Source organism: Xanthomonas sp. F1, from assembly GCF_014199855.1.
Genome location: NZ_JACHOK010000002.1, coordinates 676810 through 734047, shown reverse-complemented (window position 1 = coordinate 734047; position 57238 = coordinate 676810). Strand labels below are relative to the sequence as shown.

Below are 57238 nucleotides of genomic sequence, written 5' to 3'. Positions count from 1 at the left end.
CCGGTCAAGGCCCCGGCCGCCGGCGTGATCACCTTCGCCGCCCCCGATCTGTACCTGACCGGTGGCACCGTGCTGCTGGATCACGGCTATGGTGTCAGTTCCAACTTCCTGCACCTGTCGCGGATCGACGTGAAGGTCGGCGACCGCATCGCCCAGGGCCAGGTGATCGGTGCAGTGGGTGCCACGGGTCGTGCGACCGGGCCGCATCTGCATTGGGGGATGAATTGGTTCGACGTGCGCATCGATCCGTTGTTGGTGCTGGAGCGCACGAAGCAGCCTTGAAGCGCTGGTGCGTCAGGTGGGCTGGCGCGCGGCGGCGTTCCTCGATACGGGTGTCGGGCAGCGGCTGGGGCGGCGGAGCATCAGCGCGTCAGCGCTCGCGCGAATGGCCGTGAGCGGCACGGGCGGCCTAGCGCGAGGCCGTACCCTCACCCCAACCCCTCTCCCGATGGGAGAGGGGCTTGCTGCCGTTCCTTCTCCCGTTGGGACCACGGCCCTCTTTCTCCCGTCCGGACCACGGCCTCACTTTGTGGGGAAAGCGCACCGCAGGGGCGGATGAGGGGTCGGGCGCAGCCTCGTGCAATACCGCTGGCGCCAGCCTTTTCGCTATGCAGGCGTGGCCGCCGGCAGCAGGCGCCCCAGCACCACATGCGATGGGCTGTTGGCCAGGTCCAGCGGCATCACCAGCTTGGGATTGGGATGCGGCAACGGCGTCCCCGGGGCCTCTTCGCCGGCTTCCCGCAGCAGACTGCCGTTGTCTTCCACCTGGTCGGTGACCGGCGGCAGCGGCGGCAGGCCCAGCCCGGCGCGGACCGCATTGGCGCCGTTCAGCAGGTCCTCGTCCGTGACCGTGGTCAGCGCCGAGGCGGCCAGGCTGGCCGGTGCGCCCTCCACCGCCGCCAGGCGCTGCGCCACGTCGCCCAGGACCTGCTGCCGGTGCGGATGCAGCAGTTGCCACACTTCTTCCCATAGCGCCTTCCAGTCCAGGTCCGGGAACGGCATGTGGGTCGGTCCGCTGAGCACGATCTGCGGTGCCAGCCGGCCCGGCGGTATCGCGTCGCATTCGGCCAGCGCGCGGTACACCACTTCGCTGCACACCATGTGCGAGGGGTTGTCGCGGACCAGGTGGTCCAGCGCCTCGCGCACCACGATCCGCGCCAGCCAGTGCTGCGGCCACTTGCCGCGGATGGCGACCAGCAGGCCCAGCGTGGCCAAGCTGTCCAGCGGATACGGAACGCCCAGCAGCGATTGCGCCTTGGCCAGCACGCTGGCGCGGTCGGCGTCGTCCAGCGCCACGCCGGCGTAGCTGAGCGGCCGGTAGGCGTCGATGACGAGGTAATCGGTGGTGTCGGTCAGCCGCTGCGATAGCGGATAGCGGCGCACGCCGCTGGCCGCCGCCTCGATCAGATCGCCCTGGTCGGCGACGATGGCGGCATGGCTGTAGATGCTGTCGCCGCACCAGGCGATCAGTTCGGACACCGGGCCGCAGCCCAGTTGCAACAGGATGTCGCCGACCTGCAACTGATCGGGAGCGAACGCGGGCAAAGCGGGTTGTGCAGTCATGGCTGAGGCTCCTGGTGGGTGGCGCGGGTGATGGTGGAAACGCTGACCCGGTTGCGGCCGGCGGCCTTGCTGGCGTAGAGCGCGGCATCGGCGCGCTGCAGCAGCGCCGCGACGCTCTCGCCGCGCTGCCATTGCGCCACGCCGACGCTCAGCGTGCATGACAGCGCTTGGCCTTCGCGCGGCAACGACTGCGCGGCGACGTGCTGGCGGATGTCCTCGGCCACGCGCCGCGCGGCCTCCAGCGTGGCGCCGGGCATCAGCAGCAGCATCTCGTCGCCGCCCTGGCGGCCGAGCGTGTCGGTGCTGCGCAGGCGCGCCCGCGCGCAGGCGGCGACCCAGCGCAGGCAGGCGTCACCGCCGGCGTGGCCGTGGATGTCGTTGATGCGCTTGAAGTGGTCGATGTCGATGTAGGCCAGCGCCAACGGCTGCGCGCTGCGCGCGGCATCCTGCAGCGCCTCGGCCAGGCGCTGCTGCAGCGCGGCGCGGGTGAGCATGCCGGTGAGTTCGTCCACCGTCGCCATGCGGCTGACGCGGTCGCGATCGCGACGCAGCTCCAGCATCTGCTCGGCCAGGCCGAAGGTGACCAGCAGGCAGGAGATCGCCAGCGCCAGGCTGATGCCATGCGCCAGCACTGGCGCGGCCAGGTCCAGGTGCAGCCACCCGGTCAGTTCCAGGCAACGCAGCACGCACAGCATCCACAGCGGCGTCCACGAGGCCAGCAGTGGCCAGGCGTAGCGCTGCCCGCGCAAGGCCAGCAGCAGGCAGCACGGCAACAGCAGCGCCGCGCCGACGATCAGCCCGAGATTGCCGAGCAGGCTCAGCACCACCGAATCCGACAACAGACAGGCCACGGCGATGCCGAGCAGGAACAGCGCGCACAGCCGCAGCACCCGGTCCAGCCGCGGCAGTTGCCGGTGCATCTCCAGTTGCCGGCGCTGGAAGGTGATGATGAAGAAGCCGCCGAGCGCGGCAACGATGCGCATCGGCGTCGGCGATGACGCGAACACACTGGCCAGTCCGGGCACCGCGCGTGCCTCGCCACCGAGACCGAGCAGGTACAGCAGCACGCACATCACGTTGGCGGTGAAATAGCCGTAGATCGGCTCGCGCAAACGCGCCCACAACGCGATCGCCAGGATCGCCAGCACCGCGGTCGAGCCGAGGATGAAGGCGCGCCAGCCGACGTAGTGCAGATCCTCGCGCTGCACCTGCGCCAGCGGCACGATGCCCACCGGCATCGGCATCGCCGCTGGCGCGTGCACCCGCAGCCAGATCGAGGCGCCGCGCGGCAGCCCCTGCGGCAAGGCGATCACCAGGGCGCGGGTCGAGTAGCGCAGGTCGGCGTCGGCCCCGTAGATCGCATGCCGGGTCGGCGCGGCGCGCCCCGGCACCCAGGCCTCGACCCGGGTCAGGTAGGGCGACTGCAGTACCAGTTGCGGCTGGCCCTCGCTGCCGATCGCGCGGTCGGCGCGGATGCGCCACCAGGTGGGCTGCTTGCTGCGCTCGTACAGGGTCGCGCCATGGCCGGCATCGGCGAACGCGGCATCGTGGCGCCCCGCCACCACCTCCGGCGCCGGAGGGTCGGCTGCGAGCCGTTGCAACAACAGTTCCTGCCCCAGCGCCGACCCGACCATTCCCAGGCACAGCAACAGGCAGCACCAACGGCACAGGCGCTTCAATCGACGGGTTCCAAATGGGATCGGCGTCGAGGGTAGCGCAAGCCGCGACGGGACTCGTATCCAAATTCACGGCCCCATCACGCCGCGGCGCCCAGCGGAGCGCGCGCGCAGATCCATGCCGCAGTGCCGCGACGCTTTGCCGGCCCGCGGCCTGGAACGTCGGTCGCCGGCGCTTTTTTTTTTGGCCCAGGAAGGGCCCGTCCGTCCCCGCCCGGCTGGCGTTCCGTTCGTGCGGTGAATCCGCGATCGTGATGGAGACGACACAATGGATCTCTGGCTGCGACATCGGCCGGCACCCACGCGCAAACGTCCCTACCATCCCCGCTCCGCTGACGACGCCGGACTGCATCATCGAATGACACCGGTATCATGCACCTGTCGCCGCGGCACCTTATCCTTGAGCGGAGGCTTTCCATGACCGTATCGCGCTGGTTGCTGCTTTCCTCCACCCTCGCCCTGGCGGGCGGGGTCGTCGCCGATGCCCCGGCCCTGACCGGGACCGCGTCGCGCCCGCAACTGACCAGCAGCGAGGCGGCCAACCAGACCGTCGCCCGCCACCTGGCCCAGGCCGGTCCGATCGGCGCGCTGGTCACCGACAACTGGGATCCGAGCGCCGGGGTCGCGCTGCTGCAGGCCGACTACGCAGTGGCGGCCGACGGCAGCACCCGCTACCGCACCGTGCAGGGCGCGGTGGACGCCGCGGTCGCTGCCGGCGGCAGCATGCGCCGCTACATCAGCGTGGCACCGGGCACCTACACCGAAGTGGTCTGCGTCCCCGCCGCGGCACCGCCGCTCACCCTGTTCGGCCTGGGCGGCAGCCCGGCCAGCACCACGATCCGTTTCGGCAACGCCAACCCCACGCCCAAGCCCACCGGCAGCGCCACCCACCCCTGCGCCAGCAACGCCGCCAGCAGCACCGTCGGCACCTCCGACAGCGGCACCGTCACCGTACGCGCGGCACAGTTTCAGGCGCGCAACCTGGCGATCGTCAACAGCTACGTCGAGGGCACCTACAGCGGCAGCAACCAGTCGGCGGTGGCGCTGGCGCTGCGCGGCGACAAGGCAGTGCTGGAGAACGTGGTGCTGACCGGCAACCAGGACACCCTGCTGGTCAGCGCCGGCAGCGCCAATACGGTGATCCGCGCGTACTTCAAGGGCGGCACTATCGAGGGCGATACCGACTTCATCTTCGGCTCGGGCGTGGCGGTGTTCGCCGGCAGCACCATCCGCTACACCGCGGCCCGCCGCGGCGCCAACGACGGCGGGGTGATCTTCGCGCCCAGCACCCGCCCCGGCAGCAGCTACGGCTTCCTGGCCGTCGGCAGCACCTTCGATGCGGTCGGCAATCCCGGCAGCGGCACGGTGTGGCTGGGCCGGGCCTGGGACGAGAGCGTGGGCAGCCTGTCCAACTACGTCAACGGCACCTCGCCCAACGGCAAGGTGGTGATCCGCGACTCGACGCTGGACGGGCACATCCGCAAGAGCGCGCCGTGGAACGCCTCGACCGTCGGCCGGCCGTACTGCAGCAGCAACTGCAGCACCTCGGCCAACCGCTTCTACGAATACGCCAACAGCGGCGCCGGCAGCGCCCCCTGAGGCAAGGCGGACATGGTGCGGCCGGGGCTCAGCCCAGCCCGGCCCACCAGGCGCGCCACAGCGTCGCCATCGACCCGGGCGGCTTGGGCGTGGCGGCCGCCTGCTGCGCCGTCCGCGCACGTGCCAGCGCCGACAGGATGCGCCGCGGACGCGGCCCGCGCGCACGGCGCGGCCACGGTTTCAGCAGCGCCTGCGCCCAGCGCTGGCGCTGCTGCGCCTCATCGCCGCCGCGCAGCGCCAGCGGCGCAGTGGCCGCGCCGGCCTCGGCCAGGCGCTGCGCCAGCACCTGCAGCGCGACCGGCATCGCGGCGCCCTCGGCCGGGGCTTCGAACAGCGCGCGCTCGACCGCGACCACCGCCTGCGTGAACGGCTCCAGCCGCTCCAGCGCATGCGCCGTGTCGGCCGCGGCCGCGCGCGACTGCGGCAGGCCCGGCAAGGCCTCGGCCAGTTGTGTCCATGGCGCGGCCACCGGCTCCAGCACCCGCCCCAGCGGATGCCGCGAGCGCTGCCCAGCCCAACTGCGCAGTTCCTCGCCCCACCACGCCAGCTTGGCGTCGGCCGGCAGCGGATCGCCGGCGATGTTGAGGATGTCGTCGAACTCCTGCAGCAGGGCGAACCAGGCCACGGTGCGGGCGCGCTGCGGCGCCGGCACGAAGGCCTCGGCCACGGCCCATTCCGGCCAGCGGCGGCGCCATTTGTCGAGGAAGGCATCCAGGGCGGACGAACTGCTCATGCGATCGGTGGATCCGGATTCAGGCGCGCGCGTCGAAGACGTCGCGCAACGGAGAGTGAGTGAGCGCGGTGGCCGCGCAGAACGCGCAGTTTACGTGCGCGGCAGGTGGATGCCGAGCGGGGTCGGCATGCAGGCGACGAAACGGCGTTCTCTGCGCGGCGGCGTCGCCGACGCGGCGACGGCCACGACGTCAGGCGGCCGCGGCGACCGGCCAGGCCGCGGCCGCATACAGCTCGGCCGGCGCGGCGACCATCGCGTCGGCGCGCCAGGCCAGCGGATCGTCCTCGTCCAGCCGATAGCCCCACAGCACCGCGACCGAGGCCATGCCGGCGGCGCGTGCGGCAAGGATGTCGCGTTCGTCGTCGCCGACGTAGGCCACCTCGTGCGGCGCCACGCCCAGGCGCTGCGCGGCGACCTGCAGCGGCAACGGATGCGGCTTGCGCTCGGGCAGCGTGTCGCCGCCGATCAGCACCGCGCAGCGCTGCTCCCACTGCAGTTGCGGCAGGATCAACCGCGCCAGCGCCTCGGGCTTGTTGGTGACGATGCCCCACACGCTGCCTGCAGCCTCCAGCCGCTGCAGCAACTCGGCGATGCCGTCGAACGGCTGCGAATGGCGGCCGATCAGCGCCTCGTAATGGCGCAGGAACGCCGGGATCAGCGCATCGCGCTGCGCGGCGGGCAGGTCCGGGAAGGCCACGCCAAGCATCGCCCGCGAGCCCTTGGACACCACCGGCCGCAACTGCGCCAAGGTCAGCGCCGCGCGGCCGTGCTCGGCCAGCACCGCATTGGCCGCGGCCAGCAGATCCGGCGCACTGTCCAGCAGCGTGCCATCCAGATCGAACAGCACCACCCGCGGAAAGCGCGCTTGGGTATCGTCCGCGGCTTGCGTCACAGGCGCACGCACCCGCCGTTGCCAATCCCCAATCCCCACTCCCGAATCACGGCTTCCCCGCACACGCCAGGTAATTGACTTCGGTGCGCGAGGACAACCGCGCGCGGTTGCGCCACGGCTCGTAGGCCAGGCCGCTGACGTCGCGCAACTGCAGCTCGGCCTGGCGCAACCACGCGGCCAGTTCCGCCGGCTTGATGAAATCCTGGTAGCGGTGGGTGCCGGTGGGCAGCAGCCGCGCCACGTATTCGGCGCCGACGATGGCCAGGGCGAACGCGGCCGGGGTGCGGTTGAGGGTGGACAGGAACAGCTGTCCGCCCGGCTTGAGCAGGGTCGCGCAGGCGCGCACGATCGCCGCCGGATCGGGCACGTGCTCGAGCATCTCCATGCAGGTGATGGCGTCGAAGCTGCCCGGCTGCGCCGCCGCCAGGTCCTCGACCGACTGCACGCGGTAGTCGACCTCCACCCCGGATTCGAACTGGTGCAGCCGCGCGACCTTGATCAGTTCCGGCGCCAGGTCGATCGCGGTGACCTGCGCGCCCTCCTTGGCCAGCGCCTCGCTGAGCAGGCCACCGCCGCAGCCCACGTCCAGCACCGCCGCGCCGCGCAGCGGCAGGCGCTCGGCGACGTAGCGCAGGCGCACCGGGTTGAGCGCATGCAGCGGCTTCTGCGGACCGTCGGCATCCCACCAGCGGGTGGCCAGGGCGCCGAACTTGTCCAGTTCGGCCTGATCGAAATTGGCGGAGGCGTTGGCGGCGGAAGCGGTCATGACGGTATCTCGTTGGGGCCGCGCTCGGGGTGCGGCACGGCGAACATAGCGGATCAGGCGTGGACGCTGCGGATACGCTCGCGCCACTGCCGCGCGTTGGCGACCAGCGCGTCGACGTCCATGTCCACCAGCACGCGCTGGCTCAGCTTGGGCTGGCCGGCGATCCACACGTCGCTGACCTGCTGCCGGCCGGTGGCGTACACCAGTTGCGACAGCACGTTGTGCAGCGGCTGGGTCTCCAGCGCCGACAGGTCCACGCAGATCAGGTCGGCCTGCTTGCCCGGCTCGATCGAACCGATGGTCTCGCCGAAGCCCAGCGCGCGCGCGCCGCCCAGGGTGGCCGCGCGCAGCGTGCTGGCCGCGTCCAGCGCGGTGGCGTCGTTGGCCACGGCCTTGGCCAGGATCGCCGCGGTGCGGTTCTCGCTGAACATGTCCAGGTCGTTGTTGCTGGCGCAGCCGTCGGTGCCGATCGCCAGGTTCACGCCCGCACGTTGCAGCGCGCAGGCCGGGCAGAAGCCGGAAGCGAGCTTGAGGTTGGATTCGGGGCAATGCACCACGCTGACCCCACGCTCGGCGCACAGGTGGATCTCCGCGTCGGTGAGCTGGGTCATGTGCACCGCGATCAGGCGGTCGTTGACCAGGCCCAGCCGGTCCAGCCGCGCCAGCGGGCGCTGCCCGTACTGCTTGAGCGAATCGGCGATCTCCTGCGCGGTCTCGTGGGTATGCAGGTGCACCGGCACCTCGAGCTGGTCGGACAGCATCCGCACCCGCTCGAAGTTGGCGTCGTTGACCGTGTACGGCGCATGCGGGGCGAAGGCGATGCCGACCAGCGGATCGTCGCGCCACTGGTCGTGCACCTCGCAGGCGCGGGCGAAGTACTCGTCGGAGGTCTTGGCCCAGGCGGTCGGGAAATCGATGATCACCGTGCCGACCCGCGCGCGGAAGCCGTGCTGCTTGTACACCGCGGCCTGCACGTCGGCGAAGAAGTAGTTCTCGTTGGCGCAGGTGGTGCCGCCGCGCAACATCTCGGCGATGGCCAGCGCGGTGCCGTCGGCGACGAACTCCGGGCCGATCACCGCGGTCTCCACCGGCCAGATGTGCTGCTGCAGCCACACCATCAGCGGCAGGTCGTCGGCGATGCCGCGCAGCAGCGTCATCGGATTGTGGGTGTGCGCGTTGACCAGGCCCGGCAGCAGGGCCGCGTCGGGGCGCGAGACGGTGCGCGCGGCGGCGAAGCGCGTACGCGCCTCGGTCGTCGGCAGCACCGCCACGATCTCGCTGCCGCGCACCGCCACCGCGTGGTCTTCCAGCACCACCGCATGCGGCTCGATCGGGACCACGTAGCCAGCTTCGATCAGCAGGTCGCAGGATTCGGGTATGGAGGTCATCGCAGAGGCTCTGAAAAAGGAAGGATCACGGTGCCGGTGCCGCCTGCGCCCGGAGGATGCGCCGCTGGTACACGCGCATCACCCCCCACTGCAGCAGGAAGACCGCCAGGAAGCCGAAACGGCCCAGCCAGGGCGCCACCATGCCCACGGGGATGCACAACGCGAACACCACCGGCGAGACCGCCGCGCGCAGCTTCATCGCCTGCGCCTGCAGCGGACCCAGCCGCTGCGCCAGGCCTTCCTTGCGCACCGCATAGGCATGCAGCCAGTAACCGGCCAGGCCGATCGCGGCCAGGTGCGCGCAGTACACCGCGAACGCCTCGTGGCTGCCGAAATAGTCCGAATACAGCGCGGTGGAGAACGGCAGCAGGCCGATCAGCAGCAGCTGCAGCACATTGAGCCAGATCAGCCGGTCGTCGAACTGGCGGATGTGCCGGCACAGCTGCAGGTGCGACTTCCAGAACAGGGCGGTGACCAGGAAGCTGACCGCGAAGCCGATGAACAGCGGCAGCATCCGGTGCAACGCAGCGAGGATGCCACCGGCCGCCGCGACCTCGGCGTGCCCCGGCACCTTGATTTCCACCGCCAGCAAGGTGATGGCGATGGCGAACACCGCATCGCTGAAGAACACGACGCGGTCGTGCGGGTACTTGCTGTCGGCGCTGTCGGCGTGGCTGGTCGTCACGGGTTGTCCTGGGAGCGAGGTGGTCCATCACCGCCGCGCGGCGATCCGGCGCAGGGCGCTGCCTGGCCGCCGCACGCCAGCGCGTGCGCATGCCCGCGGCCGATTGCGGCCGCGGGCATGCCGACTTACTTGACGCGCGAGACGTATTCGCCCGAACGCGTATCGACGCGGATCACTTCTTCCTGGCCGACGAACAGCGGCACGCGCACCACCGCGCCGGTCTCCAGGGTCGCCGGCTTGCCGCCGCCGCCGGAGGTATCGCCGCGCACGCCCGGGTCGGTCTCGACGATCTTCAGTTCGACGAAGTTCGGCGGGGTGACCTGGATCGGCGTGCCGTTCCACAGCGTCACCACGCAGGCCTCTTCGCCCTTGATCCACTTGGCGGCATCACCGACGCCGGCCTTGTCGGCCTGCACCTGCTCGAAGGTTTCCTGCTGCATGAAGTGCCAGTACTCGCCATCGCTGTACAGGTACTGCATGTCGGTGTCGACCACGTCGGCCGCTTCCACGCTGTCGGTCGCCTTCATGGTCATTTCGACCACGCGCCCGGACTTGATGAAGCGGTACTTGACGCGGGTGAACGCCTGGCCTTTGCCGGGCTTGACGTACTCGGTATCGGTGATGATCGCAGGCTCGCTGTTGACCAGGATCTTCATCCCGTTCTTGACGTCGTTCATGCCGTAGCTGGCCATCTGAAACTCCTCGGGTAAGGCAAACCCGCCGCGTTCGGCGGCCGGCCGGATAGAATGGAAGCTCCGCCGCAACGGCGGGCGCTCGTGTGATGACCGCCTATGATAACCGCAGCCCCCCGCCCGATGCAGCCGTCCCCGCCCCTGCCCGCCGCCGCGCCGCCGCGCTGGCAGCAGGCCTGGCGCGACGCCGTGCGCGATCCGCGCGAGCTGCTGGCACTGCTGGGCCTGGATCCGCAGGCGCTGGGCGTCTCCGAACAGGCTGCGACGCAGTTCGCGCTGCGCGTGCCGCGCAGCTTCGTCGCGCGCATGCGCCCGGGCGATCCGCACGACCCGCTGCTGCGCCAGGTGTTGCCGATCGACGACGAGCAGCGCGTGGTCGCCGGGTTCGCCCTGGATGCGGTCGGCGACGCCGCGGCCAAGAAGGCCGACGGCGTGATCCACAAATACCGCGGCCGCGCCCTGCTGGTGGCCACCGGCAGTTGCGCGGTGCACTGCCGCTACTGCTTCCGCCGGCATTTCCCATACGCCGACGAGACCGCCGCCCGCGATGGCTGGCGCACGGCGGTGGCGGCGATCGCCGCCGATCCCAGCATCGAGGAAGTGATCCTGTCCGGCGGCGATCCGCTGTCGCTGGCCACGCCGAAACTGGTCGAACTCACCGAGGCCCTGGCGACGCTGCCGCAGCTCAAACGCCTGCGCATCCACAGCCGCCTGCCGGTGGTGCTGCCCGAGCGTGTCGATGCGCCGCTGCTGGCCTGGCTGCGCGCGCTGCCGTGGCCGCTGGCGTTCGTGCTCCACGCCAACCACGCCAACGAATTCGATGCCGGCGTCGATGCCGCGCTGGCGCGCCTGCGCGAGGCCGGCGCGCACCTGCTCAACCAGGCGGTGCTGCTGCGCGGGGTCAACGACAGCGTCGAGGCGCTGGCCGCGCTGAGCGAGCGCAGCTTCGCCGCCGGCGTACTGCCCTACTACCTGCATCAGCTGGACCGGGTACAGGGCGTGGCTCATTTCGAAGTGGACGATGCCCGCGCCCTGGCCCTGCACCAGGCGCTGGCCGCACGCCTGTCCGGCTATCTGGTGCCCAAGCTGGTGCGCGAAATCCAAGGCGACAGCGGCAAACGCGCGCTGACGCCCTGACCTATCTGGCGAGCGCCGCAGGCGCGGCGCCGACCGGCCACGGTGCCGCGCCCGCGCTCAGGCGCCGGCGGGCGGCGCGTCCTCGTTGGCCAGCAACTGGCGGAACTCTTCCGCGCTGAGCGGGCGGCTGAGCCAGAAGCCCTGCCCGAGTTCGCAGCCACGCTCGCGCAGCAGTTCGAACTGGGTCTCCTGCTCGATGCCTTCGGCGACCACGGTGATGTCCAGCGAATGCGCCATGGCGATGATCGCGGTGGTCAGCGCCAGATCGTCCGGGTCGCGCTGCAGGTCGGCGACGAAACTCTTGTCGATCTTGACCCCGTCCACCGGCACCTGGCGCAGGTGGCTCAGGCCGGAGAAGCCGGTGCCGAAGTCGTCCAGCCAGACCTTGACCCCGGTGCGGTGCAGCCGCGCCAGCATGCTCGCCGCCTGCAGTTCGTCGCCGATCACCGCGGTCTCGGTCAGCTCCAGGTGCAGTTGCGCCGCCGGCAGCCCGGACTCGCGCAGGCACTCGGCCACCACTTCCGGCAGATCGCCGCTGCGCAACTGCCGCGGCGAGACATTGACCGAGACGAACAGGTCGCGGCTGCCGTCGGCGCGCCGCCACTGGGTGGCCTCGCTGCAGGCCGCGCGCAGCACCTTGGGGCCGATGCTCTCGATCAACCCGCTCTGCTCGGCCACGTCGATGAACACCGTCGGCGAGATCGTGCCCATCGCCGGATGCTGCCAGCGCAGCAGCACTTCCACGCCGACCATGCGCCGGTCCTGGGTGCGGAAGATCGGCTGGTAGGCCAGCTTCAGTTCGTCGCGCTCCCAGGCGCCACGCAGTTCGTGCTCCATGTGCACGCGCCGCTCCACCGCATAGTCCATCGCGCGGCTGTAGAAACGGTGGCAGTTCTTGCCGGCCAGCTTGGCCTGGTACATGGCGATGTCGCCGTTCTTCAGCAGCGCCGAGGCATCCTCGGCATCGCCCGGGTAGACGGTGATGCCGATCGAGGTGCCCATGAACACCTCGCGCCCCTGGATCCGCAGCGGCTCGCGCAACTCCTGCACCAGCCGCTGCGCCAGCGCGGTGGCGACCTTGGCCGCCTGCGCATCCTCGACCAGGATCACGAACTCGTCGCCGCCGAAGCGTGCCAGCAGCGCGTCGTCGCCGCCCAGCTGCTGCACCGCCAGCTGGATGCGCCGCGCGAACTGCAGCAGGGCTTCGTCGCCGGCCTCGTGGCCCAGGGTGTCGTTGATCCGCTTGAAGTCGTCGATGTCGGCGAACAGCAGCGCCAGCCGGCGCTGCGAGGCGCGCGCCGACAGCATGCGATGGTCCAGCGCCTCGCGGAACGCGAGCCGGTTGGTCAACCCGGTCAACGCATCGGTGTAGGCCATGTGGCGCACGTCGCGGTCGTGCCGGGCGATCGCCTCGCTCATGCGCCCGAACGCGCGCAGCAATTCGCTGACCTCGTCGTGGCGGCCGCTGTCGCGACGCTCCACCGCATAGTTGCCGGCCTCGATCTGGCGTGCGGTGGCGGCCATCCAGCGCAAGGGCGCCACCAGCGTGCGCTGCACGTAGACCGTCACCATCGCCGCGGTCAGGCCGAGGGCGGCCAGCAACAGCAGCAGCCAGCCGAGATGGCGCTTGCCCAGTGCGCCCAGACGCTGGTCGAGGTTCTGCCCGGCCTTGCGCTCGTACTCCTGCGCCCGCGTCCAGGACATGCCCACGCGTACCCCGCCCACGCGCTGGTCGCCGATCATGATCGGCATCGACACGTCGAGGAACTCCGGCGACTCCTGCGCCAGCAGGCCGCGGGCGCGGATCGCGGCATCGGCCATCGGCCCGCGCATGCGCTGGCCGTAGCCGAGCAGGTCCTCGCTGCCGTCGTGGATCAGCCGCCCGTCGGCGTCGTAGACCAGCACGTAGGCCACCGCGACATAGCCCAGCGCCCCGCGCACCTGCGTGCCGATCGCATCCAGGTCGGAGTAGTACACCGGGTTGGCCAGCGAATCGGCCAGCTGCCGTGCCAGCGATTCGCCACGGGTGCGCATGCTGCTGTCGAACAGGCTGTGGATGGCATTGCCGCTGAGCGTGCGCACCTCGCGCTGCATCGCTGCCTGGCGTTCCAGCAGCAGGGCCAGGATCGCCATCACCAGCAGCGCAGCCACGCCCATGGCCAGCAGGAACCTGGCCTGCAACCCGAAACGCATGGTCTTCATTCCACTTCCAGCCTCACCCGCGCCACGCCGGCGCGCAGGGTGTCCAGGCGCTTCTGCGACGCCGGATCGATCGGGTAGAACCCGGAGGTCCCGAAGAACTGGCGCAGCGCCGCGCGTCCCTGCGGGTCGTCGGCGGCGTGCAGCAGGACCTCGCGCAAGCGCGTCTCCACCTCGGTCGGCAGGTCGCTGCGGACCATCTCGATCGCACGCGGATACGGCTCGCTGCGGTAGATCACCCGGAAATCGCGGCGGAACGCCGCCGGAATGCGTCGTTCGTCGTCCCAATCGAGATTGCTGAACGCCCCGGCATCCACCAGGTGCTTGTGCACGAAGGCGGCGATGTTGAGTTCCGAGCGCGCGAACACGTAGCCAACCGTTTCCGCCGAGGGCTGGTCCTTGCTCGAGAGCAGGATCTCCGGGTGCAGGCCGTGCTCGAACAGCGTCATCATCGGCACCATGTAGGCGCTGGTGGACAGCGTGCTCTGCAGGGCCAGGGTACGCCCCTGCAGATCCGCCAGGTCGTGCACGGGCCCGTCGCGGCGCACGAAGAACACGGTGTGGTACTCGCGCACGCCGTTGCGCTCGGTCAGCAGCAGCGGCTTGGCGCCGCCGCGCTGCTCCAGCGCCATCGCGGTGGCGGCGGTCTCGGTGACCCAGTCGATCCGGCCACGGCGCAGATAACTGCTCATCTGCTGGCTGTCGCGCGCCATCAGGATCTGCCCGGACGTGATGCCGACCTCGCGCATGCGCGGCACCACGTAGTCCAGCAGTGGCTTGAGTTGCTCGTAATGGGCCTTGGGATTGTCGCTGATGCGCCCCAGCACCAGGACCGAGGGCCGCGCGTGCACGGACGCGGGCCAGCAGATCGCCAGCGCCAGCCACACCACGACCACCCGCCAACGCGAACTGGACAAACCACGATCCCCAAGTAGACCTTGCAAAGCCTAGCCGAAAGCGCATGCCGGTGACAGCGTCACAGAATGACGCCTGCCGCGCGCGCGCTCCGCCCTCGGCGCGCGCCTCCGCGCGCGTGCCGCGATGGACGCCTCCGCGCCTTGTCCGGCTTTAGTTTCCGGCCTGTCCGGCGAGCCGCGCCATGCGCTGCGCATCGGACAGCACGCCGCGCAACAGGCGCACTTCCTGCTCGGTCAGCTCTGTGCGCAGGAACAGCCGGCGCAGCTTGCGCATCGCCGAATCGGGCGCACGCCCCTTGTGGAAGTCGATCTCGTCCAGGGTCTCGGCCAACTGCCCGAACAGCCCTTCCACCTGCGCGTGGCTGGCCGGGGCCTCGCGGAAGCCCGCTGCCGGCGCGGGCGCAGGGGCGGCACCGCGCAACTGCGCCAGGCGCAGTTCGTAGGCCAGCACCTGCACCGCCGCGGCCAGATTGAGCGAGCTGAACGCCGGATCGGAGGGAATGTGCACGGCCGCGTGGCACAGCTGCAGCTCCTCGTTGGTCAGGCCGGTGCGCTCGCGGCCGAACACCAGCGCCACCTCCGCCGGTTCGGCGCTCACGGCGGTCAGGCGCTGCGCGGCATCGGCCGGCAGCAGTTCTTCCAGCGACACGCGGCGGCTGCGCGCGGTGCAGCCCAGCACCAGCCGGCAATCGGCCACCGCGTCGGCCAGCGCCGGCAGCACCGGCGCCTGCTGCAGCAGGTCCTCGGCCCCGGCCGAACGCCGGTAGGCCTCGGTCTCCAGTTCGCATTCCGGCGCCACCAGCACCAGCCGCGACAGCCCCATGGTCTTCATCGCGCGCGCCGCCGCGCCGATGTTGCCGGGATGCTGGGTCCCGACCAGGACGAAGCGGATACGGAGGGAATCGGTCATGGCGGCACGGCAGGCGAAGCGAACGGGGGCGTAGATGGTAAACTGTGCGGCCGGCCTTGGCGCCGGACTGCTCTTTTCCTCCTCCAGACCCACCTCCGCCTTCTCGGGAGCGCTTGCCATGCAAAAACCCGCCGTCACCGTCATGGTCAAGGCCGCCCGCCTCGCCGGCAACGTGCTGTTGCGCCACATCAACCGTCTCGAGGCACTGAACGTGGTGCAGAAGGACCGCATGGACTACGCCAGCGAAGTCGATGCCGATGCGGAGAAGGTGATCGTCAAGGAGTTGCGCCGCGCCTACCCCGATTACGGCGTGATGGGCGAGGAAAGCGGCGTGCAGGGCGGCGGCCGCTACATGTGGGTGATCGACCCGCTCGACGGCACCAGCAACTACCTGCGCGGCTTCCCGCACTACTGCGTGTCGATCGCCCTGGTCGAGAACGGCGAGCCGGTCGACGCGGTGATCTTCGATCCGCTCCGCAACGAGCTGTTCACCGCCAGCCGCGGCAATGGCGCCGTGCTCAACGACCGCCGCATCCGCGTCAGCGAGCGCAAGGAACTCAATGGCGCCATGGTCCACACCGGCTTCGCGCCACGCGAGCGCAAGCGCGCCAGCCCCCAGCTCAAGTGCGTGGACGCGCTGCTGGTGCAGGCTGAGGACATCCGCCGTACCGGCTCGGCGGCGCTGGACCTGGCCTATGTCGCCTGCGGCCGCAGCGACGCCTACTTCGAGGCCGGGGTGAAGGCCTGGGACATCGCCGCCGGCGTGCTGCTGGTGCGCGAGGCCGGCGGCCGCGTCACCGACTTCAAGGGCGGCACCCTGGGCCGCATCGACGACCGCGGCCCGCAGCAGTTCCAGGTGGTCGCCGGCAACCTCAAGGTCGGCGATGCGCTGCAGAAGCTGATCGTCAACACCGGCTTCGCCGGGGAGTTCGACGCGAAGTTCTGAGCGGCCGCGCCGGGCAACTGGCCGGCGCCGACACTTCAGCACAAAAAAAGCCGCGCACTTGCGCGGCTTTTTTGTGCCCGGCATTCGCGCACCGCGCGATCAGGCCTTTCAGCGAAGGTCTTGCACGCATCGCTTTCGCATCGCGAGAGGACATGGGCTTCCAGGATTTCCGCTTGCGCTCGTTGAGCGACACAGCGTCTGCGCCTCACGCCACGCTCACGCATTGCACGCCGCGCGCTTCACCTGTACTTGATCGCGGCTTGCGTAGAAAACGGCGACACGAGGCGCTTCGTGCACGCGCCATGGCTTGTGCGATGCGCCAGATGCGACCGGAGAACACAGCCCTAAAGATCCACCGAACGCGGCCGATACAGATGCGGGTTTTTGCCCGAACTTCCCCCGCTGATCCGCGCCTGCGTTGCCGCCCCTGCGGCAATGGAGCCGGTGGCGCCCGCTCTCTCGCATCTTTCGGAGATCTCGCGTGTCCTTCCATCATCTCACCGTCACCAAACGCCTGGCAATCGGCTTCTGCGGCGTGATCGCCATGTTATTGCTGGTCGGCATCACCAGCCTGATCGGCTTCCGCAAGTTCACCAGCGCCGCGGCGCTGGATGCCCATACCTACAAGGTCATCACCCTCGGCGACCGCATGCTGGTGAGCCTGCTCAACATCGAGAGCGGCGCGCGCGGCTTCGCCCTGACCCGCGACAAGTCCTATCTGGAGCCGTTCGACCTCGGCGAGCGCGAGTTCCGCGCGCAGTGGCAGGAATCCAAGCAGCTGACCGCCGACAATCCGGCGCAGCAGGCGCGCCTGCAAACCCTGATGCAGGACTACGCGCAGTTCATGGCGACCAAGCGCAAGGCGGTCGAGCACATGCGCGCCACCGCCGCCGACAGCGACGACGCCCAATTGGACGCATTCCGAACCGTCGGCAAGCAGCAGATGGACGGATTGCGCGACACGATCGGCCAGTACGAGGACGCCGAACGCGCCCTGCTGCAGGTGCGCAAGGCCGAGAGCAAGGCGCGCGCGCAGTCGGGCGAATGGACCAGCCTCGGCGGCATGCTGATCGGCATCGTCGCCGCGATCCTGCTCGGCCTGCTGGTCCGCAACAGCCTGATGCGCCAGCTCGGTGGCGAACCGGCCTACGCGGCCGACGTGGTGCGCCGCATCGCCAGCGGCGACCTGTCGCAGGACGTGCGCCTGCGCACGCAGGCGCCGTCGCTGCTCAACGACATGCGGCAGATGCAGGAGGAGCTGCGCACGGTGATCCAGGCGCAGACCGAGATGGCCCGGCAGCATGCCGCCGGCCAGATCAGCTTCCGCATGGACGAAGCGCGCTTCCCGGGCGACTACGGGCGCATGGTGCGCGATACCAATGCGCTGGTGCACAGCCATATTTCGGTCAAGCGGCGGCTGATCACGCTGATGGGCGAGTACGCCGAAGGCGACCTGAGCCGCGACCTGGAACAGTTCCCGGGCGAGATGGCGATCCTGACCGAGACCATGGCCAAGGTGAAACGCAATCTCGGCGCGATCAACCACGAGATCGACCTGCTGGTGCGCGCCGCTGCGCAGGGCGACTTCTCCCGTCGCGGCGAGGAGCAGCGCTTCCACCACGCCTTCCGCGGCATGGTCGCCAATCTCAACACGATGATGACCGGCACCGAGACCAATCTGGCGGCACTGTCGCAGCTGCTGCGGGCAATCGCCGCCGGCGACCTGACCCAGACCATGCAGGGCGACTTCCACGGCGTGTTCGCGCGGATGCGCGACGACGCCAATGCCACTGTCGCGCAGCTGACCGACATGGTCGGCCGCATCCAGCAGGCTGCGGCGAGCATCGACACCGCTGCGGGCGAGATCGCCAGCGGCAACGACGACCTGTCGCGCCGCACCGAGCAGCAGGCCGCCAGCCTAGAAGAGACCGCCGCATCGATGGAGGAGCTGACCGCTACGGTGAAGCAGAACGCCGAACATGCGCGCCAGGCCAACCAGCTCGCCGCCGGTGCCGCCTCGGTGGCCTCGCAGGGCGGCACGGTGGTCGGCCAGGTGGTCACCACCATGGACGGCATCGAAGCGGCGTCCAAGAAGATCGCCGACATCATCGGCGTCATCGACGGCATCGCCTTCCAGACCAACATCCTGGCCTTGAACGCCGCAGTCGAAGCCGCGCGCGCCGGCGAACAGGGCCGAGGCTTCGCGGTGGTCGCCAGCGAGGTGCGCACCCTCGCCCAGCGCTCGGCCAGCGCGGCCAAGGAAATCAAGGCGCTGATCGACGACTCGGTCGAGCGCGTGAGCGCGGGGTCGGCGCTGGTCGCCCAGGCCGGCACCACGATGCAGGACATCGTGGCCTCGGTGCAGCGCGTGACCGACATCATGGGCGAGATCGCTGCGGCCTCGCAGGAGCAGTCGGCCGGCATCGAACAGGTCAACCACACCGTCACCCAGATGGACGAGACCACCCAGCAGAACGCGGCCCTGGTCGAGGAAGCCACCGCCGCGGCACGCTCGATGGAACAGCAGGCCGGCGACCTGGTGGAGATCGTCGGCCAGTTCCAGGTGCGCAGCGAGACCTACCCGACGGTGGCGCACCTGGTCGCCCGCGCCACCGCCAACGCGGCGTAGCGCGGACGCGCCGCGCGGCACGCACGCCACGAAGGGATGGGCCGTCATTGCCGGCCCCGTCCCATCATGCGGGCACGCACGGCAACCCGGCCGACGTTGCCGCAGGAGCGGCTTCAGCCTCGACGCGTTACCGGTAAGGCGTCGCGGCTGAAGCCGCTCCTACAGCAGAGCAGATCGCCCTGCCCGCCCGAAGCCTGCCCTTCATCCGCACAAAGAAAAAGCCGCGCATCCGCGCGGCTTTTTCGTTCGCAGGAGGAGTGTTTCAGGACCAGGACATCACGCTTCTACGATTCCCCACTCCCGAATTCCCACTCCCGGCCCCACTCAGGGCCGACGCGCCAGCGCCTCCACATCCTTGGCCTTCGGCAGCAGGTCCTGCTTGGTGACCTGGAACGGCCCGATCGACAGCAGCGGCACCGCCACGATCACCGAGGAGACCACCACGATCACCGCACCGATCATGTGGGTCAGCGCCAGGCCTTCCATCGACTCGCCGCCGTACAGGTACAGCGCCAGCGCCGACAGGAAGAACATCACCGCGGTGATCACCGTACGCGACAGGGTCTGGTTGATCGAGCGGTTCAGCACCTCGATCGGTTCCACGCGCAGGCTGCGGAAGTTCTCGCGCACGCGGTCGAACACCACGATGATGTCGTTGATCGCAAAGCCCATCACCGACAGCAGGCCGGCCAGCACGGTCAGGTCGAACTCGCGGCCGGTCACCGACACGTAGGCCACCGTCACCAGCAGGTCGAACAGCGCGGTCAGGCTGGCCACCACCGCGAACTTCCACTCGAAGCGGAAGGCGATGTAGATCAGGAAGCCGACCAGCATGAACACCGTGGCGTAGACGCCGTTCAGCGCCAAGTCCTTGCCGACCTGCGGGCCGACGAACTCGCCCGGCTTGACCGTGGCCGGGTTCTGCGGCGTGCTCACCGCCTTGCGCACCTGCTCGGCGAGGTTCTTGGTGATGTCCTCGTTGTTGTGCTCGCCCTGCGGCTGCAGGCGGATCACCACCTCGTTGCCGCTGCCGACGTTCTGGACCTGCGCGTTCTCGAAGCCGGCCTTGGCCAGTTGCTCGCGCACCTGGTCCACGTCGACCGGCTTCTGGAAGCTGGTCTGCACCAGCGCGCCGCCGGTGAACTCCAGCGCGTAGTTGAAGCCCTTGGCGAAGATCACCGCGAACGAGGCCAGCGCCAGCACCAGCATCAGCACCAGGGTCGGGTGCCGCCAGCGCATGAAGTCGATCTTGGTGTCGTTGGGGATCAGGTGAAGCGGGAAGATTTTCATGGAGACACGCTCTTCAATTTTTTGGACCCCGCACATGGATGTGCGGGCTCTTGCGAGGGACTCGCATCAAATCGCCACGGACTTGATCTTCTTGCGACGGCCGTAGATCAGCACCGCCAGCGCGCGCGACACGGTGATCGCGGTGAACATCGAGGCGAAGATGCCGATGATCATGGTCAGCGCGAAGCCCTTCAGCGGGCCGGTACCGAACGCATACAGCGCCACGCCGACGATCAGGCCGGTGAGGTTGGCGTCGAGGATGGTGCCGCCGGCCTTCTCGTAGCCGGCGGCGATCGCCGACTTGGGCGGCACGCCCAGGCGCAACTCTTCGCGGATACGCTCGTTGATCAGCACGTTGGCGTCCACCGACAGACCCACCGACAGCGCCAGGCCGGCGAAGCCGGGCAAGGTCATGGTCGCGCCGAACAGCGACATCACCGAGACCACGATCAGCAGGTTCATCAGCAGCGCGACCGAGGTGATCAGGCCGAACATGCGGTAGTACACGCTGAAGAACACCAGGGTGAACAGGAAGGCGTAGACCACGGCGGTGACGCCACGCTCCACGTTTTCCGCGCCCAGGCTCGGGCCGATCACGTATTCCTCGACGAAGTCCATCGGCGCGGCCAGCGAACCGGCACGCAGCAGCTTGGCCAGGTTCTCGGCCTCGGTCTTCTCCAGACCGGTGGTCTGGAAATTCTTGCCGAACACGCCAGCGATCCGGGTCGGCGCCAGCGCCTCCTCGTTGACGCGCACGCTGCGCACTTCCTTGCCGTCGACCATGGTCACGGTGGGGATGCGCTCGATGTAGACCACCGACATCAGCTTGCCGGTGTTGGCGCTGGTGTAGTCGAACATGCGCTGGCCGGCGGCGTTGTTGAGCGTCACCGCCACGGCCGGCATGCCGTTCTGGTCGGTGCTGACGGTGGCGTTGACCATCTGGTCGCCGGACACCAGCACGCGCTTGCTCAGCAGCACCGGGGCGCCGCTGTCGCGCAGGCGGTAGACCTTGGCGTCGGGCGGGATGTTGCCGCTGCGCACCGCATCCTCGGCATTGCCGTCGACCACGCCGCGGAACTCCAGCGTGGCGGTGGCGCCGATCATGCGCTTGGCTTCGGCGGTGTCCTGCACGCCCGGCAACTCGACCACGATGCGGTCGTCGCCCTGGCGCTGGATGATGGGTTCGGCCACGCCCAACTGGTTGACGCGGTTGCGCAGCGTGGTCAGGTTCTGCTCGATGGCGCCGGCGGCGATCTGCTTGAGCTCCGCCTCCGGCACGGTGACCGTGATGGTCTGTCCGGACACCGCGTAGCTCAGGGTCGGCTGCGCCTTGGCGATGGCGGCGCGCGCGGCGGCGGCGTCGACGCCCTCGCCCAGGCTGACCTGGATGCTGTTGTCCGGACGGCGATCGACCGAGCGGTAGGCCAGGCGGGCGTCACGCAAGGTGGTGCGGATGTCCTCGGCGAAGGCGTCCAGGCGCTTTTCCAGCGCCGCCTTCTGGTCCACCTGCAGGGCGAAGTGCACGCCGCCGACCAGGTCAAGACCCAGCACCATCGGCTTGCCGCCCAGCCGCGACAGCCAGTCCGGCACCGTCGAGGCCAGGTTCAGCGCCACCGTGTAGTTCTCGCCCACCTGCTGGCGCAGCACGTCGTTGGCACGGGTCTGCGCCTGCAGGTTCGGCAGGCGCACCATCAGGCTGTCGCCTTCCTTGTCGACCCGCTTCGGGGTGATCCCGGCAGTCTTCAGGTCGGCGAGGACCCGCTCGCGCAGGACGTCGTCGATCTTGCCGCCGCGGCTGGCGGTGATCTGGACCGACGGATCCTTCTGGTACACGTTGGGCAGCGCGTACAACGCGCTCAACGCCAGCACGATCAGGATGAGGACATACTTCCAGCGCGGAAACTCGAGCATTGCGGGACCCCGCACGACGCCACGCCGGCGTCGCGCCTAGCAGTAGGAGAAATGGATCAGGCGGACTTCAGCGTGCCCTTCGGCAGGACATTGCCGACGGCGCCCTTCTGCACGCGGATGCGCACGTTGTCGGCCACTTCGATGGTGATGAAGTTGTCGCCGATGTCGGTGACCACGCCGGCCACGCCGCCGGAGGTGATGACCTCGTCGCCACGGCCGAGCTTGTCCAGCATCGACTTGTGTTCCTTCTGGCGCTTCATCTGCGGCCGGATCATCACGAAATACATCACTGCGATCAGGATGATGGGCAGCAGGAACATCTGCAGGCCGCCACCGGCCGGGGCGGTGCCGCCGGCGGTCTGTGCCTGGGCGACGGGAATCAGGAAATCGAGCGGATTCATCGGGTACGTCCTATGGTTTGGGCAGCCCGACGCCCTGGGGCACGGACCGCTGGTTTGCCTTGCGGCAGCAAGCAGCCGCCGATTATGCCACGATCTTCCCCTGGCCCCCGGAACGGCCGCACCGCCCTTTTCCTTCTCCCTTCGGGACCATGGCCCCTTTCTCGGGGGAAGGTGCCGCGCAGCGGCGGATGAGGGTACGGCGAAGCCTCGCGCAGTCGAAATGCCACGAGGCTTCGCCCGGACCTCACCCCAACCCCTCTCCCGGGGGAGAGGGGCTTATCCCTGCTCCGTTGGGAGTGGGGTGGCTTCCACCCCGCGCGCCGCATAGAAGGACCGCCGGAACTGGGCAAAGGTTCCCGCCGCGATCGCCGCGCGCATGTCGGCCATCAGCTTCTGGTAGTACCAGAGGTTGTGCAGGGTGCCCAGCATCGGCGCCAGCATCTCGTTGCAGCGGTCCAGGTGGCGCAGGTAGGCGCGGGTGTAGCCGCTGCTGCAGGCATGGCAGCCGCAGCCCGGCTCGATCGGGTCCAGATCGCGCTCGTAGCGGGCGTTGCGGATGCGCACCGTGCCGAAGGAGGTGAAATAGTGGCCGTTGCGCGCGTTGCGGGTCGGCATCACGCAGTCGAACATGTCCACGCCGCGGGCCACGCCTTCGACCAGGTCCTCCGGGCGGCCCACGCCCATCAGGTAGCGCGGGCGGTCGCCCGGCAGGCGCGGATGCAGGTGCTCGAGCATGGCGTTGCGCTCGTGCTCCGGCTCGCCCACCGCCAGGCCGCCGATCGCATAGCCGTCGAAACCGATCGCCTGCAGGCCCTCGATCGAGCGGGTGCGCAGGTCCGCATGCACGCCGCCCTGGACGATGCCGAACAGCGCCGCGTCGTTGCCCAGCACATCGTGCGCGTCCCGCGAGCGCTGCGCCCAGCGCAGGCTCAGTTCCATCGAGCGCCGCGCCACGTCCTCGGTGGCCGGGTATGGGGTGCACTCGTCGAAGATCATCACGATGTCCGAATCGAGCACCCGCTGGATCTTCATGCTCTCCTCCGGCCCCAGGAACACCTTGGCGCCGTCGGTCGGCGAGGCGAAGGTGACGCCCTGCTCGCTGATCTTGCGCCGGTGCGCCAGCGAGAACACCTGGAAGCCGCCGGAATCGGTGAGGATCGGCCCATCCCAGCGGGCGAAGCCGTGCAGGCCGCCGTGATCGCCGATCACGTCCAGGCCCGGGCGCAGGTACAGGTGGAAGGTGTTGCCGAGGATGATCTGCGCGCCCAGCGCCTTGATCTGCTCGGGCAGCACGCCCTTGACCGAACCGTAGGTGCCCACCGGCATGAACGCGGGAGTCTCGACCGTTCCGCGCGGGAAGGCAAGGCGGCCGCGGCGCGCGGCGCCGTCGGTGGTGTGGAGCTCGAACTGCAATCGGGACATGGTCTGGCGCATCTCGGTAAGCCGCGCATTGTCGCATTGCCGGGCCGCCGGCGCCGAACCGCCTGGCGGTGCGCCGCCCAGCGGAAGCACCACGGCCGGCTGGTGCCATGCGCGTCGGACACGCACAGCGCATGACCCGCCAGGATCATGCCATGGCGCGTAGCCGGCGCCTCCCTGCCCTGACGGCGCGACACGGATGTCGCGCCGTCGCCAGCCATCCTGGATGGCGAGCCGCTTCAGTCCGCCGCGACGAAGCCGCCGGTCTGGCGCGCCCACAGCCGCGCATACAGGCCGCCGCGGGCCACAAGTTCGGCGTGGGTGCCGGTCTCGACGATGGCGCCGCGGTCCATCACCACCAGCCGGTCCATCCGCGCGATGGTGGAGAGCCGGTGGGCGATCGCGATCACCGTCTTGCCGGCCATCAGCTCGTCCAGGCTGTCCTGGATCGCCGCTTCCACTTCCGAATCCAGCGCCGAGGTGGCCTCGTCCAGGATCAGGATCGGCGCGTCCTTGAGCAGCACGCGGGCGATGGCGATGCGCTGGCGCTGGCCGCCGGACAGCTTGACCCCGCGCTCGCCGACCTGCGCGTCGTAGCCGCGCTGGCCCTCGCCGTCCAGCAGTTGCTCGATGAACTCGTCGGCGCGCGCCTTGGCCACCGCCGCACGCAGCTGCGCCTCGCTGGCGTCGGGGCGGCCGTACAGCAGGTTGTCGCGGATCGAGCGATGCAGCAGCGAGGTGTCCTGGGTGACCAGGCCGATCTGCTGGCGCAGGCTCTCCTGGGTGACGCCAGCGATATCCTGCCCGTCGATCAGGATGCGGCCCTGCTCCAGGTCGTACAGCCGCAGCAGCACGTTGACCAGGGTCGACTTGCCGGCGCCGGACGGCCCGACCAGGCCGATCTTCTCGCCCGCACGCACCTGCAGGTCGAGCCCGGCGATGACCCCACCGCGCTTGCCGTAGTGGAAATGGATGTGCTCGAAGCGCACCTCGCCGCGCTGCACCTGTAGCGGTACCGCATCGGCGCGATCCTGCACCTGCGCCGGCTGCGCGATGGTCTCCATGCCGTCCTGCACCGCACCGATGTCCTCAAACAGGCCGTTGACCGTCCACATGATCCAGCCGGACATGTTGTGGATGCGGATCACCAGGCCGGTGGCCACGGTGATCGCGCCCACGCTGATCTGGCCGCGGTTCCACAGCCACAGCGCCAGGCCGCAGGTCCCGACGATCAGGAAGCCGTTGGCGATGGCGATGGCGGTATCCATCGCCGTGGTCATGCGGGTCTGCCGGCGATGCTTGACCGCCAGTTCGTCGATCGCCTCGCGCACGTAGCCCTGCTCACGACCGGCGTGCGAGAACAGCTTGAGCGTGGCAATGTTGGTGTAGCCGTCGACGATGCGACCCATCGCCTTGGAGCGCGCGTCCGAGGCGATCCAGGCGCGCTGCTTCATCCGCGGCACGAAGTAGACCATCAACCCCACGTAGACCAGCAGCCACGCGATCAGCGGCACCATCAGCCACGGGTCGGCCTGGGCGAACAGCCACAGCGCACTGGTCGTGTAGACCAGGATGTACCACAGCGCATCGACCATCTGCACCGCCGACTCGCGCAGCGAGGTGCCGGTCTGCATCACCCGGTTGGCGATGCGCCCGGCGAAGTCGTTCTGGAAGAAGCCCAGGCTCTGCCGCACCACGTAGTTGTGCATCAGCCAGCGCGCGCGGTTGCTCAGGCCGGGCACGATCGCCTGGTTCACCAGCAGGTTGTGCAGGCCGACGAAGAACGGCCGTGCCACCAGCACGATCAGCGCCATCCACAGCAGTTCGCCGGCGTGGCGCTGGAAGAAGTCCGGCCCCGGCTGCTCGGCGACCATGTCGACGATGCGCCCGAGGAAATCGAACATCGCCACTTCCACCAGCGCCAGCAGCAACCCCGCCACCACCGTGGCCAGCAGCAGCGGCCACAACGGGCGCAGGTAGTGCAGATAGAAGCGCACCACCCCGCGCGGCGGCATCTGCGTCTCGATCTTCGGGAAGACCTCGATCAGGGACTCGAACCAGCGGAACATCGCCACGCCATGCTGAAAAAGGGGCGTCAGGGTAGCGTATCGGGCGTCACGTTCTGTGACGCTGGGAATGGGGATTCGAGATGAAGCGGGAATTAGGGATTGGAGATTAGGGATTCGCAAAAGCGGCGCCACCCGCTGACGCCCAACGTGTAGAAGCGGCTTCAGCCGCGACCAGGCGTTACCGATAACGTCTGGTCGCGGCTGAAGCCGCTCCTACGAATCCCGAATCCCCACTCCCCAATCCCGGCCTCACTCCGGCGTCAGCACCAGGTCCTGGAAATCGAAGCTGAAATCGGTCAGCGGCGAGATCGCCTGCATGCGCGCCTCGCGCACCTTGCCGTCGGGCGTCAGCGCGAAATTGACGAAGGCGTCGGCGTTGAGCGAGCGGTCGCGCCAGCGCACGATGAAGGTGTCGTGCTGCCAGTGCTCCAGGGTGCCGACCAGTTGCGCGGTCTTGCTGAACTGCAGTTCCAGGCGCTTGCCCTGCTGGCGCACCACCACGTCGCCGTACCACGGGTCGCGGTAGGTGCCGGCGTAGCCGGACAGCGGCAGCGACGGCGTCGACTTGGCGTCGCGCGCGGCCACGTGCTTAGCCCAGTCCTCGTCGGCGTTGGCGTCGGCCTTGGCCACGGCCTTGGCGTAGGCACCGGTCCAGTCGGTCGCAGGCGCGCCCAGGTAGGCGTCCAGCACGCGCAGGGTGATCGCGTTGAAGGCGGCGCCCACCTCCTGGTTGGTCAGCACGATCACGCCCAGCTTGCGCTCCGGCACCAGGGTCAGCCGCGAGACCATGCCCGGCCAGCCGCCGGTGTGCCAGACCAGCTTGGCGCCACGGTAGTCGCTCAGGCTCCAGCCCTCGCCGTAGCCGGCGAAGTTCGGCTTGGCCGGCAGCAGTTCCGGCACGCTCGGCTCGGACACCGCGATCGGCGTGATCATCTGCCACATCTCCTGCTGGCGCTGGGCGCTGAACAGCTGACGCGCCTGGCCGTCGGCGGACGGCAGGCGCCCGCCGTCGAGCTGTACCTGCATCCACTTGGCCATGTCGTGCACGTTGGCGTAGATGCCGCCAGCACCGGAATTGTTGGACCAGGTCAGCGGCGCCACCGTGCGCAGCTCGCGGAAATCGAACTTGGCGTGGCCGACCGCGGCCTCGTCGCCCGGCTGCAGGTGGTCGCTGTTGATGCGCGCGCCGGTCATGCCCACCGGCACGAAGATGCGCTGGCGCACGAACTCGGCGTAGCTCTGCCCGGACACCTGCTCGATCAGCTTCTGCGCCACCGCGTACAGGATGTTGTCGTAGGCGTAGCGGTCGCGAAAACCGCCCTTCAGCGGCACATGCGCCAGGCGCCGCACCACTTCTTCGTTGCTGTAACTGGTGGCCGGCCAGAACAGCAGATCGCCCGCTCCCAAGCTCAGGCCGCTGCGATGGCTGAGCAGATCGCGCACGCGCATCTCGCGGGTGACGTAGGCGTCGGACATCTGGAACCACGGCAGGTGGTCCACCACCCGGTCCTCGAGCTTGAGCTTGCCTTCGTCTGCCAGGATCGACAGTGCCGCGGAGGTGAAGGCCTTGGTATTGGAGGCGATGGCGAACAGGGTCTGCGCATCCACCGGTTCCGGCTTGCCGAGTTCGCGCACGCCGTAGCCGCGCTCCAGCACCACCTTCCCGTCCTTGACGATGGCGATGGCGATGCCCGGCACGTCGAACTGCTTGCGCACGCGCTCCACCTGCGCATCGAGGTCCTGCAAGGCCGGCGGCAACGCGGCCGGGGCCGGTGCGGGGGCCACGTCGGGGGCCGGCGCCTGCGCCTGCACAGTGGCGCTCACCGCCAGCAACAGGCCGCAGCCCATCGAGATGCTCTTCAACTGCGTCGCTCCTGAAGAAGGGAAACCAAGGCCGCACGCAGCCGCGCGCGTCGAGGGCGAGTGTAGAGCCTGCCGGGCCGTTTGCGGCGGAGCCACGCTGCGCTGCGTCCACGCCGCGCAGTTCCGGGTGCCATCCAGCCGGGCGCCGCCACCTGACGCCGACGTCCATCCCGCACGCAGCGGCCAGCGGAGCCTGGCGGCCATTCCCGCTTCCACGCTTGCATGCCGCACGCCGCATGCCATCGCGCGGGCGACGAACACGCTGCACAGGCGCGCGCCGCGCACCGCCTGGCGACGCCACGAGGCCATTGGCGCCCGCGACGACACCTCGCAACGCCGCGCTGCGGCACAATCGCCCCCCCGCCTGCCGCCGGACACGCCCGCATGAACGACCTCTTCGACTCCGCCCCGGCCGTGCCGGAGGGCATCCGCGTCGGCATCGGCGGCTGGACCTACGCGCCGTGGCGCGGCGGCATGTTCTATCCGCAGGGGCTGGTGCAGCGCCGCGAGCTGGAATACGCCAGCCGCAACGTCACCAGTATCGAGATCAACGGCACCTACTACGGCGCGCAGAAGCCGGAGACCTATGTGCGCTGGCGCGACGAAACGCCGCCGGGCTTCCTGTTCTCGGCCAAGGCGCCCAAGCGCATCACCGCATTGAGGCGGCTCGCCGGCGCCAGTACGCAGATCGAGGATTTCGTCGGCGGCATCGCCAGCCTTGGCGACCGCCTCGGTCCGCTGCTGTGGCAGTTCGAGCACGGCCATCGCCTCGACCTGGACGACCTGGCCGCATTCTTGGACCTGCTGCCGCGCAAGGCCGACGGACGCCGGCTGCGCCACGTGCTGGAAGTGCGCGATCCGACCTGCGTCGGCCCGGAACTGCTGCACCTGACCCGCCGGCACGGCGTGGCCACGGTGTTCACCGACTCCCCCGAGTTCCCCTCCTTCGCCGACCTGGGCGCCGACTTCGTCTATGCGCGGCTGATGCGCAGCCGCGCCGATCTCGCCCATGGCTACCTGCCGAAGGAACTGCAGGCCTGGGCCGCGCACGCGCAGGCCTGGCGCCGCGGCGAGGATCCGCAGGCGCTGCCGCACGCCGACACGAGCGTGGCCAAGACCACGCCGCGCGAGGTCTTCGTCTACTTCATCAGCGCCGCCAAGGAACGCAATCCCGCAGCGGCGATGGCCCTGCTGAAGATCCTCGGGTCCGCCGCACAGGCGTGACGCGCTGTGCCGCACGCACGCGACGTGCGGCACAGCGCAAGCGCGACCGTCGACGCCACGGGCGCAAGACGGCTGAACCGGGCCTCGACCGCACGCACCCGGCGACACCTGGCGGTCGCCGCGCTGCGGTACAACAGCGCCCGTCCGGCGCCGGTGCCGGGCCGCGGCAACGCGCCGTGCCTCCACCCGCGGAGTCCATCGATGCGGATCAAGCGCACGCTCGAACGTCTTCCCGGCGGCATGATGCTGGCGCCGCTGCTGCTCGGCGCGCTCTGCCACACCCTGTGGCCGCAGGCCGGCGCCTGGTTCGGCTCGTTTACCCAGGGCCTGATCGGCGGGCTGGTGCCGATCCTGGCGGTGTGGTGCTTCTGCCTGGGCGCCTCGATCCGGCTGCGCAGCGGCGGTCGCGTGCTGCGTGCCTCCGGCGTGCTGGTGCTGACCAAGATCGCGGTGGCATGGCTGACCGCGGTGATCGCCGCGCGGCTGTTGCCGCCCGGTGGCATCGTCGCCGGCATCTGGAGCGGCATGTCGGTGTTGGCGCTGGTCGCGGCGATGGACATGACCAACGCCGGTCTGTTCGCCGCGCTCATGCAGCAGTACGGCCGCCACGGCGAAGCCGGGGCGATGGCGCTGATGTCGCTGGAATCCGGACCGCTGGTGACCATGCTGATCCTGGGCAGCGCCGGCGTCGCCAGCTTCGAACCGCGACTGCTGCTTGGCGCGGTGTTGCCGCTGCTGGCGGGTTTTGCGCTCGGCAACCTGGACCCGGCGCTGCGCGCCCTGTTCGCGCGGGCGGCGCCGGCGCTGATCCCGTTCTTCGCCTTCGCCCTGGGCAACACCCTGGACCTGCGCATGGTCGCCCACGCCGGCGTGGCCGGAGTCGCGCTGGGCCTGCTGGTGATCGTGGCGACCGGGATCCCGCTGTTGCTGGCCGACCGCTGGCTGGCCGGCGGCAACGGCAGCGCCGGCCTCGCCGCCTCCAGCACCGCGGGCGCGGCGGTGGCCACGCCGGCACTGGTGGCGGCGGTGGCGCCGCAGTTCCAGGCTACCGCGCCGGCCGCGACCGCGCTGGTGGCGACCTCGGTGGTGGTGACGGCACTGCTGGTGCCACCGCTCACCGCCGCCTATGCGCGCAAGATGGCGCGGACCGCGTCGCCGTCCGCAGCGGACGGCTGATCCGTAACCCGATCCGCGACCGTCGCGGCGCGCTTTGCGCGACAATACGCGGATGCCGATGCACCCCACCACCAAAGCCCAGCTGCAAATCCATTTCTGCGTCCTGCTGTGGGGAATCACCGCGATTCTCGGCAAGCTGATCACCCTGCCCGCGCTGCCGCTGGTGTGGTGGCGCATGCTGATGGTGGTGGCCGCGCTGGCCCTGCTGCCGCGGGTGTGGCGCGGACTGGCCGCACTGACGCCGAAACTGGCGCTGGGCTACGCCGTGGTCGGCGCCCTGGTCGGCCTGCACTGGCTGACCTTCTACGGTGCGATCAAGCTGGCCAACGCCTCGGTCGCAGCGACCTGCATCGCGCTGGCGCCGGTGTTCACCGCGGTGATCGAACCGTGGGTGGCGAAGCGGCCGTTCCGCCCCAGCGAACTGGCCTTCGGCCTGGCGGTGCTGCCGGGTGTGGCCCTGGTGGTCGGCGGGGTGCCGCACGGGATGCGCGCCGGCGTGGCGATCGGTGCGGTGTCGGCGCTGCTGGTGGCGGCCTTCGGCTCGCTCAACAAGCGCCTGGTCGACCATGCCGATCCGCTGACCGTGACCGCGCTGGAACTGGGCGCCGGCACCCTGACCCTGACCGCACTGGCGCCGTTGCTGCCCTTCGTGTTGCCAGCGCTGAGCGGGCCCTTGCTGGTGCTGCCCAGCCTGCACGACACCGCGCTACTGCTGGCCCTGGCGCTGCTGTGCACGCTGCTGCCGTTCGCCCTGGCCCTGGTCGCGCTGCGCCGGCTCAGCGCCTACGCGGTGCAACTGGTCACCAACCTGGAACCGGTCTACGCGATCGTGTTCGCGATCGTGCTGCTGGACGAGCAGCGCCAGCTCACCGGGCTGTTCTACCTCGGCGTGGCGGTGATCCTGGGCGCGGTGTTCCTGCATCCGCTGCTGACCCGCACCCGCACGGTGCAGCACCCGGAGCTGCTGGCCACGTGCGAGGCGAAGAACGTGGTGGAGTGAGCGCTGGGGCGTTCACTCCGGGATTGGAGATTGGGGAGTCGAGATTGGCCCGGTCCTGCGCATGTGCGGCATGGCCGCAGGCCCAATGCGATGGGCGGCCTGCTCGGCACTCCTAGCCCCCCTCCCCTCGGGAGAGGGGTTGGGGTGAGGGTAAGGCGCGAAAGGGTCTCTGGCGGAATGTGAGTACGCGGGGCTGCGCGCCCACGCTCGTCCGGCCTGCGGGGCACCTCCCCCGAAAAAGGGGCCGCGGTCCCGTCGAGAGAAGGAAGAACTCAGGTGTCGCTCCGGGATGAGCTGACGCGCCTACGCCGCCAGCGACACGCAATCGCGGCCGGCGCGCTTGGCCTCGTACAGGGCCTGGTCGGCACGCTTGAGCAGGTCCTCGGCGCTCTCGCGGCCCTGCAGCGCGGCCACGCCGATGCTGGCGGTGAGCGGCACGCCGAGCTGCAGCAGGCTGGTGTCCTGACGCAAGCGTTCGCAGGCGTGCACCGCCCGCGCCGCATCCAGGCCCGGCAGCAGCAGCGCGAACTCCTCGCCGCCGTAGCGCGCCACCACGCTGTCCGGCGGCATCCGCGTGCGCAGCATCTCGGCCAGCGCCAACAACACCTCGTCGCCCTTGTCGTGGCCGTGCAGGTCGTTGACGCTCTTGAAATAATCCAGGTCCAGGATCGCCACACTGAGCGGCGCGGCGCTCAGTTGCGCCGCCTCGGCATGGATCATCAGCGACGTGGCGAAGGCACGGCGATTGAGCAAGCCGGTCAGCGGATCGGTGCGCGCCTGCTCCAGCAGTTCGGCGTTGAGCGATTCCAACGCGTCCTGGTACTGCAGCAACTGCTGCTCGTACCACGCGCGTTCGCGCAGTTGCAGCGCCAGCGCGTGACTGCTGCGGCGCAGCTCGATCAACTGCATTACCTGCCGCGACAGCGCCTGCAACGCTTCCAACTGCGCCGGCTCCAGGGTGCGCGGACGGTTGTCGAGCACGCAGACCGTGCCGACCGCCAGCCCGTCGCGGGTCAGCAACGGCGCGCCGGCGTAGAACCGCACTCCACCCTCGGTGACCAGCGGATTCTGCTGGAAGCGCGCATCGGCAGTGGCATCGGCGACCACCATGACCTGCTCCGGGGTCAGGATGGTGTGGCCGCAGAACGACTCGTCGCGCGCGTCGCTCAACAGGCACACGTTGCGCTGCGCCTTCAGCCATTGGCGCTCGTCGTCCACCAGCGAGATCAGCGCCGAGGGCGCGTCGCACAGCTTGGCGGCGATGTCGACCAGATCGTCGTAGGACGTTTCCGGTTCGGTATCGAGGATCTGCAATGCGTGCAGCGCCTGCAGGCGCGCGGCTTCGTTGTCGGGCTTGCGGGGCTTGATCACGGGATACCCGGCGGCGGCGATGGTTCGCGTTGCGCAGTATGGCCAAATCCGCGGCGGACGCCAGTCCTGGCGGACGCGCCGCCGGTGCAGGCTGGCCGCGTGGCGGCGGCCATCCATCGACACTGCGACGTGGTTACCATTCCTGGCGCTGCGGCAGCAGGCCGCGCAGTTCCTGCTCGGTGAGATTGCGCCACTGGCCCGGCTTCAGCGCGCCGAGCTTGATGTTGTCGATGCGCACCCGGCGCAACTGGGTGACGCGGTAGTCGAACGCGGCCGCCATCAACCGGATCTGCCGGTTGAGCCCCTGCTCCAGCACGATGCGGAAGCCAAACTTGGCGATCCGCGCGGTGCGACACGGCAGCGTCATCTGGTCGTGCACGCGCACGCCACGCGCCATGCCGCGCAGGAATTCGTCGGTGACCGGCTTGTTCACCGCCACCAGGTATTCCTTCTGATGGCGGTTCTCGGCACGCAGGATTTCGTTGACGATGTCGCCGTTGCTGGTCATCAGGATCAGCCCCTCGGACTCCTTGTCCAGGCGCCCGATCGGGAAGATGCGCTGCTCGTGGCCGACGAAGTCGACGATGTTGCCCTTGACCGCGCTCTCGGTGGTGCAGGTCACCCCGACCGGCTTGTTCAGCGCGATGTAGACGTGGCGGCGCCCGCTCTTGGCTTTGGCGCGCGCGCGCAACGGCTGCCCGTCGACCTTGACCTCGTCGCCCTCGCCCACCACCGACCCGACCCCGCCCGGCATGCCGTTGACGGTGACCCGGCGCGCAGCGATCAGCCGATCGGCCTCGCGGCGCGAGCAAAAACCGGTCTCGGCGATGTGCTTGTTGAGGCGGACTGGCATGGGGCGGGGATTCGGGATTGGGGATTGGCAAAAGCGGGATGCCGCGTGTGCGGCAAGGATACGAAAAGCCGAGCGGGAACAGCGGCCAGCTGACGTCGCTTCGCCAGGCATGTCATAGGAGGGTCGGGGCGCAACACACCCATCACCATGGCATCGCAGGGAGAGGTCGGAACTAGGAACGCTGCCACCAATCCCCAATCCCGACTCCCCAATCCCCGCCTCTCAGCGCTTCGGTGGACCCTTGCGCGGCGGGCGGTCGGCGGCGAAGCGGCCGGCCGGGCGCGGGCCTGCGGCGTTGGGCTTGCCGCCGGGCTTGCCGGTGCGGGCGAACTTCGGCTTGAACGGCGCGCCACCGGCATCGTCGCCCTCGAGCTTGCGCATCTGCAGTTGCTGGCCGGACACCCAGACCTTCTTCAGGTGCGTCAGCAGTTCGCGCGGCATGTCCGCCGGCAGATCCAGGACCGAGTGGTCGTCATGGATGTCGATGCGGCCGATGTACTTGCTTTCCAGTCCGGCTTCGTTGGCGATCGCGCCGACGATGTTGGCCGGCTTGACCCCATGCTGGTGGCCGACCTCGATGCGGTAGGTCTCCATGCCCACTTCCGGCGCGCCGCGCGGCGCTTTCGGCGCCTTGTCGCGGCGCGGTGCCTCGAAGCTGCCGACGTCGCGGTGGTAATCGAAATCCTCGCCGCGCGCGGCCGGGGCCGGACGCGCCGCACGCTCGCCGTCGTCGCGACGCGGCGCACGCGGCTCGCGCTCGAACTTCGGCTCGAAGCGGGGGCGCTCCGGGCGCTCACCACGTTCGGGCCGCTCGCGGCGCTCGAAGCGTTCGCTCTGCGGCGGACGCGGACGGTCCGGAGCCAGCAACAGCGGCGTGTCGCCCTGCAGCAGGCGCGCCAGCGCCGCGGCCACTTCCACCATCGGCACGTTTTTCTCGGCCTCGAACTTCTGCAGCAGATCGCGGTACATGTCGATGCCGCCGCTGGCGATGGTCTCGCTGATCTTCTCCATGAAGCGGGTCACGCGCTGGTCGTTGACCGCGTCGACGCTGGGCAGCTGCATCTCCTCGATCGGCTGCCGGGTGGCACGCTCGATCGCACGCAGCATGCCGCGCTCGCGCGGACTGACGAACAGGATCGCCTCGCCGCTGCGCCCGGCACGGCCGGTGCGGCCGATGCGGTGCACGTAGCTTTCGGTGTCGTAGGGGATGTCGTAGTTCAGCACGTGGCTGATCCGCTCCACGTCCAGGCCGCGCGCGGCCACGTCGGTGGCGACCAGGACGTCGAGCTTGCCGTCCTTGAGCTGCTGGATCACCCGCTCGCGCTGCGCCTGCTGGATGTCGCCGTTGATCGCCGCGGCGGCCAGGCCGCGCGCCTGCAGCTTCTGCGCCAGCTCGTCGGTACCGGCCTTGGTGCGCGCGAAGATGATCATCGCGTCGAACGGCTCGACCTCCAGGATCCGGGTCAGCGCGTCGAGCTTGTGCAGCCCGCTCACCGCCCAGTAGCGCTGGCGGATGTTGGCCGAGGTGGTGGTCTTGGAGGCGATGATCACCTCGGCCGGATCGTTCAGATAGGTCTGGGCGATGCGCTTGATCGCCGGCGGCATGGTCGCCGAGAACAGCGCCACCTGGCGCGAGTCGGGCAGCTTCTTCAGCACCGCTTCGACGTCGTCGATGAAGCCCATGCGCAGCATCTCGTCGGCTTCGTCCAGGACCAGCGTCTTCAGTTCGGACAGGTCCAGGGTGCCGCGGTCGAGGTGATCGATGACGCGCCCGGGGGTGCCCACCACCACGTGCACGCCGCGCTTGAGCGCCGACAGCTGCTGCACGTAGGGCTGGCCGCCGTACACCGGCAGCACCTGGAAGCCGGGGATCGCGGCGGCGTAGCGGTGGAACGCCTCGGCCACCTGGATCGCCAGTTCGCGCGTGGGCGCCAGCACAAGCGCCTGCGGCTTGCGCTGGGCGAAATCCAGCCGCGACAGGATCGGCAGCGCGAAGGCGGCGGTCTTGCCGGTGCCGGTCTGCGCCTGGCCGAGCAGGTCGCGGCCGGTCAGCAGCGCCGGGATGGTGGCGGCCTGGATCGGCGACGGCGACTCGTAGCCGACGTCGGCGACCGCCTTCATCACAGCAGGGGAGAGGCCGAGATCTGCGAACAGCAGCGGCGCGGGGGTATCTTGGGACATGGGAGACTCCGGGGGCGCCGCAGAGAACCGGCAGGCGCAAAGAAGCCCCTATTGTGCGCCCTGCCGGGCCGCATGTCGAAACCAGGTGAACGGCACCGTTCAGGCGTGACCCTCTCCGCACTGCCGGCCGCCAGCCATGGCGGCCGCCTCCAGCAGGCGCGGCGCCGCAGGCTGCGGCAACAGCGACAGCCGCAACCGCCGACATGGTGGGCGTTTTGCCCGCGAATGACCGACAATGGGCGCCGATTTCCGAGCCAGACCCCAATGCAGACCATCGATCTCCAGTTAGAAAGCGACTACGTGGAACTCAAGCACCTGTTGAAACTGACCGGCTTGTGCGACAGCGGCGGTGCAGCCAAGGCCGTGATCAGCGAAGGCCAGGTGCGCGTGGACGGGGAGGTCGAACTGCGCAAGGCCTGCAAGGTGCGGGCGGGCCAGGTGGTGCAACTGGGCGACGTACAGGTGCAGGTGCTCGGCAAGGTATGACCGCCATCGGCGCGCCCGGCCTGCCCCTCGCCGGCCGGCGCTGCCGGATACCACGGGTCGCCGGGCGATGCTGATCACGCTCGGCATCCGCAACATCGCGCCGTCCGCGGAGGATCCGCACCACGACGTGTACATCGCGCAGCTCGACCCGGACGCAACGCAGCCGTTCCACCTGGGCCAGTCCATCCGCGGCGGCCACGCGGAGCGCGGCGGTTCCATCTCCCTGGCGCTGGACGAACTGGAGGCCTGGACTGGCGACTGGCGCCAGCACCTGCGCCACGCCGGCTGCGCCTGGGCCATCGCCCCGATCGAAGCGGCGCAGCGCAGCGGCGACCTGCAGAGCGCCCTCGACGCGCTGGTCGCCATTGCGGAACAGCGGCGCGGCGACGCTGGTTAGACTCCGCTGCACCGGGCGCCTCCCTCCATCTGATGCCATGCGCTCCCACAGGGGCTTGGACGAGCCCGCCGGGTGCACTGTGGGAGGGACTTCAGTCCCGACGCGTTGCGCCATCGGACGGCACAGCATCTCGCGCGTCGCGGCTGCATGACAGTTGACTCCTACGACAGGCAGAGGCGGCTCGCATTTTCCCCGAGAAGGCCAGGCCGAGATCAGGATCGCCACAACCGCACCACGCCCCTCAGCGCGCCACGGCCGCCACGCGCTGGGTCAGATGTGCAGCGATCGCACGCTTGAACGGCACGACCCGGTCGGCCAAGCGCAGCGCGGCACTGCGCAGGGCACGCGCCGGCAGGCGGTCGTCGGTGTACAGCGCGGCGATCGCGTTGGTCGCCTCGTACAGCGGACGCGTGGCCAGGCGATGCCCGCGTTGGTAGCCGGCCAGCAAGGCCGGCGCGGCGATATCGCCGCCGCGTGCCACCGCGTCGTGCAGCGCGCGCGCCAGCCGCGCCTGGCTCTGCAGGCCGAAGTTGAACCCATGCGCGGTCACCGGATGCATGCCCACCGCGGCGTCGCCGATCAAGGCATAGCGCTCGGCCACGAAGCGCTGCGCGTACACCGCCACCAGCGGATAGGCCTGCGGCCGCACCAGCGGGGTCATGGCGCCCAGGCGATGCTCGAAGCAGGTACTGATCTCCGCCCCCAGCTCTGCCGCGTCCATCTGCAGCAATGCCTGCGCGCGCTCCGGCGGCAGGGTCAGCACCGCCGAGGCCTCGTTGCCGTGCAGCGGCAACAGCGCCATGGTGCGGCCGTAGCCGAACCACTCCCAGGCGGTCTGATGGTGCGGACGTTCGTGGCGCACCCGACACACCAGCATGGTGCGGCCGAAATCGCGCAGCTGCGCGCCGATCCCGCTCATGCGCCGGGTGCTGGAGAAGCGGCTGTCGGCCGCCACCACCAGGCGCGCGGCCACGCTGCGCCCGTCGGAAAGCTGTACCTGCGCCTGGCGCGCGTCGCGGCGCAGTGCCTGCACCGAGACCCCATCGAGCAGGGTCAGGCCGGGCTGGTCTTGCACTGCGCCGAACGCGGCGCGGCGGATCAGGTGATTGGGCACCAGCCAGCCGAGATCGCCATGGCCGCCCTCGCCCGCGGCGAAGGTCAGCGCGAACGGCGAGGAGCCGTTCATCACCCGCGCATCGCGCAGCGGCGCAATCGCCTGCGGGTCGATCCGCGCCCACAGGCCCAACTGTTCCAGCAATGCCCGCGAGGCATGGGTCAGGGCGATTTCGCGGCCATCGAAGGCGGCCTCGGCCAGCGCCACGCGCGGCTGCGGCTCGATCACCGCCAGCGACAGGCCGCTTCCGGCCAGCGCGCGGGCGAAGCACAGGCCGGCAGGGCCGGCCCCGACGATGGCGATATCCACTTGCATGCGACGACTCCGTGATCGGACCCGGCCAGCATACGACCGCCGCGCGCCGCGTCCTTGATCTGGATCAGCGCTGCGACGATCGGTCGCAGCCCGCGGCGCTCAGAACAGCGCCCACACCAGTTGCAGGATCGCCCACAGCGACACCACCCACACCAGGCTGCGCACGTACGGCACGCCCGCCGCGTACAGCGGCACGTAGGCCACCCGCGCCCACAGGTAGATCTGCGCCGACAGCGCGGTGTGCGCATCGCCCTTGCCCAGCGCCGCCACCGCCACCGCTGCGGCGGCGAAGAACGGGAAGGTCTCCAGGAAGTTGCGCAGCGCGCGGTCCAGGCGCCCGGCCACGCCGGCCGGCGGCGGTTGCGGCGCATCGCGCGCGCTGGCGTTCCATTTCACCCCGCGCTGCGCGGTGACGAAGGCGGAGGCGAGCAGCAGTTGCGCGATCCCGAGCAGGATCGCCCAGGCCAGCATGCGGATTTCGATGGGCATCGGAGCCTCTAAGGGAAAGGGAAGACGGCGCGCAGCATGCCGCTCAGTCGGGCAGGCCGACGTGATAGCCGACCAGGCGCCAGGTCTTGTCCTCGTCCAGCCGCAACGACACCAGTTCGCGCACCGGCTGCGGCGCATTGGCGAAGCGGCTGGGGAAGCTGATGTTGACGTAGGTGCCCGGCGGCACCTGCGAGCCGGCGGCGTACTGCACCCGCGCCACGCTGGCGACGCCGCGACCGAGCAGCGCACCCAGCCGTGCGCGCGCGGCGTCGATTTCGCGCACGAACACGGCGCGGGTCACCGCCTTCTTCGCCACCACCGAGGCGCCATCCCACAGCTCGCCGGTGCGTCCGGCATCGACCAGTTGCGCGGCGCGCAGGCCGGCCTGGGCCATCTGCGCGTCCTGCTTGGCCAGCGGTCCGGGTGCGGGCGCGGTGGCGCCGGCATGGCGCGGCGCCGGTTTTGGTGCAGCCGTGGGCGCGGCAGAGGACGTGGGCGATGCCGCTGGCGGAGCAGCAGGCGGCGCAGGTGCAGCCGACGGCGTCGGCGCCGCGGTTTGCGCAGCGGCGGCACCGGCAACGAGAGTCAGCAGGACAAGAGCCAGACGAAACGGGACGGAGATGGACAAGGACATCGCTGGGCAGCGGCGGTGGCGAGGGCCGCAGTCTACGCCGCCCTTGCGCGCCAGCGCAGCGGCGCCTACGTCGTCTCCTCCCCAGGCGCCGCGACGGCGGCGGCTGGCGCGGCGTAACGCTGGCGGTGCCAGGCACGCCAACTCGCCCACAGCGCCCAAGCGGTCGCCGCGAGCAGGCCAAACAGGCTCAGCAGCGAGCCGGTCCGCGCCAACCATGGCGCATGCAGGCCGTTGGCGAGTTGCAGCAGCACTTCGGCGATCACGAAGCCGCCCAACGCCAGCAACGCCGGGGGCAGATACAGCCGCAACATCAAGCGGGTTCCGGCGGCCATGCGCGTGCTCCGGGATGGGATGCAGCGACGCTAGCCCCGCGTCCATGCCCGCCACGTGAATGGGCGGCATGCGCCGCGGCGGCCGTTCAGGCGCCGGGCGAAGCCAGCGGCAGCGTCGCCACGTCGATCTCCGACAGCGGGCTTTCCATTGGGCAGGCCTGGTCCGGGAATCCGAAGCGCTGCTTCAGCGCCTGGCCGCAGGCAGTCAGGGTTTCCAGATCCACGTCCTTGCGGGTCTTGCACTCCTGGTCGAAGGCGACCAGGAACGCATCCTTGCGCCGCACGAAATCGTCGCCGCACTTGCGCAACTGCTTGATTCGCTCCAGATCGTCCTGCACGGCGTTGGTGCCGTCGAGCCCGTACTGCTTGAGTTCGTCGCTGGTGAGCAGGCGCAGGCTGCGGTTGGGCACGGTCATCATCAGGTCGGCTACCGCCACCGCCACACCGTTGCGCTCCAGGTAGTCCTTGACGTTGCCGTAGACCTCCTGCAGTTCGCGGTTGAGCTCTGCGCGCGAGGTCGCGGTGGAACTGATCCGCATCATCCGGTGGATGCCGACCTTGCCGGAGATCAGCCGGTTGTCGCCGGCGGCCAGCACGAACACGCAGGCGCTGTGGCAGACCGAGCCCTCGCGCACCCACACGGTCCAGCCGGATTCGCCGATCGCATCGCCGGCACGGATCGCCGCTTCGACCTGGCCGCCGCTGGAATCCAGGTCGAGCACGCGCTTGCCGATGCCGGTCTGCCTGGCCACGTCGGCCAGCCGCCGTACCATCTCGGCGAAGCCGGCGTTGATCTTGCCGACATAGCGCACCCGCATCAGCCCGCGCTCGCGGCACGGCGCCAGCGCCGCTTCCACCGCTGGCCGATCCAGCCCGGCCAGCGGCTGGCCGTCGCCGGCTTCGGCGGCATAGTCGGTGTCGCAGCTGATGAAGGCCTCGCCGTTCTCCAGGGTGGCCTCGTCCCAGGCTTGCGGATCGCGCTTGGGCGCGACCGCATGCGGCGGCGGTGCCGACGGCGCACCGATCGAGACCATGTGCTCGCCATCGGCGGACGGGCTGTCGGCGACGGTCCGCGGCGCCGACGCCGGCTGCTGCCCGCAGGCCAACAGGCCCAGGCAACACAGCGACAACCAGCAGAGTCTGAACGGAGCGGCCAAACGGAGGATCCATGGACGATACGAAAAAGACAGGCGCCAGGCACCTGTGGACCTAGTCTAGTGCCGCCGCGCGGAGCCTCCCCAACTGCGCCTAAACCGCGGACGCCGCGGCCACGCGGCAGCGACGGCATTGCTGTCCGAAAACGGCCAGTGCGCCGCGCCGCGGCCGACTAGACTGGCGCCATGCCTGCCCTCGCCGCCACCGACCACGCCCTCTACGACCGCGCCCGCCAATCCCGCGACGCGCGCTTCGACGGCGTGTTCTTCACCGCCGTGCGCAGCACCGGCATCTATTGCCGGCCAGTGTGCCCGGCGCCGCCGCCCAAGCGCAGCAACGTGCGCTACTACCCCAGCGCGGCCGCGGCCGCGGCGGCCGGCTACCGGCCGTGCCTGCGCTGCCGCCCAGAACTGTCGCCGGAGGCGCAGCAGCACCTGGGCGAAGAGGTCGTGCGCCGCGCACTGGCGCTGATCGCCGAAGGCGCGCTGCAGGACGCCAGCGTCGCCGCGCTGGCCGCCGAACTGGGGATCAGCGCGCGCCAGTTGCAGCGCCTGTTCGTGGCCCAGCTCGGCGCCACCCCGGCAGCGGTGCACGCCACCCGGCGCCTGTTGCTGGCCAAGCAGTTGCTCACCGAGACCGCGCTGCCGATCACCCAGGTGGCACTGGCGGCCGGCTTCAACAGCCTGCGCCGCTTCAACGCCGCCTTCCTGGACGGCTGCGGCATGGCGCCGTCGGCGATCCGCAAGCAGCGCGCCGAGAGCCCCGGCGGCGACCTGGTGCTGCGCCTGGGCTACCGGCCGCCGCTGGACTTCCCGGCGATGCTGGCGTTCCTGCGCAAGCGCGCGATCCCCGGCATCGAGCGCATCGGTGAGGACAGCTACGAGCGCGTGCTCGGCCCGTGCGAGGCCTCCACCCGCATCCGTGTCGAGGCCGATCCGCAGCGCCACGAGCTGCGCCTGCACATCGCCGCGGCCGATCCGCGCGCCATTCCCGACATCGTGCGCCGGGTGCGCCGCGTCTTCGACCTGGATGCCGACCTGCGCGCGGTGCATGCCACGCTCGACGACGATCCGCTGCTGGCGCGCGCCATCGCCCGGCGCCCCGGGCTGCGCGTGCCGGGCGGCTGGGACGGCTTCGAAGTGGCGGTACGCGCGGTGCTCGGCCAGCAGGTCAGCGTCGCCGGCGCGGCGACCCTGGCCGCGCGCCTGGTCGACCGGCACGGCGCCGCGCGGCCCGGCGGGTCATCGGGGCTGGATCGCGCGTTCCCGACACCGCAGGCGCTGCGCGACGCGCCGCTGGAAGCCATCGGCCTGCCGCGTTCGCGAGCCGCAACGATCCGTGCGCTGGCGCAGGCGGTGCTGGACGGCCGCCTGTCCTTCCGTGCCGGCCAGCGCCTGGACGATTTCGTCGCCCACGCCATCACCTTGCCCGGCATCGGCGCCTGGACCGCGCAGTACATCGCGCTGCGCGCGCTCGGCCAGCCCGACGCCTTCCCCGCCGGCGACCTGGTGCTGCAGCGCATGCTCGGTGCGGACAGTGCGCGCCTGAGCGAACGCGCCACCGAGGCACGCGCACAGGCCTGGCGGCCCTGGCGCGCCTACGCGGTGCTGCACCTGTGGCACCTGGCCAACGATCCTCCCGAGGAGACCTTCGCATGACCGCGTCCCCGCTGTACTACGACCGCTTCGACACGCCGATCGGCGCCCTGACCGTCGCCGTCGGCAACGATGGCGTGCGCCACATCCTGTTCCCGGAGAACCGCTACGATGCGCGCGGCCGCGCCGACTGGATCCACGACCCAGCGCCGGTGCGCGAGGCCCGCGAGCAATTGCTGGCCTACTTCGCCGGCGAGCGCGAACGCTTCGACCTGCCGCTGGCCCCGCACGGCACCGATTTCCAGCGCCGCGTGTGGCTGGCGCTGGCCGAGATTCCGTTCGGCGCGACCTGGAGCTACGCGCAGCTGGCGCAGCATGTGGGCCAGCCGCGTGCGGTGCGTGCGGTCGGCGCCGCCAACGGCCGCAACCCGCTGCCGATCGTGCTGCCCTGCCATCGGGTGATCGGCGCCAACGGCGCGCTCACTGGCTTCGGTGGCGGCCTGCCGACCAAGGCCGCGCTGCTGGCGCTGGAGCGGCGCGAGGGAGGCGGCGCAACCGCCGGCACGATGGCCTCGCTGTTCGGCTGATCGCCACGCCCTGCAGCGAATGCGACGGCGTTGCGCGCCGCCCCAGTGCCGATGGACGCGCGGCGGCCCTGTCTTCGCCACGTCACCGTGCGCGCCTTATGATGCCGCGATGATGTCCTCCGTCCTGCGCTCCACGCTCGTCTGCGCTACCCTGCTGCTCGGTGCCTGCGCCTCCGCCCCCTCCACGCCGTCGCACGCGACCGCCGCGGCCGCCGCGCCCAGCGCCGCCGCACCGGCCCCCCTGCCCACGCCGGTGCTGCTGATCTCGATCGATGGCCTGCGCGCGGACATGCTCGATCGCGGCATCACCCCGAACCTCAGTCGCATGGTCCACGACGGCGTGCGCGCGCAGTGGATGACGCCTTCGTATCCGTCACTGACCTTCCCCAACCACTACACCATCGCCACCGGCCTGCGCCCGGACCATCACGGCATCGTCCACAACAGCATGCAGGACCCGCTGCTGGGCGCGTTCCAGATCAGCGATCGCGCCGCCGTCGGCGATGGCCGCTGGTGGGGTGGCGAGCCGATCTGGGTCGGCGTCGAGAAGGCCGGCCTGCATGCCGCGACCTGGGCCTGGCCCGGCAGCGAGGCCGCCATCCAGGGCGTGCGCCCCAGCCGCCGGCAGACCTTCGACGCGGACATGCCGCCGAACGCACGGGTCGATCAGGTGCTGGGCTGGCTCGACGATACCAGCGCGCCGCGCCCGCAACTGCTGACGCTGTACTTCGAACAAGTGGACGAAGCCGGCCACGACCACGGCCCGGAGTCGAAGGAATACGCGCAGGCCATCGCCAGGATCGATGCCGCGATCGGGCATCTGCTCGACGGCCTGGCGCAGCGTGGCGAACTGGACCGCGTCAACCTGGTGCTGGTCTCCGACCACGGCATGGCCGCGGTGCCGCCCAAGCAGGTGCTGGCGGTCGAGGAGATGGTGCCGCCGCAACAGGTCACGGTGATCAGCTACGGGCAATCGGTGGGCATCGCCCCGCGCCCGGGCCAGGAGGCGGCGGTCGAAGCGCGGCTGCTCGGCGCGCACCCGCAGTACGACTGCTGGCGCAAAGGCGAGCTGCCGGCGCGTTGGCACTACGGCAGCAACCCGCGCATTCCGCCGATCGTGTGCCAGATGCACGAGGGCTGGGATGCGCTGCCGCGCGCGCGCATCGCCGAGAAACCGCGCGGCCTGCGCGGCTCGCATGGCTACGACCCGGCGCTGCCGTCGATGCGCGCGGTGTTCGTCGCCCGCGGCCCGGCGTTCCGCCGCGGCGTCACCCTGGCGCCGATCGACAACGTCGACGTCTACCCGTTGCTGACCCGCCTGCTCGGCATCCCCGCCGCGCCCAACGACGGCGATCCGCAGGCGCTGTTGCCGGCGCTGCGCTAGGGCGGGTCACCAATCCCCGAGCATGCCGCGCCGCGATTGCGCGTGCCTGTGGCAAGGAAGAGCAAGGAAGTGGACGTCCGTGCACGCCCGAGCGATGACGCGGCCGCGGGCGCGCACAATCGCGGCCCTTCGGGTTGGGCCTGGCAGGCGCGCGGCCGGCGCCGCGCGCCTGCCAGACCCAACGCGGCATACTCCGGAATGGGTGACACGCCCTAAGCGCCACGACAACGGCCGGGTCCCGCCGGCGCCCGCGCTCGGCGACGCGTGCGACAATGGCCGCATGCACTCGCCCGACTCCGCGCAACCGCCGCGCCTGCGCCATCGTCTGCGCCCGCTGATCTCGCAGGAGAGCTGGAAGCAGCGCGCCGTGCTGTGGGGCGGTGCGGTGGCGGTGGCACTGGTGTCCATCGTCTTCGCCAAGGCCAGCGATGCCGCCTTCCACGTGTTCCAGCGCATCACCGCGCATTCGCCGTGGTGGGCGCTGCTGCTGACCCCGGGTGTGTTCGCCCTGCTCGCCTGGCTGACCAACGGCGCGCTGCGCCCCACCCGCGGCAGCGGCATCCCGCAGGTGATCGCCGCGCTGGAACGTCCCGACGACGGCTTCCGCCAGGCCAACCTGTCGCTGCGCGTGTCCGCCGGCAAGCTGATGCTGACCACGATGGCCCTGTTCGGCGGCGCTTCGATCGGCCGCGAAGGCCCGACCGTGCACGTCGGCGCCAGCCTGATGTACGTGTTCGGGCGCTGGTTCGGTTTCCGCGACGCGCGCCAGGCCAGCCACTTCCTGCTGGCCGGCGGCGCTGCCGGCATCGCCGCCGCGTTCAACACGCCGCTGGCCGGGGTAGTGTTCGCCATCGAGGAACTGAGCGGGCGTTTCGAGCATCACTTCTCCGGCACCCTGCTGACCGCGGTGATCGTCGGCGGCGTGATCTCGCTGGGCCTGCTCGGCGACTACACCTACTTCGGCCGGGTCGCCACCGCCGGCCTGCCGCTGGGCAAGGCGTGGCTGGCGATCCTGCTGTGCGGCGTGGTCGCCGGCCTGCTCGGCGGCACCTTTTCGCGCATGGTGCTGGCGAGCGCCGCTGGCAGACCACGCTGGCTGGGCGAGCTGCGCCGACGCCAGCCGGTGCTGCTGGCCGCGCTGTGCGGCCTGGCGCTGGTGCTGCTGGGCCTGATCTTCGGCGCCGGCGCGTTCGGCACCGGCTACGAGCAGGCGCGCAGCCTGGTGCAGGGGCATGCCAGCGTCGGCCATGAATTCGGCCTGATGAAGCTGCTGGCGAACCTGGTGTCCTACGTGGCCGGCATCCCCGGCGGCCTGTTCTCGCCGGCCCTGGCGGTCGGCGCCGGGCTCGGCCACAACCTGGCCGTGCTGATGCCAGGCGTGGACCCGCGCATCTTCGTGCTGCTGGGCATGTGCGCCTATCTCACCGGGGTGACCCAGGCGCCGCTGACCTCGGCGGTGATCTCGCTGGAACTCACCGACAGCAGCGACATGCTGCTGCCGATCCTGGCGACGGTGCTGATCGCACGCGGCGCCTCGGCGCTGGTGTGCCGTACGCCGATCTACCGCGGCCTGGCCGAGCTGTTGCTGGTGGCACCGCCGCCGGCGCCTACGCCGCCCGCCGAAGAGGACGCGCCGACCTCGCTGGTCGCCGATCTGGCCGGCAGCGACCACGACGACCGCGACGACGGCCCCACCGCGCCACGTCCGCACTGAGCGGCGGCTTGCCCGGCGCAGCCGATGCCCTGCGTGGCGGCGCGACCGGACGGTGCGCTTCCCGCTTCGCCCTCCGCAAGGCCGCTCGTCTTCCGGCGAGCGCCCGCAGGAAAACAGGCATAAAAAAACGCGGCGCAAGCGCCGCGTTCTTCGTCGCAACCGGTGGCTGGCTCAGCCGGCCTTGGCGACCGTCTTCTTGGCCACGGCCTTCTTCGCCGCCGGCGCCTTGACCACCGACTTCTTCGCGGCCGGCGAGGCAGCGCCCACGGCCACCTTGCTCACGCTGTGCGAGCGCGAATTGCCGTAGCTGGCGTTGTAGCGCTTGCCCTTGGCGGTCTTGCGGTCACCCTTACCCATGCTCATCGACTCCTGAATGTGTGTGCGAAAACCCCCGCGAGATGCACGGGGTTTGGCGAGGCCAACGCGGTCAGCGCCCTCGCGCAAGGGCGGCAAGCCTACCACGTGCGCTCAATGGGCGCAGCTTGCGTCGTGCACGTGGCCGTGGTTCAGGCGCAGGTTGAGCAGGTGGGCCAAGCCGACCAGGGTGCCGCCGAAGGTCATGATCGCCGCGTGCGGCGCCACCGCGTGGTGCAGCGCCGGCACCAGCAGCCCGGCCCACAACGACAGCAGGCCCAGCAGCAGCAATCCCAACGCCTGCCACACGCGATGCCGGCGATAGCCGAGCATCAGGCTGAACAGGCCCAGGCAGGTCACGAACAGCACCAGGGTGCGCTCCACGCCGTCGCCCAGCCACATCGACAACCCCAGCGACGGCAGCACGGCGAGCGCCAGCGGCAACACCGCGCAATGCACCGCGCACAGCAGCGAACCGGTGGCGCCGAGGCGGTCGAGCGCGGCGCGCAGATCGAACGGTGAGGACATGACGGTCGGCACGGGTTGAAAGTGTTACGGAATAATATAACATTCGGCCGCCGGCGACCAGCGCGCCCCGCGTCCCTTCCCCGACCGTCCACCGCCGCTGTGCGGTGCCGGCAGCGCGCACGTCGCCCCCGACTGTCCCTCCTAATGGAATGCCCATGCCCTCTCCCCGTCCCGCCCTGCTCCGCCGTTCCGCCCTGTCCCTGGCCCTGCTCGGCCTGCTGAGCCCGTCGCTGGCCCTGGCCGCCGACCCGACCCCCACGACGACCGCGACCGACGCCACGCCGCCGGCCAGCGACAGCCGCCACGGCGCAGGCCACAGGCAGGATCGGCACGTGAAGGACATGGACCAGGTGGTGGTCACCGCCAGTCCGCTGCGCGATGCCGCCGGTGCGCTGAGCCAGCCGGTGGACGTGCTGGCCGGTGAGCGCCTGGACGAGAACCGCGGCGCCAGCATCGGCGAGACCGTGGCCAGCCTGCCCGGCGTGCAGAGCTCCAACTTCGGCCCCGGCGTGGGCCGACCGATCATCCGCGGCCTCGACGGCCCGCGCGTGGCGGTGCTCAACGACGGCCTGTCCTCGCAGGACGTGTCCACGGTCAGCCAGGATCATTCGCCTGCAGTTGAGCCGTTCCTGGCCGACCAGATCGAAGTGCTGAAGGGCCCGTCCACCCTGCTGTACGGCTCCGGCGCCATCGGCGGCGTGGTCAACGTGGTCGACGGGCGCATCGCCGAGACCCCGGTCGACGGCGTGCACGGCCGTGCCGAGGCGCGCTGGGAAGGCGGCGACAAGAGCGGCAACACCGACATGTTCCGCGTCGACGCCGGCAACGGCAGCGGCCTGTCGATCCATGCCGACGGCGTGTATCGCAACCTCAAGGACTACGACACGCCGCAGGGCCCGCAGCTCAACTCGTTCGTCAAGTCCAAGGTCGGCTCGATCGGCAGCTCGCTAGCCGGCGACTGGGGCTTCGTCGGCGTGTCGATCTCGCGCTTCCGCGACAACTACGGCAACCCGGGCGAGCCCGGCGATCCGGCCGCCGGCGAGCGCGGCGTGTCGCTGCAGCTGCACCAGGACCGCTTCGAGCTCAAGGGCGCGCTGAACGACCCGTGGGGCGACGGCAGCGCACTGCGCTACAGCTTCGGCCACACCGCCTACACCCATACCGAGTTCGAAGGTGCGGAAGTGGGCACCAAGTTCGACAAGCGCGCCAACGAAGGCCGCGTGGAGGCCTCCTTCGGCCTGGGCGGCGGCTGGCAGACCGCGGTCGGCGTGCAGGGCAGCGACTCGACCTTCCAGGCGGTCGGCGAAGAAGCCTTCGTGCCGAAGACCGATACGCGCGCCATCGGCGTGTTCGCGCTGGCGCGCAACAGCTGGGACCGCGTGCAGGCCGAGCTCGGCGCGCGCGTGGACAAGACCAAGTACGAGACCGACACCGGCGTGGACCGCGACTTCACCCCGAAGAGCCTGTCGCTGAGCGGCGGATTCCGCCTCAACGAACAGTGGCGCCTGACCGCCAACCTCGACCACGCCGAGCGCGCCCCGGCCGAGGAAGAGCTGTTCGCCAACGGCCCGCACATCGCCACCCTCGCCTACGAGATCGGCAACCCCGACCTGAAGACCGAGAAGGCCAACCAGGCCGAGCTGGGTCTGATCTTCAAGAACGACTGGGTCGACGCCAAGGTGGCCGGCTACTACAACCGCTACGACGACTTCATCTACATCGTCGACACCGGCGGCCAGTGGTTCCACGAGGAGGACAACGACTTCCTGCCGATCCGCCAGTGGACCCAGGCCGATGCGATCTTCCACGGCTTCGAGGGCGAGGCCACCTTCCACCTGGCCAACAACGACAGCGGCGCCTGGGACCTGCGCGTGTTCGGCGACACCGTGCGTGCGCGGCTGAAGGACGGCGGCAACCTGCCGCGCATCGCGCCGGCGCGCTACGGCGCACAGCTGCGCTGGGACGCCAGCCACTGGCGCGCCGCGCTGGGCGCCACCCGCTACCAGAAGCAGGACAAGGTGGCGGTCAACGAGACCCCGACCGCCGGCTACACCCTGGTCGATGCGCACCTGGCGTATCACGTCGATACCGGCAGCACCGCCTGGGAAGTGTTCCTGGACGGCAACAACCTGACCAACCAGGACGCGCGCGTGCATACCTCGTTCCTCAAGGACGATGTCATGCTGCCGGGCCGCAGTGCCTCGTTCGGTGTGCGCCTGTTCTTCTGATCGCCACGTTCGCCGCAGCGTGACGAGGCCGCCTTCGGGCGGCCTCTTTTTTTGGCTAATGCGGCGCGCTGCGCGAGAACACGTTGATCACCACCACGCCGGCGACGATCAGCGCCATGCCGACGATCGCTGGCGGATCCAGCGCCTGGCCGAACCGCCACCACGCCAGCAGCGAGATCAATACGATGCCGATGCCCGACCAGAGCGCATAGGCCACGCCCACCGGCACGCTGCGCAGGGTCAGCGACAGCAGATAGAAGGCGATGCCATAGCCGCACAGCGCCAGCAGCGTCGGCCACAGCCGGGTGAAGCCCTCGCTGGCCTTCAGCGCCGAGGTCGCGACCACCTCGGCGAGGATGGCCACCAGCAGGAACAGCCAGTTCTTCATTGCAGAACGCTCCTGGAAATCCTGCGCGCCACGATAGCAAGCGGCGTGTGGTGGCGATGGCGACGGTGATTGTCGCGGATGCACGCTGCATAGGAGCGGGGCTTTGTGCGCTCCTGGAAATAGACTGCGATGGGCATTCCGGGATCGCCTCTGTCACGGCGGCGTCCCTCATGCGAAGCCACGCATGACCACATGCATGACCAAATGAAGCGACGCCGCACTGCGCACCGCGTGCCGTAGGTTGCAGTGCGATGGCGACCTGGCTGGGCAACCTGTCACGCAAACGAGGCATGTACCGCGCTGCACAACGGCCCGATCGCGCGACGGCGTTACAAAGGGCGCCGCGCGTTGCCCCTGTCTCGCGCCGTCCCGGCCGATGCGACGCGGCCGCGCGCTGCACGCGCGTGCCGCATCCCGGCCGATCGTTCCGAATGAAGAAAGGAGAGATTCTTCATGCGCCTTGCCCCGCTTCGCCATCTGCTGCCCCTGTCCGTCGCCGCTGCCCTGCTCGCGCCCCCCGCGCTGGCACAGACCGTCGACGCACCCGCTGCGCCTGCAGCGCAACCCGATGCCACCACCCTGGATACCGTCGTGGTCAGCGGCACCGCGCGTTTCAAAGGCTTGCGCAAGCGCGACGCGAGCTTCTCGATCACCACCGCCACGCCCGAGCAGATCCAGCAGGCGGTGCCACAGAGCAGCGCCGACCTGCTGAAGATCGTGCCCGGCGTATGGGCCGAACCCAGCGGCGGCGGCACCGGCGCCAACATCTTCGTGCGCGGCATGCCCTCCGAAGGCGATGCGCCGTTCGTCACTTTCCAGCTCGACGGCGCGCCACTGTTCCCGCCGCCGACGCTGTCGTTCCTGGAGAACTCCACGCTGTTCCGCACCGACGACACCATCGAGCGCATGGAGGTGCTGCGCGGCGGTCCCAGCCCGATCTTCTCCAACGGCCAGGCCGGCATCACGGTGAACTTCATCCAGAAGCAGGGCCAGGACGAGCCGGAAGGCAGCGTGCGCGTCACCGGCGGCAGCGATGCCCTGCGCCGCATCGATCTGTTCGACAGCGGACCGATGAGCAACGGCTGGTACTACAGCGTCGGCGGCTTCTTCCGCGAGACCGATGGCGTGCGCGACCCGCAGTTCCCCGCCGACAAGGGCGGCCAGTTCAGCGCCACCCTGAGCAAGCGCTGGGACAGCGGCGAACTGTCGTTCTATGCGCGCCATACCGACGACAACAACGCCTTCTACACCGCGATCCCGCTGCTGTCGCGCAACAACGGCAACGACCTGTCCAGCTTCCCCGGCCTCAACGCGCAGCGCGGCACGTTGCTGAGCGACGACTTCCGCAACGTCACCCTGCCGGTCGGCCCGAACGGGCAGACCATCCGGCGCGATCTGGGCGACGGCCGTGGCGTCAACATCGACGTGTTCGGCGGCGAGCTGAATTGGCAGGTGGGCGACTGGACCATCGCCGACCGCTTCAACGTGATGGGCGGCACCGCGCCGACCTACGCGCTGTTCACCGGCGACGCGCCGCAGCGGCTGGGCGACTTCATCGCCGGCTACGGCAGCCCCGGCAGCGCGCGCTATACCAACGGCGGCGGTGCGGTCGATCCGAACCAACAGGTACTTGAAGCCGGTTGGTGGTCGGTGGACAAGCGCCTGAACTCCTTCACCAACGACCTGCGCCTGAGCCGCACGCTGTTCGCCGGCAACACGCTCACCGTGGGCAGCTACTACGCCAGGTATACCTCCAACGACACCTGGTACCTCGGCAACACCATGCTGCTGACCGCGCAGAACCATGCACGACGCATCGACGTCGCGCTGGACGACGGCCGCCAGCCCACCCGCGACGGCTTCACCAGTACCGCCTTCCTGGCGCTACGCGCGCACTACCGGGGCGAGAACGCCGCGGTGTTCGTCGCCGACGAATGGGACCTGGACGACCGCCTGCGCCTGGACCTGGGCGTGCGCTACGAGCGCCAGCACGTCACCGGCACCGTGCACGACACCGCCACCGTGGACCTGGACGGCAATCCGGCCACGCTCTACGACAACGCCACCTCGATCTCGCTGCCGAGCGCGCGGCGCATCGACCAGGACGACGACGCGCTGTCGTGGACGGCCGGATTGAACGTCAAGCTGGACGCGCACAACAGCGTGTTCGCGCGGGTCAATGCCGGGGTCAAGTTTCCCGGCTTCGACAACCTGCGCGACGGGCAGACCAAGGTGCAGGACATCCGGCAGTACGAACTGGGATTGAAGTCCGGCGCGACCAACTACGACCTGTACCTGACCGCGTTCTACAACACCTTCAAGAACTCGCCGTTCCAGGCCTTCCTGGCCAACGGCAGCAACTTCACCACGGTCGGCGATTCGCGCGCCTACGGCCTGGAAATGGAGGGCGCGATCCGCCCGTTCGGCGGTTTCGAACTGGCCGGCACCGGGGTATGGCTGGATGCGAAGTACCGCAATTACCGCGAGTACACCGGCAACCAGGTCATGCGCCAACCCAAGCGCCAGTTCCGACTGACCCCGAGCTACTACTGGATGCTGCCGTTCGGCGACCTGCGCGTGTTCGCCACCTATTCCTACATCGGCGAACGCTACGCCGACCTGGCCAACAGCCAGCGCCTGCCGTCCTACGACATGCTCGATGTCGGCGCCAGCCTGCACAGCGGCGAGCACTGGGAGTTCACCGTCAGCGGCAGCAACGTGACCGACACGCTGGGCCTGACCGAAGGCAATGTGCGCGTGCCCGGTGCGGCCACCGGTGGCGTGTTCATGGGCCGCCCGATCGCCGGCCGCCAGTATCAGCTGTCTGTGGCGTACCGCTGGTAACGCCTGCACGCTTGCAGACGCATGTGATGCGAGCACGCTGGCGGTAGCGCGGCGTCGACCGCGATAGGCGCGATCCGGCGCCTGTCGCGGTGGCGGCCGCTCGTGCAGACGCGCGCGCGCCATCGCCGATCCACCTGACCACGACGCCTCACTGCCTCGACACCCTCCTTTCGCGCTCTCTTCGCAATCCCTTCGCGGTAGCGCCGCGATGCTGGCGGCCGGGTTCGGATGCGTGCCCGTTCGCCGGCGCCGCGATGGCGGTGCCGCTACCCAGGTCGACTCGCTCCATGCTGCGCCACGGCGCGCGCGGCGGCGGTCCCCAGGCAGGAGAGACCGATGCAGCATGAGCCCCACCGTTCCGATGACGCGTCCGCCGCCGCCGACAGCGCACGCGATACCCCGTTGAGCGAGGACGAGGCCGCGCTCGCGCGCCGGCTCGGCATCAATGGCCTGTCGCGCCGCGAGTTCATCGCCCTGCTTTCGGCCGCCGGCCTGAGCAGCGCAGGCGGCCAGATCCTCTTCAGCGAGGCCGCCTTCGCGGCGCCGGTTGCCAAGGCCGGGCCGCCGCAGAACGCGTTGCCGGTGGTGCTGGAGGTCAACGGCCAGCGCCACGCGCTGCAATTGGATCCACGGACCACGCTGCTGGACGCGTTGCGCGAACACCTGGCGCTGACCGGCACCAAGAAGGGCTGCGACCACGGCCAGTGCGGCGCCTGCACGGTGATCGTCGATGGCGAACGCCGCCTGTCCTGCCTGACCCTGGCCGCACAAGCCGAAGACACGCAGATCACCACCATCGAAGGCCTGGCCGACGGCGAACGGCTGCATCCGATGCAGGCCGCCTTCGTGCAGCACGACGGGTTCCAGTGCGGTTACTGCACGCCGGGACAGATCTGCTCGGCGGTGGCACTGTTGAACGAGATCAAGCGCGGCGACGCCAGCCACGTCAGCGCCGACGTCAGCCGGCCGGTCACCGAGCTGAGCGACGCCGAGGTGCGCGAGCGCATGAGCGGCAACATCTGCCGCTGCGGCGCCTACCCGAAGATCGTCGCCGCCATCCAGGACGTGCACAGCGGCGGTGCGCCGCGGCCGCTGAGCTGGCGCTATGTCGACCAGTCCGAGCTGACCGCCCTGAAGATGGCGAAGGAGGTGGCCGATGACGCCGTTTAAGTACCAGCGTGCGACCTCACCGGAAGACGCGGTGCACCGTGTGGCGGCCAACCCGAACGCCCGCTTCCTCGGCGGCGGCACCAATCTGCTCGACCTGATGAAGGAAGGGGTGGCCGGCGCCGACGAGATCGTCGACCTGACCCGGCTCAAGGGCCTGGCCGAGATCGCCGAAACCGCCGACGGCGGCCTGCGCCTGGGCGCACTCGCCAACAACACGCAGACCGCCAACCACCCACTGGTGCGCCAACGCTATCCGTTGCTGAGCCAGGCAATCCTGGCCGGGGCCACGATGCAGTTGCGCAACATGGCCAGCAATGGCGGCAACCTGCTGCAGCGCACCCGCTGCGGCTACTTCTACGACACCGCCCTGCCCTGCAACAAGCGCGAACCAGGCAGCGGCTGCGGCGCGCGCGAGGGGCTCAACCGCACCCACGCCATCTTCGGCCACAGCGCGCAGTGCGTGGCGGTGCACCCGTCGGACATGTGCGTGGCGCTCGCCGCGCTGGACGCCACGGTGCACGTACGCACGCCGGCCGGCGCACACCGTGAAATCCCGTTCGCCGAGTTCCACCTGCTGCCCGACGCACGCGCCGACCTGGACAACCAGTTGGCGCATGGCGAACTGATCGAGTCGATCACGCTGCCGGCGCAGAGCTTCGCCGCGCATAGCCACTACCTGAAGGTGCGCGACCGGGCCAGCTACGCGTTCGCGCTGGTGTCGGTGGCCGCGGCGCTGGCGCTGGAACCGGACGGACGCATTCGCGAAGCGCGCATCGCCATGGGCGGGGTGGCGCACAAACCCTGGCGCGCGCACGCCGCCGAACGGGCGCTGGTCGGGCAGCGTGTCGGCGAGGCGGCCTTCGCCGCCGCTGCGCAGGCCGAGATGGCGGCGGCACGGCCGCTGGCGCACAACGCCTACAAGATCCCGATGGGCACGCACGCGATGATCCGCGCCCTGCACCGCGCCAGCGGCAGCGACGCCGCGTGAGCGGCCAACCGGAGAACCGGCAATGAACTACATCGGCAAGGAAATGCGCCGCGTCGACGGCTACGCCAAGGTCACCGGCAAGGCGCGCTATGCGGCAGAGTTCCAGATCCCGCATATGGTCCACGGCTACATCCTCACCAGCACCATCGCCAAGGGCCGCATCGTGCGCATCGACAGCCGCGCCGCCGAAGCCGCGCCGGGCGTGATCAAAGTGCTGACCCATCTCAATGCGATCAAGCCGGTGTCCGACGCGGTCAAGAAGAAGGGCGAAGACCTGTCGTTCCGCGCCCTGGTCGACGACCGCATCCATTTCAATGCGCAGCCGATCGCGGTGGTGGTCGCCACCACCTTCGAACAGGCGCGGCATGCGTCGCGGCTGATCCAGGTGGACTACGCCGCCGAGCCCGCGCACACCGACTTCGACGCGCTGCTCGACCAGGCGCACGACCCGACCCCGGAGGAATCGCCGAAGCCGCGCGGCAACCCGACCGCCGCGTTCGCCGCCGCGCCGGTGAAGCTGGAGGCCACGTACACGATGCCGGTCGAGCATCACAACCCGATGGAGCCGCACGGCGGCATCGGCTATTGGATCGGCGACACCCTGACCGTGGTCAACAAGAGCCAGAACGTCTACCAGGACCGCGAACAGTTGGCCGGCTACTTCGGCATTCCGGTGGACAAGGTCAACGTGGTGTCGCTGTTCGTCGGTGGCGCGTTCGGCTCGTGCCTGCGCCCGAACTACTACACCTTCCTGCTCGGCGCGGTGTCCAAGGCGGTCGGGCTGCCGGTGAAGATCGTCTACACCCGGCGGCAGATGTTCAGCGGCCATGGCTACCGCCCTTACTACCGCGTGGAACTGGGCCTGGGCGCCGATGCCGCCGGCACGCTGCAGGCGATCCGCTACCGGCACGTGCTCAACACCTCGCGCATCGAGGCGTTCAACGAGGCTTTTTTCCGCAACGCGCGCTCGCTGTACGCCTGCCCCAACGTGGAGGATCGCTTCGAGGTGGTGGAGACCGACCTGCCGACGCCGCAGGCGATGCGCGCACCTGGCACCATCAGCCAGATGTTCGGCATCGAGTGCGCGATGGACGAACTGGCCTATGCGCTGAAGATGGACCCGCTGCAACTGCGCCTGGCCAACTACGCCGAGACCGATCCGGAAACCGGCAAGCCGTTCTCGAGCAAGGCGCTGCGCGAGTGCTACGCGCTGGCCGCCGAGACCTTCGGCTGGAGCAAGCGCACGCCCGAACCGCGCTCGATGCGCGACGGCCGCCTGTTGGTCGGCTGGGGCATGGCCACCGGCACCTGGGCGGCGATGCAGATGCCGGCGCTGGCGCGGGTGGTGCTGAAGGCCGACGGCAGCGCCCGGGTCGGCAGTGCCACCGCCGACATCGGCCCCGGCACCTACACGGTGATGACCCTGATCGCCGCCGAGTATCTGGGCATCGACGCCAAGCGCGTGCAGTTCGAACTCGGCGACACGCGCCTGCCCAAGGCGCCGGCGCAGGGCGGCTCCTGGACCACCGCCAGCGTCGGCAGCGCGATCCACGGCGCGGCGCGCGAGATCCGCGGCAAGCTGCTGGAGTTGGCCAGGCACGACGGGCAGGCCGCGTTCAGCGGGCTGGACGTGGACGCGGTGGAACTGGTCGATGGCCAGTTGCGCCCGACCGGCAAGCCCGAAGCCGGTCTGGAGGTCGCCAAGCTGATGCGCCAGCACGGCCTGCAGGAGCTGGAGGTGATACATGAATCCAAACCCTCGGCCGAGCGCAAGCAGTACGCCACCGCTGCGCACGGCGCGCAGTTCATCGAGGTCAAGGTCGATCCGGATACCGGCATGGTGCAGGTGACGCGGGTCATCGAAGCCACCGCCTGCGGCAAGATCATGAATCCGCTGACCTCGCACAGCCAGGAAATCGGCGGCGTGGTGATGGGCATCGGCATGGCGCTCAGCGAGGGCACCGAGATCGACCATCGCTACGGACGCATGCTCAACGCCTCGCTGGCCGACTATCACGTGCCGGTCAACGCCGACGTGCACGAGATCCAGACCATGTTCGTCGAAGAGGACGACACCATCGTCAACCCGCTCGGGGTCAAGGGCATGGGCGAGCTGGGCATGGTCGGCATCCCGGCGGCCATCGCCAACGCCGTGTTCCACGCCACCGGCAAGCGCATCCGCGATCTGCCGATCACCCCAGACAAGTTGATCGGCTGAGCATGTTGATGGGTTGAGCGCGATCGTCCCCTGTGGCGGCGCGCTCCAAAAACGTACATGCAGCGCGCCCTCGCCCTCCCTCGTAGGAGCGGCTTCAGCCGCGACAGGCGTTACCTGGAACGCCTGTCGCGGCTGAAGCCGCTCCTACAACAGGGCTTCCGTCGTCATTGGGGAGGCCCTTTCAATAACGTCGACCGTCGACTGACGGAAACTTCCGCTCGCTTCAATCGGACATCGCGTAGCAATCCCCGCAGGATCACCGCAAGGCCCCGCCCCACGGCAACCGCTACGGATCCAGCCACCCCCGCGCCACCGCCGCCTGCACATCTTCCGGCGTGTCCAGGTCCAGTGCCAAGGCCGGCGCGACGATGCAGCCGAGGCTCTCCGGCGCCAGCGTCGCGAACAGCGTGCGCAAGCCCTGGTCGCCGCCCAATGGCAGTGACTGCCAGCGGTGCTGCGCCACCACCGCCGGCATGCCGCGCACGCCGGCATAGGCGCTCACCGCGCAACCGGACGTCGCCCGCGCGGCCGCCGCCAGCAGATCCTGCAGATGCGCCGCGGCCAGCGCCGGCTGGTCGCAGCCGAGCACCAGGCTATGGGTGATCGATGCATCGTCGCATACCGCCGCACGCAGACAGTCGAGGCTGCCGCCCATGCCGGTAGACCAGTCCGGATTGCGCACGCATTCCACCGGCAATCCCTCCAGCAGTGGGCGCAGCGCCTCGGCCTGCGCGCCCAGCACCACCACGCAGCGTGCCGGTGCCGTGGACAGCGCCAGGCGCACGACCCTGCGCAGCAGCGGCTCGCCGTCGCTGGTCAGGGTCTGCT

Annotated in this window: 48 protein-coding genes (2 of these 48 running past the window's edge); 19 read left to right on the top strand and 29 right to left on the bottom strand. The window is 69.9% G+C overall.

Annotated elements, in window-relative coordinates; translation table 11 throughout:
• Positions 1–282, top strand: the 3' portion of a protein-coding gene (locus tag GGR71_RS07760) for a M23 family metallopeptidase (RefSeq protein WP_160962216.1). 582 nt of this gene lie to the left of the window's left edge; 282 of the gene's 864 nt are visible here — the last part of the coding sequence; its start codon lies beyond the left edge, outside the window; the stop codon is at positions 280–282.
• A 324-nt stretch (positions 283–606) separates the two neighbouring features.
• On the opposite strand, the gene GGR71_RS07755 is transcribed toward GGR71_RS07760, so the two are convergent.
• Both GGR71_RS07755 and GGR71_RS07750 read right to left on the bottom strand, forming a co-directional pair.
• On the bottom strand, positions 607–1563 hold the full coding sequence (locus tag GGR71_RS07755) for a C40 family peptidase (protein WP_237474468.1): 957 nt from the start codon (positions 1561–1563) through the stop codon (positions 607–609).
• Positions 1560–3242 (bottom strand): sensor domain-containing diguanylate cyclase, encoded by a 1683-nt coding sequence (locus GGR71_RS07750; RefSeq protein WP_160962214.1) that lies wholly within the window; start codon positions 3240–3242, stop codon positions 1560–1562. The genes GGR71_RS07755 and GGR71_RS07750 overlap by 4 nt, the downstream gene beginning before the upstream one ends.
• Positions 3243–3656: 414 nt before the next feature.
• On the opposite strand from GGR71_RS07750, the gene GGR71_RS07745 reads away from it, so the two are divergent.
• Entirely contained in the window at positions 3657–4838 is a 1182-nt protein-coding gene (locus GGR71_RS07745; protein ID WP_160962212.1) for a putative acyl-CoA thioester hydrolase, read from the top strand.
• A gap of 28 nt (positions 4839–4866) precedes the next feature.
• On the opposite strand, the gene GGR71_RS07740 is transcribed toward GGR71_RS07745, so the two are convergent.
• The 6 genes from GGR71_RS07740 to efp form a co-directional block, all read right to left on the bottom strand.
• Positions 4867–5571 carry an isoprenoid biosynthesis enzyme family protein gene (locus GGR71_RS07740; RefSeq protein WP_160962210.1) on the bottom strand — a complete coding sequence of 235 codons (705 nt, stop codon included), beginning with the start codon at positions 5569–5571 and terminating at the stop codon, positions 4867–4869.
• A 190-nt stretch (positions 5572–5761) separates the two neighbouring features.
• Positions 5762–6463 carry a phosphoglycolate phosphatase gene (locus GGR71_RS07735; protein ID WP_160962208.1) on the bottom strand — a complete coding sequence of 234 codons (702 nt, stop codon included), beginning with the start codon at positions 6461–6463 and terminating at the stop codon, positions 5762–5764.
• 46 nt (positions 6464–6509) lie between these two features.
• A complete protein-coding gene (gene ubiG / locus GGR71_RS07730; RefSeq protein WP_048488840.1) occupies positions 6510–7229 on the bottom strand; it encodes a bifunctional 2-polyprenyl-6-hydroxyphenol methylase/3-demethylubiquinol 3-O-methyltransferase UbiG in 720 nt (239 codons plus the stop codon).
• 53 nt (positions 7230–7282) lie between these two features.
• Positions 7283–8617: a TRZ/ATZ family hydrolase gene (locus GGR71_RS07725; protein ID WP_160962206.1), complete on the bottom strand. Its 1335-nt coding sequence runs from the start codon at positions 8615–8617 to the stop codon at positions 7283–7285.
• A 25-nt stretch (positions 8618–8642) separates the two neighbouring features.
• Complete coding sequence (locus GGR71_RS07720; RefSeq protein WP_160962204.1) at positions 8643–9302, bottom strand: TMEM175 family protein; 660 nt, start codon at positions 9300–9302, stop codon at positions 8643–8645.
• A 125-nt stretch (positions 9303–9427) separates the two neighbouring features.
• Positions 9428–9994 (bottom strand): elongation factor P, encoded by a 567-nt coding sequence (gene efp / locus GGR71_RS07715; protein WP_048488837.1) that lies wholly within the window; start codon positions 9992–9994, stop codon positions 9428–9430.
• Positions 9995–10093: 99 nt separating this feature from the next.
• Between efp and epmB the strand changes: the two genes are divergently transcribed.
• Positions 10094–11131 carry an EF-P beta-lysylation protein EpmB gene (gene epmB / locus GGR71_RS07710; RefSeq protein WP_184451781.1) on the top strand — a complete coding sequence of 346 codons (1038 nt, stop codon included), beginning with the start codon at positions 10094–10096 and terminating at the stop codon, positions 11129–11131.
• A 57-nt stretch (positions 11132–11188) separates the two neighbouring features.
• On the opposite strand, the gene GGR71_RS07705 is transcribed toward epmB, so the two are convergent.
• From GGR71_RS07705 to GGR71_RS07695, 3 genes are all read right to left on the bottom strand, one after another.
• The gene (locus tag GGR71_RS07705; RefSeq protein ID WP_160961448.1) at positions 11189–13333 is read right to left on the bottom strand and encodes a putative bifunctional diguanylate cyclase/phosphodiesterase; all 2145 of its coding nucleotides are present in this window, start codon (positions 13331–13333) and stop codon (positions 11189–11191) included.
• Positions 13330–14247, bottom strand: coding sequence for a phosphate/phosphite/phosphonate ABC transporter substrate-binding protein (locus GGR71_RS07700; protein ID WP_202405097.1), 918 nt, complete (start codon positions 14245–14247; stop codon positions 13330–13332). The genes GGR71_RS07705 and GGR71_RS07700 overlap by 4 nt, the downstream gene beginning before the upstream one ends.
• Positions 14248–14398: 151 nt before the next feature.
• Positions 14399–15157 carry an RNA methyltransferase gene (locus tag GGR71_RS07695; protein WP_160961450.1) on the bottom strand — a complete coding sequence of 253 codons (759 nt, stop codon included), beginning with the start codon at positions 15155–15157 and terminating at the stop codon, positions 14399–14401.
• Positions 15158–15275: 118 nt separating this feature from the next.
• Between GGR71_RS07695 and GGR71_RS07690 the strand changes: the two genes are divergently transcribed.
• Both GGR71_RS07690 and GGR71_RS07685 read left to right on the top strand, forming a co-directional pair.
• Entirely contained in the window at positions 15276–16103 is an 828-nt protein-coding gene (locus GGR71_RS07690) for an inositol monophosphatase family protein (RefSeq protein ID WP_048492516.1), read from the top strand.
• A 481-nt stretch (positions 16104–16584) separates the two neighbouring features.
• Positions 16585–18732 (top strand): methyl-accepting chemotaxis protein, encoded by a 2148-nt coding sequence (locus tag GGR71_RS07685; protein WP_160961455.1) that lies wholly within the window; start codon positions 16585–16587, stop codon positions 18730–18732.
• A gap of 324 nt (positions 18733–19056) precedes the next feature.
• Here the strand turns inward: GGR71_RS07685 and secF are convergent, their stop codons facing one another.
• The 6 genes from secF to GGR71_RS07655 form a co-directional block, all read right to left on the bottom strand.
• Positions 19057–20022, bottom strand: a complete 966-nt coding sequence (gene secF, locus GGR71_RS07680) for a protein translocase subunit SecF (RefSeq protein WP_010343517.1) — start codon at positions 20020–20022, stop codon at positions 19057–19059.
• A gap of 66 nt (positions 20023–20088) precedes the next feature.
• On the bottom strand, positions 20089–21933 hold the full coding sequence (gene secD / locus GGR71_RS07675; RefSeq protein ID WP_048490735.1) for a protein translocase subunit SecD: 1845 nt from the start codon (positions 21931–21933) through the stop codon (positions 20089–20091).
• A gap of 56 nt (positions 21934–21989) precedes the next feature.
• Positions 21990–22334 (bottom strand): preprotein translocase subunit YajC, encoded by a 345-nt coding sequence (gene yajC / locus GGR71_RS07670; protein WP_010343515.1) that lies wholly within the window; start codon positions 22332–22334, stop codon positions 21990–21992.
• A 276-nt stretch (positions 22335–22610) separates the two neighbouring features.
• On the bottom strand, positions 22611–23756 hold the full coding sequence (gene tgt, locus GGR71_RS07665; RefSeq protein ID WP_160961458.1) for a tRNA guanosine(34) transglycosylase Tgt: 1146 nt from the start codon (positions 23754–23756) through the stop codon (positions 22611–22613).
• Between the two features lie 236 nt (positions 23757–23992).
• On the bottom strand, positions 23993–25822 hold the full coding sequence (locus GGR71_RS07660) for an ABC transporter ATP-binding protein (RefSeq protein WP_160961460.1): 1830 nt from the start codon (positions 25820–25822) through the stop codon (positions 23993–23995).
• 249 nt (positions 25823–26071) lie between these two features.
• The gene (locus GGR71_RS07655; RefSeq protein WP_160961462.1) at positions 26072–27685 is read right to left on the bottom strand and encodes a serine hydrolase; all 1614 of its coding nucleotides are present in this window, start codon (positions 27683–27685) and stop codon (positions 26072–26074) included.
• Positions 27686–28069: 384 nt separating this feature from the next.
• On the opposite strand from GGR71_RS07655, the gene GGR71_RS07650 reads away from it, so the two are divergent.
• The 3 genes from GGR71_RS07650 to GGR71_RS07640 all read left to right on the top strand — a co-directional run bounded on the left by GGR71_RS07650 (position 28070) and on the right by GGR71_RS07640 (position 31085).
• Positions 28070–28909 carry a DUF72 domain-containing protein gene (locus GGR71_RS07650; RefSeq protein ID WP_160961465.1) on the top strand — a complete coding sequence of 280 codons (840 nt, stop codon included), beginning with the start codon at positions 28070–28072 and terminating at the stop codon, positions 28907–28909.
• Positions 28910–29110: 201 nt separating this feature from the next.
• Positions 29111–30085 carry a 2-keto-3-deoxygluconate permease gene (locus GGR71_RS07645; RefSeq protein WP_184451779.1) on the top strand — a complete coding sequence of 325 codons (975 nt, stop codon included), beginning with the start codon at positions 29111–29113 and terminating at the stop codon, positions 30083–30085.
• A 52-nt stretch (positions 30086–30137) separates the two neighbouring features.
• Complete coding sequence (locus tag GGR71_RS07640; RefSeq protein ID WP_160961470.1) at positions 30138–31085, top strand: DMT family transporter; 948 nt, start codon at positions 30138–30140, stop codon at positions 31083–31085.
• A gap of 303 nt (positions 31086–31388) precedes the next feature.
• Here the strand turns inward: GGR71_RS07640 and GGR71_RS07635 are convergent, their stop codons facing one another.
• From GGR71_RS07635 to GGR71_RS07625, 3 genes are all read right to left on the bottom strand, one after another.
• The gene (locus GGR71_RS07635) at positions 31389–32456 is read right to left on the bottom strand and encodes a diguanylate cyclase (RefSeq protein WP_160961472.1); all 1068 of its coding nucleotides are present in this window, start codon (positions 32454–32456) and stop codon (positions 31389–31391) included.
• Between the two features lie 133 nt (positions 32457–32589).
• On the bottom strand, positions 32590–33309 hold the full coding sequence (locus GGR71_RS07630; protein WP_160961474.1) for a pseudouridine synthase: 720 nt from the start codon (positions 33307–33309) through the stop codon (positions 32590–32592).
• Between the two features lie 222 nt (positions 33310–33531).
• Positions 33532–35490, bottom strand: a complete 1959-nt coding sequence (locus GGR71_RS07625; RefSeq protein WP_160961476.1) for a DEAD/DEAH box helicase — start codon at positions 35488–35490, stop codon at positions 33532–33534.
• A 264-nt stretch (positions 35491–35754) separates the two neighbouring features.
• On the opposite strand from GGR71_RS07625, the gene GGR71_RS07620 reads away from it, so the two are divergent.
• Together GGR71_RS07620 and GGR71_RS07615 are read left to right on the top strand one after the other, a co-directional pair.
• Positions 35755–35976: an RNA-binding S4 domain-containing protein gene (locus GGR71_RS07620; RefSeq protein WP_160961478.1), complete on the top strand. Its 222-nt coding sequence runs from the start codon at positions 35755–35757 to the stop codon at positions 35974–35976.
• A gap of 67 nt (positions 35977–36043) precedes the next feature.
• The gene (locus tag GGR71_RS07615) at positions 36044–36373 is read left to right on the top strand and encodes a hypothetical protein (protein WP_160961481.1); all 330 of its coding nucleotides are present in this window, start codon (positions 36044–36046) and stop codon (positions 36371–36373) included.
• 241 nt (positions 36374–36614) lie between these two features.
• Here GGR71_RS07615 and ubiM read toward each other — a convergent pair whose 3' ends face one another.
• From ubiM to GGR71_RS07590, 5 genes are all read right to left on the bottom strand, one after another.
• Positions 36615–37802, bottom strand: a complete 1188-nt coding sequence (gene ubiM, locus GGR71_RS07610; RefSeq protein ID WP_160961484.1) for a 5-demethoxyubiquinol-8 5-hydroxylase UbiM — start codon at positions 37800–37802, stop codon at positions 36615–36617.
• Between the two features lie 99 nt (positions 37803–37901).
• Complete coding sequence (locus GGR71_RS07605) at positions 37902–38291, bottom strand: MAPEG family protein (protein WP_160961486.1); 390 nt, start codon at positions 38289–38291, stop codon at positions 37902–37904.
• A gap of 43 nt (positions 38292–38334) precedes the next feature.
• Positions 38335–38925 (bottom strand): DUF4019 domain-containing protein, encoded by a 591-nt coding sequence (locus GGR71_RS07600; protein WP_160961488.1) that lies wholly within the window; start codon positions 38923–38925, stop codon positions 38335–38337.
• Between the two features lie 65 nt (positions 38926–38990).
• Entirely contained in the window at positions 38991–39257 is a 267-nt protein-coding gene (locus GGR71_RS07595) for a hypothetical protein (RefSeq protein WP_160961491.1), read from the bottom strand.
• Positions 39258–39343: 86 nt separating this feature from the next.
• A complete protein-coding gene (locus GGR71_RS07590) occupies positions 39344–40387 on the bottom strand; it encodes a hypothetical protein (protein ID WP_160961622.1) in 1044 nt (347 codons plus the stop codon).
• Positions 40388–40597: 210 nt separating this feature from the next.
• Here GGR71_RS07590 and GGR71_RS07585 point away from each other — a divergent pair, with 210 nt between their 5' ends.
• From GGR71_RS07585 to GGR71_RS07570, 4 genes are all read left to right on the top strand, one after another.
• Positions 40598–42070 carry a DNA-3-methyladenine glycosylase 2 gene (locus tag GGR71_RS07585; protein WP_184451777.1) on the top strand — a complete coding sequence of 491 codons (1473 nt, stop codon included), beginning with the start codon at positions 40598–40600 and terminating at the stop codon, positions 42068–42070.
• Positions 42067–42594 (top strand): methylated-DNA--[protein]-cysteine S-methyltransferase, encoded by a 528-nt coding sequence (locus tag GGR71_RS07580; RefSeq protein WP_160961496.1) that lies wholly within the window; start codon positions 42067–42069, stop codon positions 42592–42594. Before GGR71_RS07585 ends, GGR71_RS07580 begins: the two co-directional genes overlap by 4 nt.
• A gap of 109 nt (positions 42595–42703) precedes the next feature.
• Positions 42704–43978 (top strand): alkaline phosphatase family protein, encoded by a 1275-nt coding sequence (locus GGR71_RS07575; RefSeq protein ID WP_160961498.1) that lies wholly within the window; start codon positions 42704–42706, stop codon positions 43976–43978.
• 280 nt (positions 43979–44258) lie between these two features.
• Positions 44259–45692, top strand: a complete 1434-nt coding sequence (locus tag GGR71_RS07570) for a chloride channel protein (RefSeq protein WP_160961501.1) — start codon at positions 44259–44261, stop codon at positions 45690–45692.
• A 171-nt stretch (positions 45693–45863) separates the two neighbouring features.
• Here GGR71_RS07570 and GGR71_RS07565 read toward each other — a convergent pair whose 3' ends face one another.
• Positions 45864–46049: a 30S ribosomal protein THX gene (locus tag GGR71_RS07565; protein WP_048490754.1), complete on the bottom strand. Its 186-nt coding sequence runs from the start codon at positions 46047–46049 to the stop codon at positions 45864–45866.
• A gap of 111 nt (positions 46050–46160) precedes the next feature.
• A complete protein-coding gene (locus tag GGR71_RS07560; RefSeq protein WP_048490755.1) occupies positions 46161–46574 on the bottom strand; it encodes a MerC domain-containing protein in 414 nt (137 codons plus the stop codon).
• Positions 46575–46729: 155 nt separating this feature from the next.
• On the opposite strand from GGR71_RS07560, the gene GGR71_RS07555 reads away from it, so the two are divergent.
• Entirely contained in the window at positions 46730–48802 is a 2073-nt protein-coding gene (locus GGR71_RS07555; RefSeq protein ID WP_160961503.1) for a TonB-dependent receptor, read from the top strand.
• A 55-nt stretch (positions 48803–48857) separates the two neighbouring features.
• On the opposite strand, the gene GGR71_RS07550 is transcribed toward GGR71_RS07555, so the two are convergent.
• Entirely contained in the window at positions 48858–49190 is a 333-nt protein-coding gene (locus GGR71_RS07550) for a DMT family transporter (protein WP_010343489.1), read from the bottom strand.
• A gap of 453 nt (positions 49191–49643) precedes the next feature.
• Here GGR71_RS07550 and GGR71_RS07545 point away from each other — a divergent pair, with 453 nt between their 5' ends.
• The 4 genes from GGR71_RS07545 to GGR71_RS07530 all read left to right on the top strand — a co-directional run bounded on the left by GGR71_RS07545 (position 49644) and on the right by GGR71_RS07530 (position 56410).
• Positions 49644–52034: a TonB-dependent receptor gene (locus GGR71_RS07545; RefSeq protein WP_160961506.1), complete on the top strand. Its 2391-nt coding sequence runs from the start codon at positions 49644–49646 to the stop codon at positions 52032–52034.
• Between the two features lie 336 nt (positions 52035–52370).
• A complete protein-coding gene (locus tag GGR71_RS07540) occupies positions 52371–53204 on the top strand; it encodes a 2Fe-2S iron-sulfur cluster-binding protein (RefSeq protein WP_160961509.1) in 834 nt (277 codons plus the stop codon).
• The gene (locus GGR71_RS07535; RefSeq protein ID WP_160961511.1) at positions 53191–54192 is read left to right on the top strand and encodes an FAD binding domain-containing protein; all 1002 of its coding nucleotides are present in this window, start codon (positions 53191–53193) and stop codon (positions 54190–54192) included. The genes GGR71_RS07540 and GGR71_RS07535 overlap by 14 nt, the downstream gene beginning before the upstream one ends.
• Positions 54193–54214: 22 nt before the next feature.
• A complete protein-coding gene (locus tag GGR71_RS07530) occupies positions 54215–56410 on the top strand; it encodes a xanthine dehydrogenase family protein molybdopterin-binding subunit (protein ID WP_160961514.1) in 2196 nt (731 codons plus the stop codon).
• 286 nt (positions 56411–56696) lie between these two features.
• On the opposite strand, the gene GGR71_RS07525 is transcribed toward GGR71_RS07530, so the two are convergent.
• Positions 56697–57238: the 3' portion of a nucleotidyltransferase family protein gene (locus GGR71_RS07525; RefSeq protein WP_160961516.1), read on the bottom strand. 64 nt of this gene lie beyond the right edge of the window; 542 of the gene's 606 nt are visible here — the last part of the coding sequence; its start codon lies beyond the right edge, outside the window — the gene reads right to left on this strand; the stop codon is at positions 56697–56699.

What these genes read in the sequence shown, in the direction of transcription:
- GGR71_RS07755 (WP_237474468.1), bottom strand. Translation starts at nt 1,563, where the DNA reads ATGACTGCACAACCCGCTTTGCCCGCGTTCGCTCCCGATCAGTTGCAG.
- GGR71_RS07745 (WP_160962212.1), top strand. Translation starts at nt 3,657, where the DNA reads ATGACCGTATCGCGCTGGTTGCTGCTTTCCTCCACCCTCGCCCTGGCG.
- GGR71_RS07740 (WP_160962210.1), bottom strand. Translation starts at nt 5,571, where the DNA reads ATGAGCAGTTCGTCCGCCCTGGATGCCTTCCTCGACAAATGGCGCCGC.
- ubiG (WP_048488840.1), bottom strand. Translation starts at nt 7,229, where the DNA reads ATGACCGCTTCCGCCGCCAACGCCTCCGCCAATTTCGATCAGGCCGAA.
- GGR71_RS07725 (WP_160962206.1), bottom strand. Translation starts at nt 8,617, where the DNA reads ATGACCTCCATACCCGAATCCTGCGACCTGCTGATCGAAGCTGGCTAC.
- efp (WP_048488837.1), bottom strand. Translation starts at nt 9,994, where the DNA reads ATGGCCAGCTACGGCATGAACGACGTCAAGAACGGGATGAAGATCCTG.
- epmB (WP_184451781.1), top strand. Translation starts at nt 10,094, where the DNA reads ATGATAACCGCAGCCCCCCGCCCGATGCAGCCGTCCCCGCCCCTGCCC.
- GGR71_RS07705 (WP_160961448.1), bottom strand. Translation starts at nt 13,333, where the DNA reads ATGAAGACCATGCGTTTCGGGTTGCAGGCCAGGTTCCTGCTGGCCATG.
- GGR71_RS07695 (WP_160961450.1), bottom strand. Translation starts at nt 15,157, where the DNA reads ATGACCGATTCCCTCCGTATCCGCTTCGTCCTGGTCGGGACCCAGCAT.
- GGR71_RS07690 (WP_048492516.1), top strand. Translation starts at nt 15,276, where the DNA reads ATGCAAAAACCCGCCGTCACCGTCATGGTCAAGGCCGCCCGCCTCGCC.
- secF (WP_010343517.1), bottom strand. Translation starts at nt 20,022, where the DNA reads ATGAAAATCTTCCCGCTTCACCTGATCCCCAACGACACCAAGATCGAC.
- secD (WP_048490735.1), bottom strand. Translation starts at nt 21,933, where the DNA reads ATGCTCGAGTTTCCGCGCTGGAAGTATGTCCTCATCCTGATCGTGCTG.
- yajC (WP_010343515.1), bottom strand. Translation starts at nt 22,334, where the DNA reads ATGAATCCGCTCGATTTCCTGATTCCCGTCGCCCAGGCACAGACCGCC.
- tgt (WP_160961458.1), bottom strand. Translation starts at nt 23,756, where the DNA reads ATGTCCCGATTGCAGTTCGAGCTCCACACCACCGACGGCGCCGCGCGC.
- GGR71_RS07660 (WP_160961460.1), bottom strand. Translation starts at nt 25,822, where the DNA reads ATGTTCCGCTGGTTCGAGTCCCTGATCGAGGTCTTCCCGAAGATCGAG.
- GGR71_RS07650 (WP_160961465.1), top strand. Translation starts at nt 28,070, where the DNA reads ATGAACGACCTCTTCGACTCCGCCCCGGCCGTGCCGGAGGGCATCCGC.
- GGR71_RS07645 (WP_184451779.1), top strand. Translation starts at nt 29,111, where the DNA reads ATGCGGATCAAGCGCACGCTCGAACGTCTTCCCGGCGGCATGATGCTG.
- GGR71_RS07640 (WP_160961470.1), top strand. Translation starts at nt 30,138, where the DNA reads ATGCCGATGCACCCCACCACCAAAGCCCAGCTGCAAATCCATTTCTGC.
- GGR71_RS07630 (WP_160961474.1), bottom strand. Translation starts at nt 33,309, where the DNA reads ATGCCAGTCCGCCTCAACAAGCACATCGCCGAGACCGGTTTTTGCTCG.
- GGR71_RS07625 (WP_160961476.1), bottom strand. Translation starts at nt 35,490, where the DNA reads ATGTCCCAAGATACCCCCGCGCCGCTGCTGTTCGCAGATCTCGGCCTC.
- GGR71_RS07620 (WP_160961478.1), top strand. Translation starts at nt 35,755, where the DNA reads ATGCAGACCATCGATCTCCAGTTAGAAAGCGACTACGTGGAACTCAAG.
- GGR71_RS07615 (WP_160961481.1), top strand. Translation starts at nt 36,044, where the DNA reads ATGCTGATCACGCTCGGCATCCGCAACATCGCGCCGTCCGCGGAGGAT.
- ubiM (WP_160961484.1), bottom strand. Translation starts at nt 37,802, where the DNA reads ATGCAAGTGGATATCGCCATCGTCGGGGCCGGCCCTGCCGGCCTGTGC.
- GGR71_RS07605 (WP_160961486.1), bottom strand. Translation starts at nt 38,291, where the DNA reads ATGCCCATCGAAATCCGCATGCTGGCCTGGGCGATCCTGCTCGGGATC.
- GGR71_RS07600 (WP_160961488.1), bottom strand. Translation starts at nt 38,925, where the DNA reads ATGTCCTTGTCCATCTCCGTCCCGTTTCGTCTGGCTCTTGTCCTGCTG.
- GGR71_RS07595 (WP_160961491.1), bottom strand. Translation starts at nt 39,257, where the DNA reads ATGGCCGCCGGAACCCGCTTGATGTTGCGGCTGTATCTGCCCCCGGCG.
- GGR71_RS07585 (WP_184451777.1), top strand. Translation starts at nt 40,598, where the DNA reads ATGCCTGCCCTCGCCGCCACCGACCACGCCCTCTACGACCGCGCCCGC.
- GGR71_RS07580 (WP_160961496.1), top strand. Translation starts at nt 42,067, where the DNA reads ATGACCGCGTCCCCGCTGTACTACGACCGCTTCGACACGCCGATCGGC.
- GGR71_RS07575 (WP_160961498.1), top strand. Translation starts at nt 42,704, where the DNA reads ATGATGTCCTCCGTCCTGCGCTCCACGCTCGTCTGCGCTACCCTGCTG.
- GGR71_RS07570 (WP_160961501.1), top strand. Translation starts at nt 44,259, where the DNA reads ATGCACTCGCCCGACTCCGCGCAACCGCCGCGCCTGCGCCATCGTCTG.
- GGR71_RS07565 (WP_048490754.1), bottom strand. Translation starts at nt 46,049, where the DNA reads ATGGGTAAGGGTGACCGCAAGACCGCCAAGGGCAAGCGCTACAACGCC.
- GGR71_RS07560 (WP_048490755.1), bottom strand. Translation starts at nt 46,574, where the DNA reads ATGTCCTCACCGTTCGATCTGCGCGCCGCGCTCGACCGCCTCGGCGCC.
- GGR71_RS07555 (WP_160961503.1), top strand. Translation starts at nt 46,730, where the DNA reads ATGCCCTCTCCCCGTCCCGCCCTGCTCCGCCGTTCCGCCCTGTCCCTG.
- GGR71_RS07550 (WP_010343489.1), bottom strand. Translation starts at nt 49,190, where the DNA reads ATGAAGAACTGGCTGTTCCTGCTGGTGGCCATCCTCGCCGAGGTGGTC.
- GGR71_RS07545 (WP_160961506.1), top strand. Translation starts at nt 49,644, where the DNA reads ATGCGCCTTGCCCCGCTTCGCCATCTGCTGCCCCTGTCCGTCGCCGCT.
- GGR71_RS07540 (WP_160961509.1), top strand. Translation starts at nt 52,371, where the DNA reads ATGCAGCATGAGCCCCACCGTTCCGATGACGCGTCCGCCGCCGCCGAC.
- GGR71_RS07535 (WP_160961511.1), top strand. Translation starts at nt 53,191, where the DNA reads ATGACGCCGTTTAAGTACCAGCGTGCGACCTCACCGGAAGACGCGGTG.
- GGR71_RS07530 (WP_160961514.1), top strand. Translation starts at nt 54,215, where the DNA reads ATGAACTACATCGGCAAGGAAATGCGCCGCGTCGACGGCTACGCCAAG.